We start from the raw sequence: 57,671 nt of genomic DNA on the forward strand, positions 1-57,671 counted from the left end.
AAAATACCCAATCACTAAAGTACATCAATGCTGGAGCTCATGGTTTTCTCAGTAAAATGAGTGAGGAAGACGAGATAGAAAATGCTCTACAAAAAATGCTGCAGCACGGTGAGTATATTTCTTCGGTAACGCAGGGTTTATTATTGAATTCTTTGCGTAATCCCAAGGCTGCAAACCCTTTATCACGTCTTACAGAAAGAGAATCACAGATTGCAGAAATGTACGCTGAAGGTCTGGGTAATCTGGAAATCGCAAATAAATTGGATGTAAAACAAAATACCATAAGCACTATTAAGAAGAGAATTTTTGATAAATTAGAGATTGAAAACATTGTAGAGCTTATACACTTAATCAAAAATAATGAGTGATTTTTTATATTTCCGAGGACTTTAACATTGATTTCTCTTACACATTATATAGAAACAGAATCACAATTGATTCTGTTTCTTTTTTGTAGATAAATATCTACAAGCTTAGCGATATATATCTAAGCTATTTATGATAATTGTATTTTAATATGTTGGTATTTTTGTACCAAGATAATCGATTATTTAATCATATCTGAAAAATAATTTGAAGTTTGGTTCTAAAAGCAAAAATGATGAATTTCAAATATTAAATTAAAACACAAATGATGAAAACAAATTTGCTGATAAAGAGGTTAAAAACTTTGTCTAAGCAGGTAAACTAAAACACAAATGATGAAGATGAATTTTGCTGATACAGAGGTTAAAGACTTTGTGTAAGCAAAGCAGGTTAAAACACAAATGATGAATCTAAAATTAATTCTAAACACAAATGATGAGAAAATTATTTATTTACAAATTTGAAAGATTTGTAGGTTGATACTAAAAAAACAAATTGATTTGATTCCAAAAACACAAGTGATGAAACCTTTAGTATAGTTTCATAGCTGAAAAGCTTTGTTACTGATACAAGAAAGAGCCAAAGCAAAAATATTCTGCTTTGGCTTGTTTTTTATATTAAAAGTGAATTTTATTTTGTGAATTTCAAAGGATATTTTACATTTTTATAATCTTCAATACTTGCTTTTAAAGATCCTACAGCGAGCTCAGCTTTTAGTAATAATGGAATGTGATTGGCATCGTTAGAAACCCACATGGTAACTCCTTCTTTTTCTTTGAAAACTCTTCCGCTTTTTACAGACGGAATAATTTTCAGAGCATTTATTGTTCCGAATTTTGTTTTTAAATTTTCTGTCCCCATTACCTTCAGCTGAAAAGGAAACATCTCATCATCTATCCAGACATTCATATTAATAACCGCTCCGGATTTTAATTCGTTTGAGCTCTTACTTCTTAAATAATAGAAGCAAGACAACATATCCTGAACACCTTTCACAGATTTTATAGTTTTCGAACCATTGGACGGAGTTTTTTTATCAGTAAGAACCAATGTATTATTACTGTGGATGAAAACCGTCTGTAAATGCTGACTATAACTTCCTTCTTTCACATTACGAACATAATAAGCAGGCAGACTGGTCTTTACATTGATATAGCTTTCATATAAATCTTCCACCTTAAAAAAAGCTTTCACAGCACCCGTGGTCTTCCCGACACCTTTTACGTGTAAGTGAGGTTCACCCTGAAAATTGACTACTCGCGTACTTAAATTGGCATTTCCGGCATTTAAAAAACCGTAATGTATTCTTAGCGTCAAAGATTCTCCGTCTGCAATATTTGTTATCTGCCCAAAGCCTGAAAAGAATGCGAATATTGCTAAAATATTGAATAATTTCTTCATGATGTATAATTTACAAAAAGACTGCCAAATGATTACGTGATTGATGTCTTTATTTGATAAATCTCAGTTTTTTATTTAAGTTCGTTTAAATATGCTTCGCATTAAAATTAGTAAATTTGCATCTACTTACAATTAAATAATCTTTAATATTATGATAACGACAGACATATTGATTATTGGGGCAGGACCAACTGGGCTATTTGCTGTGTTTGAGGCAGGTCTGCTTAAAATGAAATGCCATATTATCGATGCGCTTCCTCAACCTGGAGGTCAGTTGGCAGAGTTGTATCCCAAAAAGCCTATTTTCGATATTCCTGGTTATCCGTCTGTGAATGCGGGTGAATTGGTAGATAATCTAATGGAACAGATCAAACAGTTTCAGCCAGGTTTTACATTAGGCGAAACCGCAGTTTCTTATAAAAAAATTGATGAAGAGTGGTTTGAGGTAGTTACGAATAAAGGTACAGTTCACAGATGTAAAGCAATTGCAATTGCCGGTGGTTTAGGAACCTTCGAGCCGAGAAAACCTACTATGGATAATGTAGCTGATTATGAAGAGAAAGGTCTGGAATATTTCGTAAAAGAACCGGAACATTTCAGAAATAAAAAAGTAGTTATCGCAGGAGGTGGAGATTCTGCCTTAGACTGGAGTGTTTTCTTATCCAATGTGGCAAGTGAAGTGACATTGATTCACAGAAGAAACGAGTTCCGTGGAGCTTTAGATTCTGTAGAAAAAGTTCAGGATCTTAAAAATCAGGGTAAAATTAAACTGATTACTCCGGCAGAAGTTACCGCCATCAAAGGTGACGGAAAAGTAGAGGCGATCACTGTAAAAGTTGATGATCAGGAAGCTTTTGATATCGAAACAGATTACTTTATTCCACTTTTCGGATTAACACCAAAATTGGGTGAAATCTCAAATTGGGGATTGAATATTGAGAAAAATGCAATTGTAGTCAACAATGCTTTGGATTACCAAACCAACATCGAAGGGATCTACGCAATTGGTGATATCAACACATATCCAGGGAAACTAAAACTTATTCTTTGTGGTTTCCACGAAGCAACCTTGATGTGTCAAAGTGTTTATAATAGATTAAATCCCGGTAAAAAATTCGTTTTAAAATATACAACAGTGAGCGGAGTTGATGGTTTCGACGGAAGCCGTAAGGAAGCTGAAAAAGCGGTTGTAAAGAAAATAAATTAATGAGTTGTCAGTTGTTGGTTATCAGTTGTTAGTAAAACAGAAACCATCAACCATCAACCACCAACTATCAACAAAATGAGCGATATAAATATAAGAATCACTGACAGGGAAGGATTGACTCACGATATTGTAGCTCCTACAGATATGTCAATGAATTTGATGGAGATCATCCGTTCTTATGAATTGGCAGAAGAAGGAACGATCGGAGTTTGTGGCGGAATGGCAATGTGTGCTTCTTGTCAGGTGTATGTGATTAAAGATCCCGGACTTGAACCTATGGGAGACGAAGAAGATGCAATGTTGGGAGAAGCTTATCATGTAGAGCCAAACAGCAGATTGGGTTGCCAGCTTCATATTGCTGATGCAATGGAAGGTCTTGAAGTGGAGATTGCTCCTTATCCTTAAATGAATTTTATTTAAATGATATTGAAAACTCCTGAAGATTATATTCGGGAGTTTTTGTCTCATATTAGTAGTTTATAATTCTTCTCTTAACCAATCAAAATATACTTTATCAAAGAATTTTGGCTCAATATTTAATCTATTTATTTCATCTTCATTACAAGGATAAGCATGTGCGATTTGTGCAGACTTATTAATTTCAAACAACATTAAATTTGTTTCAATTCCGATATTTGAGACTCCGATATTTTTATCAACTTTTACACCAAATCTTAATGTTTCATTTTCTAGAATTAAAGCAAAATATTCTGTAAAGGAGTCTAATAAAATTGGTGTCAAAACTGTTTCATTTATTTCTGGAAAGAAGTATGAAATATTGTTTTCCTTTGCAAAACTTTTAATTTTTTCTCTATCCATTTTTAACGGTAAATAATGTTTTGAATATTCCTGAGCACTAGCCATTTTTGAATTAAATACATTTGTTAAATTTAAAAAATGGGCTTTTGCGTTATCAATCCATCGGATTAAGTTGAAACTGACTCTTTTAAATTCGTTTAAATCTTCGGCATAAAAAAGACCAGATTCTTCTTCATATGACTCTCTTACAAAGTCTTCTTCATTTGCAGTGGAGTATTTTGAACAAGTATCTATCCACAATGCAATTAATTCTTGCTCAATTATATTTAAACGATTTCCTGTTCTACAATTTATTGGGCATTCTAAATTTTCGCTAATAAAATCTTTGAATTCTCTTTCAGTAGTTAGTTTATTAAATCTGTCAAGTAGCTGTTGGTTCATTTAAATCAAGTTTTGATAAATTTATCAATATTAATAAGATGTACGCAAAATATTTATATAATTTAAACCTCCTCCTTAGAAATCCACTTCCCAACCGTAGGAGCCTGATAATTTCTCATTTTTTCTAAAAGCTCATCAATATGGTCGCTTACCAAAAGCATTTCCTGATTAATTTGCTTTAAAAATCCTTTATCAACCATTGTTTGAACTAATTTAATTAAATCGTCATAGAAGCCGTCAATGTTCAGAACGGCAATGGGTTTTTGATGCAGCCCGAGTTGTGCCCAAGTGATCATTTCAAAAAACTCTTCCATAGTCCCGTAACCGCCGGGAAGTACGATAACGCCGTCGCAAAGTTCATTCATTTTGGTTTTTCTTTCATGCATGCTTTCTACCAAAATCAACTCGGTAAGATGAAGATGTGCAATTTCTTTTGACTGTAAAAAATGGGGAAGAACACCGATAGCTTTTCCGCCTTCCTGAAGGACGCCGTCAGCAACAGCACCCATTAATCCGACATTGGCACCGCCATAAATCAGTTGAATATTTTGTTTTGCTAATGTTTGTCCGAGCAAAATTGCCTGCTCTTTATAGTTTTCATCCGAACCGAAACTTGATCCGCAGAATACGGTGATACTTTTCATAATCATTTCTTGTAAACACAAATGTCACAAAATATTTTCACAATTGACATAATTAATTTTAAACTAAGAAAATCTAATGTTGCCTGACTCTTATTTAAAACAAAAATATCCAAAATCAAACGACTTTGGATATTAATATTTGAGTAATTTTTATCTTATTTCAAAGGAATATTTGCTAGAATATCCTTCGTAAAACTCCAGAATTTCTGTGTTGAAGCAATATTTGCTTTTTCATCCGGAGAGTGTGCTCCTCTGATGGTGGGTTCCGAAACTTACCATTTCCATTTCAGGATAATTGGCACCGATAATTCCACATTCCAAACCTGCGTGACAGGCTACAACATGAGGTTTTTCCGAAAACTTTTCAGTATAGATTTTCTCCATCATCTGAACGATTTCAGAACCTGGTTTTGGTTTCCAGCCAGGGTATGATCCGCTGAATTCCACATTCATTCCTGCCAATTCTGATACTGATTTCAGTTGTTCAGCAACAGAATCTTTAGACGAATCAACTGATGATCTCGAAAGATTTAAAATTTTCAAACCACCTTCTTTTAATTCTACTCTTGCCACATTATTTGAAGATTCTACCAAATCCTGAACATCCGGGCTCATTCTGTAAACGCCGTTGTGAAGAGATTTTAAAACCAAAATAATTTTCTTTGAATCTTCTTCTGAAACAGCCTTTTCTGAAGTTGTAGAATTTTCAATATTGATCTGAAGCCCGGCTTCAATGGAAGCAAATTCTTCTAAAATTTCTTTTTTAATTCCGTTGGTTACATCCTCAATAAATTCTCCTGCATTTCTTACAGAAACTAAAGCCACAGCTTCTCTCGGAATCGCATTTCTCAAACTTCCGCCGTCAATAGAAACTAACTGAATGTTCTGATTTGCTAAAGCTTTGTAAAGAATTCTGCTTAGAATAATGTTGGCATTTCCGAAACCTTTGTGAATATCCATTCCTGAATGTCCTCCTTGTAAACCTTTTACTTCGATTCTTACAATTTGGCCTGTAGAAGCTTCTGTTGTGTAAGTCTGGCTCACCGTTACATCAATTCCACCTGCGCATCCGATATCGATTTCGTCATCTTCTTCAGTGTCAAGATTTAATAAAATCTGACCTGTTAATTGTCCTGGTTTTAAACCTAGAGCTCCCGTCATACCGGTCTCTTCATCAATCGTAAATAAAGCTTCCAAATCTGGATGCGGTATGTCTGAACTTTCAAGAATAGACATGATGGTTGCAACACCTAAACCGTTATCAGCACCTAAAGTCGTTCCTTTTGCTTTTACCCAGTCGCCGTCAACTTCCATTTGGATTCCCTGAGTTTCGAAATCAAAATTCACATCATTGTTTTTTTGGCAAACCATATCAAGATGCGACTGCATCACGATTGATTTACGGTTCTCCATTCCTGTGGTGGCTGGTTTTTTAATAATGACATTTCCTACTTCATCGACCGTAGTTTCTAAACCTAAATTTTCACCAAATTCTTTGATGAAAGCAATTACTTTTTCTTCTTTTTTAGACGGTCTCGGAACAGCATTCAATTTGGAAAAATTCTTCCAGATAATCTGCGGTTCTATGTTTGATAGTTCCATAAAATTTATTTTTATCAAAATTACGAAATCGCTATGATTTAGAAACGAAAATACTAGCTAAAACTCGGCGATTGCATATGACAGATAAAAAAATAAATAAATAATATGAAATAAAAAATGCTCCCGAAATTCAGGAGCAGTATTTTTGCTAATTGCTAATTGCTAATTGCTAATTGCTAATTGCTAATTGCTAATTGCTAATTACTTTAGCATCCACATTCGCCGTAAATCGGCATTTTCATGATAGTTCCGTCCGGTTTTTCAATCGTTAAGGTACCTTCGAAAAGTAAAACCTCTTCATGCTTTATCTTTTTACCTTTCACTGAGATTTTATAGTTCTCATTTTCAATTTCTTTGGTCAGTTCTTCATCCACTTCCATATCACTTGAGGAGATAAGATTCATTGCGATTCTCTTTCCATTGAGTTTCATGTAAGCTGTTTTCCCTGCATCGTCTGCATAAATGTATTTTTCGTTTTCAAAATCTGTCTTATTTTTCGCAAAATAACAAGAGCATTCTTTAATTTCTTTAGGGAAAGGAAATACATCGACCAGAATGTTGGCAGATGCAGAATCAGTTTTTGCAGAATCCTGAACGATATTAAGAGAATCTTTGGGTGTTGAATTTGAAACGGTTTCTTTTTCCTTTTTACAGGCAACCAAAGTTAAAACTGAAAGGAAAATGATAAAATATTTCATCTGTTGAAATTTGTTTATTTTGAATTTAAAACGATTTTAATTCTTAAAGCAATTGCTGAAGCTATCTATCCTCTTGATCTCTCAAGCAGAACCATCATCAGCAATGATAAAACAACCAAACTTTCGTCTTCGTCATCAATATCAATCAGTCTGTCCAGCTGGAATCTTCTTCCAAACATTGAAGGCATTTTTTTAAGCTTAAAATATTCTTTTCCGTCCATACCAATTACTGTGTATGATGGGTTAAGGAAATATCCGGTAAACATTCCGATGATAGGAATTTCTCCAACCATTCCGTCGAAAAATTTAACCCAAGCGTTGTCTTCTGTAATGGTAAATTTTTGCTGATCGGCTTCATCCAGAATATTGTAAGAAGATTTCCAGATAGAGCGCATTCCTTTTCTCGCCAATCTTCCGAAATTTTTCCCGATCGTATCTTTGATTGAGTAAGATGCATTAAAATCAATCCACTGATTTGCCTGAATTCTGAAAAGTTCTTTGGTTTTGCTTTCGTCATTGAAAACAATGACGTCTTCTTTCAGTTTAAACATTTTCTGGCGAACGTATGCGACAGAGTTTCCGTTTTTATCTGTAATGTTGAAATCGCTGGCAAGAGTGGTGATTTTAAATTTAAAATCCAGCGGATAATTGAGGTTGTTAAGAATCATTTTTGGTTTATTTTTCTGTTAATATTTTGATGATCAAAGATAAAGGTTTTAAAATAATTTAATGCGTAAAAAACATGAATGAATTAAAAATTTTGACACCAAAAATGTCCTGTTTCTGTATGTTTGAATTTCAAAACTCTCAACAAAAATTCTTATTTTTGTGTTATGGATTACCCAAGTAAAGTATTGGCAAAAGCAGTTGAGGAAATATCAGGACTTCCGGGTATTGGTAAGAAAACCGCTTTGCGTCTTGCGCTTCATTTACTTAAACAGCCTAATTCACGAGCGACAGGTTTGGGAACTTCGATCATCAATCTTGTTAATGAAATAAAATACTGTAAAGAATGCCACAATTTTTCTGATTTTGATATTTGCGAGATCTGCAGCAACGAAAAACGCAGTAATGAGCTTATTTGCATTGTAGAAGATGTACGAGATGTTATCGCCATCGAAAATACCGGAAAATACAGAGGCAAATATCTTATTCTTGGCGGAAAAATTTCTCCGATGGAAGGTGTAGGACCTCATCAGCTGAATATTCCGAGTATTGAAAAGAAGCTGCAGCTGGGTGAAGCCAAAGAATTTATTTTTGCTTTGAGTGCAACAATGGAAGGTGATACCACAGCTTATTATATTTACAAGAAATTCAAGAATTCAGGGATTCAGTTTTCAAGTATTGCGAGAGGAATTTCTGTAGGTGATGAGCTGGAATATGCTGACGAAATTTCTTTGGGAAGATCAATCATCAACAGGCTTCCGTATAACGAAAAGGATTAAAATGACTCCAAAACTTTCAATCATTATCGTTAATTATAATGTGGCTCAACTATTGAGAAACTGCCTTATTTCAATTCAAAAATATGCTGAAAAAATCAATTATGAGGTTATTGTGATTGATAACAATTCTAGTGATAGTTCTTGGGGAGACCTCATTCCGGAGTTTCCGAAAGTACAGTTTATTGCTTCCGAAAAAAATGAAGGTTTTGCCGTAGCAAACAATAAAGCAATTGAATCTGCGCAGGGAGAATATCTTTTAATTTTAAATCCCGATACCGAACTGGAGGGTTTTTATTTGAATGAAATTTTAGATTTTGCTGATTCTAAAACCAATTTCGGATGCCTTGGTGTAAGAATGCATGATGCCAATGGAGTTTTTCTCCCGGAAAGCAAGCGGTCAGTTCCTGATATGTTTAATTCTTTCGAAAAGTTATTTACCAATTTTAAAAAGAAAAATTCAAAATCATATTATCGAAATGATGTAGACGAATTTGAAATTGCTGAAGTTGAAGTCATTACCGGAGCATTTTTCCTTGTTAAACGAGAGGTTTACAAAAAAGTAGGCGGTCTTGACGAAAGGTACTTTATGTACGGTGAAGATATTGATTTGTGCTACACTTTGTTGAAAAACGGGTGTCAAAATTATTATTACGGAAAAGCTTCAATCCTGCATCATAAAGGTGAAAGTACCATTAAAGATGAAGTGTATTTAGAAAGATTTTATGGAGCCATGCAGATTTTTATAGATAAATATTACCGGGAGAGTAAACCTTTGCAATATTCATTTTTGAAAGCAGGTTTAAAATTAAGACACAAAATAGAGCAGATTAAACTCAAATAAAAAAGCAACCCAATAATTGAGTTGCTTTTGTTTTATTTTGATCAATAAATTCTTACTTAGTTGCCGGAACGCTTTCCTTGGTTGTAGTAGTTTTAGAAGCAGGTGCATTTTTCTTAGCAGGTGCCTCAGATTGAGTAGGCACTGGAAGAGGTGCTGCTTTTGGTTTACCCATTACCACAACGCTGATTAAAATCAGAATGATGATTACCGCTCCTAACGTCCAGGTTGACTTCTCCATAAAGTCGTTGGTTCTCTGTACTCCAAACTGGGCAGAAGATGCTCCTCCGAATGTACTTGAAAGACCGCCACCTTTAGGGTTTTGAGCCATAACAACAATTACCAATAAAACGCTGGCAATCATAATAAGAACCATCAATAGTGTAAATATAGTATCCATTAATTTTAATATCTTTTTGAATGGGCAAATTTAATGTTTTTTTACAGAACCGCAAAATAAAGATTTCACTAAAAACAAAAAGCGGCAACAATTGTTGCCGCTTTTCTTCAATATACTTTATTCTTATTTGAAATCAGTGTCTTTAGCCTGATTTACTTCGTAAGATTTTACTTTCATGGTCATATCCATACCCATTTGGTTTACATTGATGGTGTAAGGCATTTTCACACCTGCAACATCTTTGTAATCTGCGAAAGTAGTGGGTACTGTCATCGTTTGTCCCTGAGCTTTTACAGTTTCTGTTTCTCCTGTTTTAAGACCGGTTTTTACGCTGTAGTAATATGTTTTGTCAGCAGATTTGATTGCATAAGAATCTTCACCTGCGATTTTCTCGATTCCTGCCAATTTATAATCTGCAGATTTAGCAAAACCTAATTCTTCGAAAAGTTCAGTGTTCTTTAAGTTGTCAGCAATTTCTTCTTTAGTCATGGCAACTTTTTGTCCACCTTGCTCAGAAAATCCTGTTTTACCGTCAAAAACTTGTTTCTGAAGAGTCATGCCTCCCATAGAAACTACAGTAAGTTCTTTACCTCCCTGTGCTTTGATGCTCTTAAAATCAATGTTTTGTCCTTGTACAGACATTGATGCGGTCGTAGTGTATGAAGAAACTTTTGAAAGATTTTCTTTTCCTCCAATTGCAGTAATGTATTTATCTACAACAGACGCTACAGTTACACTTGCATCAGCTTTCTGAACAATTGGTTTCCCTACAGGATTCGCATTGGCATCATAATATTTTACAGGATATCCTAATTTCTCTAATCCTTCAGAAATTTCAGAAGCTTTACCTGCAATAAAAATTCTGCTTTGGTTAGGCATTATCGTAGTTTTCACCGCAGTCGAAACATCAGCAGCAGTTACTTTATCAATCGATTTTAAATAATTTGTATAAAAATCAGCCGGAAGATCATTTACTTTCTGGCTTACTGCAAATCTTGCGATAGTAGCAGGCTGTTCTAGAGACATGATGAAGCTTCCTTTTAATTTAGCTTTTGCATTGGCAAGTTCGTCAGCTTTCACTGTAGAAATTCCGTTGATTTCATTCATGAATTCCTTTACAGCCTTATCGGTAACCTCATTTCTTACGCTTGCTTCTGCTGAAAAATCAGGAGAGTATTTGCTTGCGCTCATGCTAGAGTAAGCTCCGTAGGTAAATCCGTTTTTCTCACGAAGGTTCATGAAAAGTCTGGCTTCACCACCACCACCAAGAATATAGTTGGCAATTGTAGCAGGGAAGTAATTAGGATCTTTCATTTTCAGCGTGTTGATGTTTCCTACAGAAACTACAGATTGTACTGCCGAAGGAACGTCTACCACATTGATCTCTGTTTTAGCAACATTTGAAGCAGGCTCTAAAGGTGGGAAAGCTGTGTTGGCTTTTTTCCAGTTGGCAAAAGCTTTTTCTACCATTGGTTTTACCTTGTCAAACTTTACATCACCTACGATCACCAAATAAGCATTATCCGGTGCGTAGTATTTTTTGTAAACGTTTTGTACGTCAGCTAATTGAATTTTGTTAACAGACTCTATCGTTTCAAATTCTCCTCTTGCAGTATTTTTTCCGTAGATCAAAGCGTTAGAAACTCTTGAAGCAATAGATGAAGCATTTTTTTCTTCACTTTTGATACCTTCAACGGCTCTGTCTTTTGATTTTTGAATTTCATCAGCAGAAAATTTAGGATTGATAATCGCATCAGCCATTAAACCTAAAACTTCAGGGAAATATTTTGAAAGCGAATTAGAAGATGCTCCTCCTGAATTGAAACCTAAGTTTGCGCCTAAGAAATCAATTTTTTTGTTGAATTCGTCTTTGCTTAAAGTCGTTGTACCGTTACCCAATTGGTCTGCCATGATTTCGCTTACTCCTGCAACATCACCTTCATAATAAGGTTGTCTGTCCATAGAAAGGCTCATATTTACCCTAGGTAGTTTGTTGTTTTCAACCACCATTACAGTTAAACCGTTTTTTAACTGAAAAGTCTTTGGCTGTGCAATGTTGATCGAAGGAGTTGGTCCTGCCTTCGGCATTGCATTAAGATCAATTTTTTGTGCAGAAAGCATTCCTGTGAATAAAAATGCTACTGCTATATATGTTAATTGCTTTTTCATTTGTAAAAATTTAATTTTAATAATTCTTTATTTAAATTGATAATTGCATTGAAGATGTTAAACTAATTTTTAGTCTTCTATCTTGAATATCTAGTATCTTGAATTTATTGTAAGAATTATTTTTTTTCAGGTACGTAATTAATGATTACTCTTTGGTTAGAATTCAGATACTTCTTCGCAGCATTCTGCAAATCTTGCTTTGTGATTGATCTGTAGATTTCAATCTCCTTGTTGATCAAATTGGTATCTCCCATCAATACGTGGTTAGTTGCTAATGAAGCAGCAATTCCCTGAATGCTTGAGTTAGCATTTACAAACTGATTCTCAAACTTGTTCTGAAGTTTTTGATAATCTTCCTGAGAAATCAAAGTAGATTGCAGCTTCTTGATTTCAACATCAATGTCTGCCTGTAAAGTCTGTCTTGTTGTAGCTCCCATTGGCATTGCAAAGAAACCGAATACGCCGTAATCTTCCATACCAAGGTTAAACGCCTGTACTTCTAAGGCTTTTTTCTCCTGATCTACTAGTTTTTTGTATAAAACAGATGATTTCCCGCTGCTTAAATAAGATGAAAGCATATTCAGAATATATGCGTCTCTGTCTTTGTTTGAAGGACTTCTGTATGCAAAGATATATGCTGGAAGCTGAATGTTAGGATCTGTAACAGTCTTTTCAGTTTCTTTAGTTATAGGAGATTCTTTCGGGAAGTTTTTAGGAGTTACAGTTCCTTTAGTCAATCCACCGTAATATTCCTGAATCCATTTTTTTGTCTGCTCAGGCTTGATGTCTCCTGCAACAACCAAAGTTGCGTTGTTTGGAACATAATATTTTTTATAGAAATCTCTGAATTCTTCCAGTTTTGCAGAGTTCAAATCATCAATTGATCCGATTACTGAACCGCTGTATGGGTGATTAGTAAAAAGATTTTGTTGAATGGCGTTCATCAGATTTCCATAAGGCTGATTATCCATTCTCAATCTTTTTTCTTCTTTTACAACTTCTCTCTGAGTGTCTACACCAATCTGATTAATCTCAGCATGACGAAGTCTTTCAGCTTCCATCCAAAGACCTAATTGCTCGTTGTTTGAAGGGAAAGTTTCGTAATAGTATGTTCTGTCCATGCTTGTATTGGCATTGTTTTGCCCTCCGTTTGAAGATACGATTTTAAACCAATCTCCTCTTTTAATATTCGGAGTACCTTCAAATAAAAGGTGTTCAAAGAAGTGTGCAAAACCTGTTCTGCCTTTGATCTCGTCTTTTCCACCTACGTGATACATGATACCTGTAGTAACTACCGGAGCAGAATTATCCTGATGAAGAATTACGTGCAAACCGTTTGGCAGATCATATTCTTCGAATTTGATTTGTTGTGCATTCAGCATTACTCCAAAAAAAGCAGCAGCTGCAACACTAAAAAGTCGTTTTTTCATAAATAGAAATTGTTTAGTCAATATGTACCAAAAATACATCAAATGTTACAAATTTTTAAGAAAATTTTGTAGTTTTAAAAATTGGAACGAGACTTGGTTCAAAAAAGAAGTTTTCTCTCAATTAATTATTAATTATAAAGTTTTACAGCTCTATCTCATGAAAAGTTTTTTAGAACAAAATGTTTCACCGGAATCGTTGATCACGCTATTCAGTCAGGCTCCCGTTGCAATGTGTTTGTTGATTGGCGATGATCTTGTCATACAAAATGCCAATCCGCAGATTTTAGAATTGTGGGGCAGAGATATTTCTATTGTTGGGATGCCTTTATTTGAAGCTTTACCTGAAATAAAATCTCAGGGTTTTGTAGAAATTTTCAACAATGTTTACAGAAAAGGCGAGGTTTTTAATGGTAATAAACTCCCTGTATTTTTAGATAAATTCGGATATCTGGAAGAACATTTTTTTAATTTTATTTATTCTCCTGTTTTCAATGATGAAAGAAAAATTATCGGCGTTAGTGTTGTGGCAACCGAAGTAACCGATCAGGTGATTTCAGAAAGAAAACTGAAAGAAAGCGAATATCGTTTTGAAGATTTAATCAAAAATTCAGATTATTCTATTGCTATTTATCGCACCAATGACTTGTATATAGAGCTAGCCAATAATTTAATGCTTAAAACGTGGGGGAAAGATGCTTCCGTGATTGGACTTAAACTGGAAGATGCTTTGCCTGAGCTTGAAGGTCAGCCTTTTATCGGTATTCTTAAAGATATTTTTAAAACCGGAAAAACATATACAGCAAAAGAAGATAGGGTAGATTTGGTAGTAGACGGAAAACTTCAGAGTTATTTTTTTAATTTTTCTTACAAGCCACTGAAAAATGAGAAGGGCGAAGTCTATGCCATCTACAATATAGCAGTTGATGTTACAGATTTGGTGATTGCTCGTGAAGAAATACAGAAAAGGGAAGAAAAATTCAGAGATTTGGCAGATTCTATGCCACAATTTGTCTGGACTTGTGATAAATACGGACAGTTGAATTACATGAATGACAATTGGTACAGGTATACTGGTTTCGACAGAGATGAAAATCCGTCTGAAGGTTTCAAAAGAGTAATCAGTCCTGAGATTCATGCGAAAGTAGAATTAGTTTGGGCAGAAAGTGTAAGAGCCGGAACACCATTTGAAATGGAATATCAGTTTATAGATCCTAAAAATCCCGAAATATATCGTTGGTTTCTCGGAAGAGCAGTACCTACTTTGGATGAAAATAACGAAGTTTCACAATGGATTGGTACGTTCACAGATATTGATGATTTTAAACAATTGCAGACACAAAAAGATAATTTTCTCGGAATTGCGAGTCACGAACTGAAAACTCCTTTGACGAGTCTGAAGATCTACACCCAATTTATAGAGAAAAATCTTGTAAGACAGAATGATTTGAAAAATGCAGAGGTCGCCAGAAAAATGGACGCTCAGATAGAAGTTCTCACAGTTTTGATTAGTGATTTGCTGGATGTTACCAAAATACAGAACGGAAAAATTCAACTCAACGAATATGAATTTGATTTCGATAAACTTACCGAAGAAATTGTTGCAGAACAGCAGATGAACTCCAGACATAAGCTTATCATACAGCCGTTTCAGATCGGTACAGTATATGCAGACCGTCACCGTATTTCTCAGGTAATGAGCAATCTCATAAGCAATGCAATTAAATATTCTCCGGATGCAGATGAGGTGATTATTACCAAAAAATTGCAGGATAATACCGTAACTTTCAGTGTGAGAGATTTCGGAATAGGTATTCCTTCAGATAAGCAACAGAAAGTTTTTGAACAGTATTACAGAGTAAGTGGTTCAAAAGAGCATACTTTTCCGGGTTTGGGTCTCGGACTTTACATCTCATCAGAAATCATCAAAAGGTCCGGAGGTCGCATCTATGTACTTTCTACGGAAGAAAAAGGGTCTGATTTTTGCTTCGAAATCCCCAAAAGTAAAAAAGTATAAACAAAATGCCCAACGCAACAAAAGTTTTAGTGGTAGATGACAGTCCGGCAATCGTAGATTCGATAGAAATGATGCTTGATTTTGAAGGATTTGAGATTGAAAAATTTTATAAAGGTTCAGATATGCTGAAAACTTTGAGTGCAGATTCAAAACCCAACGTCATTCTTATGGATATGTGGCTCTCCGGTGAAGACGGAAGAGATATCTGCAGAGAGATCAAAGCAGATGAAAATCTGAAAGATATTCCTGTTTTGATTATGTCAGCAAGCCGAGGCTTGGAACAGTCTGCATTAGATGCAGGTGCAGATGCTTTTATTGCAAAACCGTTTGATCTGGGTGATATGGTCGACAGGCTCAAAAAGTACGCTCAATAAAAGTAAATTTCAATAAATTATGAAGTCAGCAGAATATTTTTTGCTGATTTTTTTTGTCTGAATTTTTAGCCTAAACATTTACACTCACAATTTGAAATCTCCTTATAATACACTAATTTTGTGTTCCCAAATTTTTTTGCTGTATGGATTATCTGAAAGGACTCAACGAACCACAATATGAAGCCGTTACCACGTTACAAGGACCTTTGATGGTACTTGCCGGTGCAGGTTCTGGAAAGACGCGTGTACTCACGATGCGTATTGCGCATTTGATTACCAATGGCGTTGATCCTTTTAATATTCTGGCGCTGACCTTTACCAACAAGGCTGCTAAAGAAATGAAAGAACGTATCGCAAAAGTGGTCGGACAAAGCAATGCGAGAAGTCTTTGGATGGGAACTTTTCACTCCGTTTTTGCAAGAATTCTGAGAAGTGAAGCGCATTATCTGGGTTATCCATCTAATTTTACGATTTACGATCAGCAGGATGCTCTGAATGTCATCAGAAAAGTACTGAAAGATATGAACATTGATGCCGATTTATATAAACCTAAAAAAGTTCAGGCAAGAATTTCCAATTATAAAAATAATCTGATCACGGTAAAAGCCTATTACAACAATCCAGAATTAATGGAAGCTGACGAAAAAGCCAACATGAAATTCATTGGAAAAATTTATGAAAAATATGTAGAAGCGTGCTTTAAAAACGGCTCAATGGATTTTGATGATTTATTGTTGAAAACCAATGAGTTATTGACCAGGTTTCCAGAGGTTCTAGCTAAATATCAGGACAGATTCAGATATATTCTGGTAGATGAGTACCAGGATACAAATCACTCTCAGTATTTGATTGTAAAAGCATTAGCTTCAAAATTTGAAAATATCTGCGTAGTAGGAGACGATGCACAGTCAATTTACTCTTTCCGTGGTGCGAATATTTACAATATTTTAAATTTCAAAAAAGATTATCCGGATGCGATGACGGTTTCTTTGGAACAAAATTATCGTTCTACACAAAACATCGTAAATGCTGCAAATGTGGTTATCGCAAAAAATCTGCAACAGTTTAAGAAAAATGTTTTCAGTGAAAATGAAGAAGGAGAAAAAATCAAAGTGTACCGTTCACTTTCCGACGCTGATGAAGCCAACTTCGTTGCAGGAAATATTTGGGAACTGAGCAACAGAGAACAAAAAAAATTTAGTGATTTTGCGATTTTATACCGTACCAACTCTCAGACGAGAGCTTTTGAAGACTCTTTAAGAAGAAAAAATATTCCGTACAAAGTATATGGAGGTCTGTCTTTTTACCAAAGAAAAGAGGTAAAAGATCTTATCGGTTATCTTCGTCTTTTGGTGAATGAAAACGATTCTGAAGCTTTAATGAGAATCATCAATTACCCTACCAGAGGAATTGGCGAAACAACTCAGAATAAATTAATTGTTTTTGCTGATGCTCAAAACGTTTCGGTATCTAAAGTGTTAGACAATCTGGGAATGTATGCACCACAATTGAAATTCAACAATGGCGTTTTAACCAAACTGAGCGATTTCTGGTCGATGATTAAAGCATTTCAAGTTTTGCTGAAAACTGAAACAGCTTACAGTGTTGCAATGGAAGTGGCAAAGCGAAGCGGTTTGATTAAATTTTTAAAAGACGATCAGACACCGGAAGGAATTTCACGTGTAGAAAACGTTCAGGAATTGATGAACTCGATGCAGGGTTTTATCGAAGAACAGATGCAATTGGAAGATGGTGATCCAAGTTTACCGAATTTTCTTGAAAACATTGCACTTTCTGCCGATACACAAAGAAAAGATGATGGAGAAGATATGGTTTCTCTGATGACAATTCACCTTTCAAAAGGTCTGGAATTTCCTGTCGTACATTTGGTGGGATTGGAAGAAAATTTGTTCCCGAGTTTCATGAGTTCAGCAACCAGAGAAGATCTGGAGGAAGAAAGACGTTTGTTCTACGTTGCCTTGACAAGAGCTGAAAAGCAGGCATTTTTCTCATATGCGGTTTCCCGTTTTCAGTGGGGAAAAATTACCGATGCTGAACCTTCAAGATTTTTAAGTGAAGTTGACGAGCAGTATCTTGAATTGCTCAATCCGGCAATTGAAAGCAGATTTATCAACAACGCCGGGATTACTTCCAATATTTTTGATGAGCATCCTTCAGAAATGAGAAGCTTTAAAAAAGTAGAAAAAAAGACTATTGCAAAAACCGAAAATGATAAACCGATTGCTGAACCTAGGAAATTAAAACCTGTAAGCACTGCAAAAATCATCAATCCAAGCGGAGCTTCTTCACAGGATATTGAAGTGGGCGACAAGGTAAGGCATGACCGTTTCGGAATCGGCGAAGTAAAATTTTTGGATGGAACTGATCCTCAAAACATCAAGGCAAAAGTTGTTTTCCTGCACGAAGGAGAAAAGAATCTGATCCTGAAATACGCTAAACTTACCAAAATTTAAAAAAATATAATTTGAAGATTTACACTTTCTGTATTTTATTAGTCTACTTTTTTTGTAGACTAATAAATATAATCTACATTTGCACCTCGTAAAAAAACGAAGAGTAGAATTTTTAAATTATAAATAGATGAAAATTAACAAGACTATTTTATCTGTCTCAGTTTTGTTTTTCCTCGGAAGTTATGCAGCAGCTCAGGAAAAAGATACAGTGAAGACGGCAAATGTTGAAGAAGTAGTAATTCTGGGATCGAGAAGCGGTGCAAGATCAAAAGTTGACAGCCCCGTTCCTGTAGATGTATTTAATATAAAAGAAGCATCAGTTGTTTTACCACAGACTACAATCGGACAGATCCTTAATGCCATTGCACCATCATTTACCTCAACCATTCAGACGAATGCAGACGGAACAGATCATTTAGATCCTGCGCAATTGAGAGGTTTGGGTCCCGATCAGGTTTTGGTTTTGGTTAATGGAAAAAGAAAGGCACACTTCTGCTTTAGTCAATGTAAACGGATCACCGGGAAGAGGAACCGTAGGAACAGATTTAAATGCAATACCGTCTTTTGCGATCAGCAGAATTGAAGTGTTAAGAGACGGAGCTTCTGCACAATACGGTTCTGATGCTATTGCAGGTGTGATTAATTTAGGTTTGAAAAGAGACATCGGAAAGCTTACCGGACAATTGACTTATGGAGGAAATCTTACACCAACCGCAAATGATCATACCGGAGATTTTGACGGACAAAATATACAGGTTGACCTGAATTATGGTAATAAAATAGGTAATGAAGGCGGTTTTTATAATATTACCTGGTCTTCACAATTCAGAGATCCAACTTACAGAGCAGGAACAGAAAGTGGATCTATTTATAATGCCTACAATGCTATCGAAAGGCGTGCTTTGAATGACGGTGTCAATCTTTCGTCATTGTTTACAAACATCGGAACCACTCCTAACTCCCAACAGTTGATCAATTATATTCATCAATATGCTCAAGGTGTGGATTACTTTTCTTCTCAGCTGCAAAGTCAGATTCAGGGAGCGAATACTATTGCAGGGCTGCAAAGTATTTTAGGCGCAAATGTTACCGACCAGGAATTAGCATACAGAGGTCTTTCAAGAAAAGATTTTAATATGCAGGTCGGACAGTCGAAATTAAATAACAACCAGCTTTTTGCCAATATTGAAATTCCGTTAAATGATCTTTGGAAAGTATATACATTTGGTGGTTACAGCTTCAGACAAGGAACTTCGGGAGGGTTTTACAGAAGACCTAACCAAAGCAGAACGTTTACAGGTTTGTATTCTGACGGCTATCTTCCTCAAATAGGAACAGGCATTCAGGATTTATCTTTGTCTACAGGAATAAAAGGAAATTGGAACGGTTGGGATGTAGATTTCAGCAATACTTTCGGGAGAAATTCTTTTGATTATACCATAGAAAATACAGGAAATACTTCATTAAGATTTGCTTCTCCAAATGAATTTGATGCAGGAGGATTGCGTTTTTCTCAAAATACGGTCAATTTAGATTTTTCTAAAAAATATGATGTTTGGAAAGGAATTAACATCGCTTTCGGTGCAGAACACCGGTATGAAAATTTCAAAATCACAGCAGGTGAAGAGGCTTCTTATGCTACTTATGATGCCGCCGGAAATTTATGGAACGGAACAACTCCACGACCTACAGATTTCTTTGGAAACGCTCTTCCTGGCGGATCGCAGGTTTTTGGCGGATTTAAGCCAATCAATGCAGTCAACAAAAACAGACAGGCCATTGCAGGATATGCAGATGTAGAATTAAATTTTACCGACTGGTTTTTGGTAGATGTCGCTGCGAGATATGAAAACTACTCAGATTTTGGGTCTACTTTTAATTATAAACTGGCTTCAAGAATTAAACTGGCTGACAATTTAAACTTCAGATTTGCTGGTTCTACAGGTTTCCGTGCACCGTCCATTCACCAGATTTATTATAATGTGACATCCACGCTTTTTACAGACGGAACTTTGAAGGAAGTAGGAACTTTCAGTAATGATTCAAAATTGGCAGAACTTCTGGGAATTCCGAAGCTGAAACAGGAAACTTCAAAATCGGCAAGTGCAGGTTTCACTTACAGAATCCCTTCTGCGAATATGACGTTTACAGCCGACGGATATTTTACCAGAATTGATGACAGAGTTGTCCTTACCGGGCAATTCCCAAGAACGGTTGCTCCGGTAGCTTTTGATACTGAAGCTGTCAATGCAGCTCAGTTTTTCACCAATGCCATTGATACTGAAACTAAAGGGTTGGATGTTGTTGTCTCACACACTTTGAGATTTCCAGATTTCAAACTTGATAACAGTTTTGCTTTAAACTTAAACCAAACCAAAAGAGTGGGAGGAATTCATTCTTCCGGAGCTTTACAGGCGGCTAATCTTGAAAATACTTATTTTTCTGAAGCTGCAAGAATTTATCTTGAAGAAGCGGTGCCAGGAACCAAAGCAAGCTTATCTCACAATATTTCATGGAAAAATGCAAGTTTATATCTTAGAAATACCTATTTCGGAAAAGTGACCAGCCCGGATATTATTGATGCAAACGCAGACGGAGTGATTTCGCCAAACGAACATCAGAGTATTACAGATAAAATCATTACTGATCTTTCTTTGGCTTATCAATTTACAAAAAGTGTAGGCTTAACGGCGGGAGTCAATAATTTATTTGATATTTACCCAACCAAAAACCTTACAGCTTCAACCAACAATGATCAGTTTATATATTCACGCTCTACCTCTCAGTTTGGGCAGAACGGAAGATACGTTTTTGCACGACTTAATTTCAATTTTTAATAGTTTATAGTTTGATTTTCAAAGCGGGTTCAATTTTTTTTTTTGAATCCGTTTTTCTTTTTTGAATGTTTAATTACTGAAGCTCATTTTTACGTAAATTCCTATCTTTAGATTTCAATAAATTTTAAGAATGAAAAAAATCCTTGTTATCCTATCTGTTTTTCTGTTTTCATTTCCATTTTTTTCTCAGGAGTACCAGACTATTTCCAATATTCATTATTACGATGAAAAGATCAATCAATCTGATATTTATATTAATGAAAGGTGTGTTTTAGATGTGTATGTTCCAAAAAAAGTAAAGAATTTCTCAACGGTAATCTGGTTTCATGGAGGCGGCCTGACTGGCGGACAAAAAGATATTCCTGAAGAATTAAAAAATAAAGGAATTGCCGTGATTGGCGTAAACTATAGATTGTCACCAAAAGTAAATGCTCCCAAATATATTGAAGATGCCGCAGCAGCAACTGCATGGGTTTTCAATAATATCAAAAAATACGGAGGAAGTGAAGAGTTGATTTTCATTACCGGACATTCTGCAGGAGGTTATCTTGCAATCATGGTTGGTCTGGATAAATCTTATTTAGGCAAATATAAAATTGATGCCAACAAATTAGCCGGAATTATACCGTTTAGCGGACAAATGATTTCCCATTTTACCGCAAGAAAAGAAAAAGGGATTGATGAGCTTGATGCCAGAATTGATGAAATGGCGCCACTGCATTTTATTCGCTCAGATGCACCGCCTTTGCTTTTGATTACAGGAGATCGGGAAAAAGAACTGTTCGGAAGATATGAGGAAAACGCTTACCTGTGGAGAATGATGAAGCTGAAAGGTCATAAAGAAACAGTTTTATACGAACTCGACGGTTTCGATCATGGCGGAATGGCTCATCCTGCTTTTCCGTTACTTTTAAATGAAATTAAAAGGATTGAGACAATGAAGAAAAAATAGATATTTTGAAATTTTTGTTTTTTATATACATTTTTAGTATTTATTTCTTCTGTGAAATAATAAAATCAACCATAGCATTATTAAGTTCATTTTGATAAACAATGTCGGTGTCTTTAAATCCGTGATTTCCTTTTTTTACAACAATAAGTTTGTGCGTTGTTTTAGTCTTTTCTAACATCTTGTTTAATCTTTTTGAATGCCTTATCGGTGCAACTTTGTCTTTGTCACCATGAAGAATTAAGGTAGGAACAGTATTTTGAGTGTAATAAAGAGGAGAAATTGTTTTACTGAATTCAATTACTTTGTTTCTTTCAGTTTTGATATCGTAGCCAGTCATTCCTTTCGCAATATTGGTTCTGATATCAATGATTTTTTTCGAAATTAAACCAACGATGAATAATAAAGGCTTTGGCGCTCTGGTGTGGAGAAGCCTGTTGATATCAGTCGGTCCGAAATTATCGATTACATAATTTACTTTTCCTGAATATTCTGAAAGATCAGGATCGCCCACAAACTCACTGTCGGGAGTATATGCAGAAAGTAATGAAAGATGTGCGCCTGCAGAAACTCCCCAGTAACCGATATTTTCTGAATCAAAACCATATTGATCAGCATTTTTTCTCACCCATTTTACCGCATCTTTAGAATCTTCTACCGGGCCGGGAAAATGAACATCTTCACTCACCAAACGATAGTTAACACTTAAAACTGCATAATTTTTTTCAGTCAGTTTTAAAATGGTCTGCTCAATATAATTATCGGGAGTAATTACTTTATCTCCCAATGCCCATGCACCTCCATGTAGAAAAATAACAACAGGCAATTTTTCATTAGCAGAATTTTTTGGCCTGTACATATCCAATTGTAAATTTTTGCATTTGCCATCTTTTTTGTACGTAATATTTTCTAGAACTGAAGTTTTCTCCTGAAGTAAAGCACTCTTTGACGTTTGTGAGAAAATGGAAGCTGAAAAAAAGAAAATAAAAAACAGGTTTAGAAAAAACCTGCTGATATGTATATTTTTTGTTGCTGAAATCATAATTAAAATATTGAGACGTATTATTTTACTAACTCCTCAAAAAGTTTACCAAAAGTCTTTTCCAGATCTTTAGATTTTCCGGGATGAGGTCTGGAAGTCTGTATAACTGCGCTCCTTACTGCAGTTAACCACCGAAACCGTTCCGGAATTTCCATTTGGGCAACCGGTCCTGCGTCTTTTTCACCGATGGCTATTTTCCGGAAACTTTCTAAATTTTGAATGATGTCGTCATAATCCAATTTGCTTTTGATGAGTTTAAATTTATCCGGACACAGATAAAACGCTACACGAATAAATTTTTCTCTTTTTGAAAACATAATCAGCCCAATGTTGAAAAATTCTTCTCGTTCAACTTTTGGTACCAATCGTATCACGGCGTATTCGTATATTTTATCCTCTTGCATTTCTGGCTTCGTTTACAAAGATTTGCGAATTTTCTAATCGGGTTTTCATAAAGTTAAAATAAACCTCACGAATTTCATCCGGACTCTCTTCTGCATCGTCCCAATGCAGCCAATCTTGTGGTATAAGATTTACAATTTTTCTGAAAATCTCGTCATTTAAAACTTCGTGAGCAAATTTTTCAGCTTCATCTAATTTCGTAGCCTGCGGAAGCAAAACATGGTCTTTCACATATTTAAAAGGAGTTTTTGCTGCCGTGTCAAAATTCTGCCAGGAATGATGGAAGTAAAAAGATGCACCGTTATCAATCACCCACAATTCTTTATGCCACATCAGCAGATTGGTGTTCTTAAAAGTACGGTCGATGTTGGTGATAAAAGTATCCAGCCAGACAATTTTTGATGCAAGAAAAGGATCAACTTTGATACTGGAATCGTATGCAATTGATTCTGAAAGATAGTGCAAACCCAGATTGAGGCCTTCAGAAAACTTAAGCAAATCCTGAATTTCTTCATCAGCTTCCGTTCTTCCGAAATCTACATCAAGGTTCGCAAAAACCAGCTCAGGAATCGGCAATCCTAAAGCTTCGGCTATTTTCCCGCCTAGGAGTTCTGAGATGAGCATTTTCACTCCATGACCTGCGCCACGAAATTTTAACACGTATTTAAAATCATCATCAGCTTCTGCCAAAGCAGGCAGTGAACCGCCTTCCCGAAGCGGAAGAATGTAACGCATGACGGTAACCGTTCGTAAATCTAACATAACGCAAAAATAAGATTTTAGTTTGTGTTTAATTGTATTTGTGTTATTTTTAGGATTGAAATTATTTTTACAAATTTTATAAGTCAATAATTCTGCGAGATTTACCTAAATTCAAAAATAAAAAATTATGAACATCGTCAAAAATAAAAATATCATTATTTCAAACCCTGAAACCAAAGATTTTCTTGCCGATGCTTATTATCCGGAAGCAGAAAATAAACTTCCTTTGGTGATTTTCGTTCATGGTTATAAAGGTTATAAAGATTGGGGTGCGTGGAATTTGATGGCTGAAAAATTTGCAGAAGCAGGTTTTTTCTTCGTCAAATTCAATTTTTCTTATAATGGAACTACTATTGTAAACCCGAATGAATTTGATGATCTGGAATCTTTTGGGAACAATAATTATTCAAAAGAACTTTCAGATTTAGGATTTATTATAGATCATTTCATCAAAGATCCAAAAGTGGATGACCAAAGAATAATTTTGCTCGGACATAGTCGGGGAGGAGGAATTTCTATTGTTAAAACCTGCGAAGATATGAGAATCAATGGTTTGATTACTTTGGCAAGTGTTGATAATCTTGAACGATTTCCTAAAGGCGAGAGTCTGATAGAGTGGCAAAATAACGGTGTTTATTACGTGGAAAATGCGAGAACAAAACAGCAAATGCCTCATTATTATCAATTCTATGAAGATTTTGCAAATAATCCGCATCGTTTTGATGTTGAACGTTCTATGGAGATGGTAAAAGCGCATGTTTTGATTATTCATGGAACCTCGGATGAGTCTGTGAAATTGAAAAATTCTGAACATCTTCATATTCTGAATCCCAATAGTGAATTGTTTTTAGTTGAAAATGCCAATCATACTTTCGGAGCAAAAGAACCTTGGGAAGACGATAATTTGCCCGAAGATTTAAATTTAGTTGTTGGAAAATGTATTGAATTTATTCGTGAGAAAATGTAGTTTTCAAATCACAAAATATATTTTTCAATTTTAGTTGAAATATTTAATTTTTTTTGATAACTTCGTAAATACCAATAACAAAGTTTATAACAAGTAATTATGAAAAAATTAAATTTAAAAAATGCTCAGAAATTAAGCAGAGAAGCTCAAAAAAACATTTCAGGAGGAGACAAGGTAAAGCAATGCTCATATAGCGGTTGTTTTAGTGATTATCTCAGCGATGGTACAGGTTTATGCCTTATACCTCCGTGCTCTTATCCGAATTTTGGTACCGAAAGCCAAGATGCAAATGGACGTTGGCAATGCTGCTACTAAATGTTTTGTATTAAGGAATAAAAAAAGGAGTGAAAATTTTCACTCCTTTTAATTTTTTAAATTATTTAATTAATAATTTCCAGGCATCATCTATCTTACTTTCCAGCAATAATTTCTGAGCTTCGAGATGGATGTTTTCATCATCAGAACAATTTTCAGAAGGTAAAATTTCAACATTTGCCAACATTCCCAAATCGTTTCCTGTGAATACTTTGCTGTATTTTATTGCATCAGGAAGCCGATCAAAACCAATTCCCTTTGTGACCAATGGCTTTGGAACTTCAAAAAGATTGTTGTCATTATTTCTAGAATACCAGTTTCCACCAAGACGGGCAACCATGTCTAATTTTGCCTGATCTAAATTTCCTTCTTCATTGAGATATTCTTCTCTTATATGAATTTTTTTCACCTCACAAATAACCAGATTTCCTGCACCCCCTTGATCTCCAAGAGATTTTATTTCTAAAACCTGACATTCAAAATTTACGGGGCATTCTTCGATTAATTTTGGTTGAATCAAATCTGCATCTTTCATGGTTAATCCTGATTTGATAAATTCATTCACGTCATCACCATATTCTGTTGATGCTAAAGAAATTTGCTGTACGATTGGAAAATTAACCGTTCCTATAACAACTTCCGGAACTTCTAGAACGTTTTGTAAAGTATGTTTCGTAGTATTATCCCGAACTCTTCTCGAAGGCGAGAAAATTAAAATCGGTGGAACCGTACTGAACATATTGAAAAAACTGAACGGCGACAAATTGCTGTTTCCGTCTTTGTCAATTGTAGAAGCCAATGCAATTGGTCGTGGTGAAACGGCTGTTTGCATGATGGTTTGCAGTTGTACGGGAGTTATTTCTGATGGAAGTACTGTTTTCATTTTTTATCTAAAACTTAAAAGTTTTTAAACATTATTTTTTGATTAAGCCCCCTCAAATTTGGTGACTGTTAGATGAACGTTTTGTAATAAATTTACTTGGTCGGAATAATTTTCCCTGAAACTTCTCCGAAACCAACTCTTACGCCCTCTTTTTCAGCCCAGGCTTTCATTGTAACGGTGTCGTTATCTTCAATGAATTTTCTTTCCTGTCCGTTGTTTAGAGTGATAGGGTTTTGGCCTCTCCAAGTTAATTCAAGCATTGAACCATAAGATTTCGGATCGTTTCCTGAGATCGTTCCGCTTGCATACAAATCACCAACTTCCAGATTACAGCCGTTTACGGTATGATGAGCCAATTGCTGTGTCATATTCCAGTACATATATTTGTAATTGCTTTCAGAGATCAGATTTTGTTCTCCGTTTTCAGGCTGAATATAGACTTCAAGATTGATGTCGTAATTTTTATCTCCTTCAAATTTTAAATAGTCAAAAACTTCAGGATCTTGCGTAGGAGAAGCTGTTCTGAATGGCTCTAAAGCTTCCAACGTAACAACCCACGGAGAAATAGATGAGCCGAAATTTTTGGCTAAAAAAGGTCCCAGAGGAACATATTCCCAAGACTGAATATCTCTTGCTGACCAGTCATTGAAAACCACCATTCCGAATATTGCGTTTTCTGCCTCTTTTGTAGATACGCTTTCTCCCATTTCTGTATTCTGATTGATGATGAAAGCCATTTCTAGTTCAAAATCAAGTTGTTTGCAAGGTCCGAAAACAGGTTTGTCTGCATCGGCAGTTTTCATCTGACCTTTAGGACGGTTGATATCTGTTCCTGAAACTACGATGGATGAAGCTCTTCCATGATAACCTACAGGAAGATGTTTCCAGTTTGGAAGCAGAGCGTTTGCAGGATCTCTGAACATTTTTCCAACATTGGTTGCGTGCTCGATACTGCTGTAAAAATCTGTATAATTAGGAATATGAACCGGCATAATCATTTTAACCTGATCCAGGTCGTAAAAAGCATCTTCAATGGTTTTTTCATCTTTAGATAAGATAGAACCATCGAGCAATAATTCCTGAATTTTAAGACGGACTGCATTGGTTACAGGTTTTCCTAATTCGATGAATTCATTTAAAGTATATGCTTCGAAAACATTTTCGTCTAACCCTGCAATTTCATCAAAATACGAAAGGTCGTATAAAAGAGCAAGATCAACTACCTGATCACCGATTCTTGTACAACAGGCGATAAATTCTTTGTTAAATACTGCAACTCCGAAAGGAATGTTGTGTATTGAAAAGTCTGAATTTGAATGATATTCTACAAATGATTTCATAATATGAATAGTTTGAGGTTTGAGTTTAAAAGTAGTCTTTTAGGCGTTATTATTTTGATTTTTTGGTGTAAGATTCTTCATCAATCCATCGGTCTCTGGAATTGATATCAATCAGATAAATGATTTCCTTCTGCTTTGTTAAAAGAAGTGTTTTTGAAACAGGAATTGGTATCTTTTTATTTTCCAGTTTATCCGCTCTTAAAGAAATGATGTTCTTTTTTCTGATAATATCTCCCGAAAAAACATTGGATGTACTTTGTCCGGTTGCTTTATCATCGAACATTTCTATGTATGTAGCATCTTTTCCTTTCAGTACAATAAAGCTGCGCTCTGTATGATCTGCGAAATCTTTGATAAGAACAAATTTTTTGTTGTCAATACTTACGTTTTCCAGATTTTGATTGATGCCTATTCTTTCTTCAAGACGACGAAGGATCTCATTGATCCCACCATAGTTTTGCGCCTGTAATCCGATACCGGCAAATAAAATAATTGTAATGATTACTTTTCTCATAAGCTTGTGTTTATAAAAAAGTTTTGTCAAGATCTGCATCCTGACAAAACTCTATAGTTGATTTGAAAATTAAAGATTGCCTCTTTTTTCCTGTTCTTTTTCCAAAGCTTCGAAAAGTGCTTTGAAATTACCAGCACCGAAACTTTGTGCACCATGTCTTTCAATGATTTCAAAGAAAAGGGTAGGACGGTCTTCTACAGGTTTTGTAAAGATTTGTAGTAAATAACCTTCCTCATCATGATCAATCAGAATTCCTAAATCCTGAAGTCTCTTAAGATCTTCATCAATATGACCTACTCTTTCAGGAACCAATTCGTAATATGCTTCTGGTGGAGCAGAAAGGAATTCTACACCACGTTTTTTAAGTTCGGTTACTGTGCGGATAATGTCTTTTGTTGCAACTGCGATATGTTGTACACCTTCACCTTCGTAAAAATCCAGGTATTCTTCAACCTGCGATTTTTTCTTTCCTTCTGCCGGCTCGTTGATGGGGAATTTTGCAAAACCGTTTCCGTTTGACATTACTTTAGACATCAGTGCAGAATATTCTGTGTTGATTTGCTTATCGTCAAAAGATAGAATGTTTACAAATCCCATTACTTTCTCGTACCATTCAACAGTAGGGATCATTCTGTCCCAGCCAACGTTTCCTACACAATGGTCAACATAGAGCAATCCTGCTTCTTCAGGGTTGTAAGCACTTTCCCATTTTTGATAACCGGGCATGAAAGCACCAGAATAATTTTTTCTTTCAATAAACATATGAACGGTTTCTCCGTATGTATATATTCCGGACATTCTTACTTCGCCGTACTCATCAGTTAAAGTTACAGGTTCTAAATATGGTTTTCCTCCTCTTTTAGTGGTCTCTTCGAATGCTGAATATGCGTCATCAACCCAAAGTGCCAAAATTTTCACTCCGTCACCATGCTTTTTTACATGCTCACTGATTGGCGATTCAGATTTTAAACCTGTGGTTAATATCAATCTTATCTTTCCCTGTTGAAGAACATAAGATGATCTGTCTCTTACCCCAGTTTCAGGTTCGTGCGTAAGCTAAAGACTGAAAACCAAATGCAGTCTTATAAAAATGAGCAGCCTGTTTGGCATTTCCCACATAAAATTCAATATAATCTGTACCGTTGATCGGCAAAAAGTTCTCCGCCTGAGCAATTTTTTCGGCAAATGTAAGTGTTGACATATTTTCTATTTTACTTTTATTTTATAGTTTGCAAATTACGAAATTCTGATAAATAATTAAAAAACATTATTGATGTGCAGACGATTGTATTATTATTACAGAATATTAAAGTTCATTTAAGTATACTTAAGTTTATTGTTATTTTGATATGTTTTCTACATTTGTATGATAAATCACAAATGATAAGAAATATTATTTCAGACAATGAAAGCTGTAATTTTTTGCGGCTTTTATTTTTTATTATTTAATCTTCCTGCATCCGGATTGTAATTATCCCAAATCTTCCACACATTATCAATTTTACGGATGAAATAAATTTGTGTATTTAATTGATTTACAAAATGTTCTTCTCCGGATTCTCCCACTTTGAAAAGAAAGATTCCAAAATTCCTGAGTTTCCAAAATCTTTTTATCGGGTTCATCAGTGATGATATTGATATCAAATACCTCAAAATTTGAACGATTGTTTTTGGTAACCAATTCGAAATTTCTATCACAAAGTTCTCTGGAGAATGATGTTGCTCTTTCTAAAAACGGTGATTTATCAAAAACTAAATCTTTAAACAGTTCCAATTTCAGGGTGGGAAAATTTCTATATAACTCGAAAACTTTCGAACAGTAATTGTATGCAATATCAGTTGTAAATTCACCCCCTGTCAGTTCGTATCCATCAATAGCGAAATTTTCTTTGTTATGATGTATATAGCAACTGAGATCTTTAAACCCTAAAAAAATGCAGATTTTATCCAGTGTTTTCAAAAAGCGGAGATCGTTATGGGTTTTATCCTGATAATCATTTTCAAAAAAACGTTGCAGCGTAATGTGTGAAATGGTATTTCCCAATTCAAAAATCTTTTCTTTTTTCAGCTGCTCAGACTGGGCAAGCTCTTTTTTGATGATTTCTGAGAGTATAATATAATGACTCCTTTTCCAATCATTTACATTCCCCAGAACAGAATCTTTTACTTTAATATTTTTTTTTACCTCCTCTTTTATAGAATTATATATCGTTTTCAAATGTGTTATTTTTTTCAAGAATTTTTTTTCAAATACATTACCGAATACTCCATTTGTTGGTGATTCGTTAATTATCAGAAATAAATGTACATCTTTTTCTTGTCTAAAAAATGTGAAATAATGTTAAAGTTTAAATCTTTCGTTCGCAGCTCTTTCCAGCATTTCTCTATCATCTGGATGTGCGATACTGATGAGTTCCTGTGCTCTTTGACGTAAATTTTTTCCATACAGATAGGCAGTTCCGTATTCTGTAACCACCCAATGAATATGTCCTCTTGTTGTTACAACTCCTGCTCCCTGTTTTAGGAATGGAACAATTCTGGAAACGCCTCTTTTGGTTCTGGAAGTAATAGCAATGATGGGTTTTCCGCCTTCACTCAAAGCGGCTCCACGCATAAAATCCATCTGTCCGCCAATTCCGCTGTACTGTAAAGTTCCGATAGAATCTGCGCAAACCTGTCCGGTGAGATCAATTTCAATAGCAGAATTGATGGCAACCATTTTTTTATTACGCATGATGTTGATAGGGAAATTCACATTGCTTACATCATTAAATGCAAAAACCGTATTGTCATCTACATAATCATAAAGTTTTTTGGTTCCGAAACAGAAACTGGTAACTGTTTTATTGTCATTATAGCCCTTGTATTTATTATTGATGACATCATTTTGTATTAAATCTATCACACCATCGCTCAGCATTTCTGTGTGAACTCCCAGATCTTTGTGGTTTCCCAAGCATTTTAAAACAGCATCAGGAATTGTTCCTATACCCATCTGTAAAGTAGATTTATCATCTATGAGTTCAGCTACATTTTTCCCGACCAACATTTCCTCAGCGCCCACTTTTGCACCGTAATCAACGGTAGGAAGTTCTTCTTCATGCCAAACCAATTTATGGATTTTACTGATGTGAATCATACCGTCGCCATGCGTTCTTGGCATTAAAGGATTTACGATGGCCACGACCAGTTTTGCAGTATCTACAGCCGCTCTTGCAACGTCTACGGAAGTTCCCAAAGTACAAAAACCGTGTTTGTCGGGTGGTGAAACTGTAATTAATGCTACATCCAGCGGTAAAATATTATTTCTGAATAAGATGGGAATTTCACTTAAAAAAACAGGTACAAAATCTCCTCTTTCAGAGTTTACAGCGTCTCTTACGGGAGTAGAAACAAAAAGAGAATTAACAAAGAAACTGTTTTTATACTCGGGTTTTGCAATCTCTACATTTCCTTGTTGAGTTATAGAAACCATTTCTACATTTTCAAGTCTGTGAGATTGTCTCGCCAATTCATCAATTAAATGATTCGGAGTACATGCGCTTCCGTGAAAAAATATTCGGTTTCCACTTTTTACAGTGTACACAGCTTCTTCTGCACTTATATAATTATACATATTGAGATTTTTTATGGATGTATTACCTATTATTTTATACTTTAAAGATAGCTCATAATGTTTAAATTTAATCTAATCTTCAGTCTCTCTTTTTGAAAACATTTGTCATGTTTAGTTTGTCAACTAAAAAAAAAGGACCCAATGCAATGCATTGAGTCCCTTATTAAATTTTACAGATATTTACCTATTACTCTTGCGAACGATCTTCCAAACTATGATCTTCACTTTCCAGCCAAGAAGTTTTATAAGTAGGATCTTCCACTTTCATCGCTTCTTCAGTGATTTTCAAAGGACGGAATGGGTCAACCATCACCGCATATTCTTCAGTGAATTTTTTCCCGATGCTTCTTTCCATTGCTCCCGGATGAGGACCGTGCACGATGCCTCCCGGATGAAGAGTGAAATCCATTAAATCGATATGATTTCGGCTCATAAAATCACCTTCTGTATAAAACAAAACTTCGTCAGAATCAATATTCGAGTGATTGTAAGGTGCAGGAATTGCCAACGGATGATAATCGTACATTCTTGCACAGAACGAACAAACCACAAAGTTGTGTGCTTCAAAATTCTGATGAACCGGTGGCGGTTGATGAACTCTTCCTGTAATCGGCTCGAAGTTTTTAATGTTAAATTTATAAGGATAAAAATATCCGTCCCAGCCCACAACATCGAATGGATGCGTTGCATAGATGAAATCGGTAATCTGATTTTCTTTTTTTACTTTAATCAAAAATTCTCCTTTTACGTCTCTTGGCTCTACAAAAGTTGGTGCAATGATATCTCTTTCGCAAAACGGCGAATGCTCCAGCAATTGACCAAATTCGTTTCTGTAACGCTTCGGAGTATAAATAGGAGAATGACTTTCCAACACAAAAAACACCGTATTTTCAGATTGTAATTCAACCTGATAGATTGTTCCGCGCGGAATAATCAGGTAATCGCCAACAGAAAATTCAAGATTTCCGACAAATGTTTTTAAAATTCCGTTCCCTTCGTGGATGAATAAAAGTTCGTCACATTCGGCGTTCTTATAAAAGTAATCCATCGATTTTCTTGGTTTCGCCAATCCCATTTTCAGATCATTGTTGACCAAAAGAAACTTTCTGCTGTCCAAAAAGTCGTCTTCAGGCGTTACATTCATGCCTTTAAACATTCTTGGTGTCACGTTTTTGTCAACCGCAATTTTTGGAGTAACATCTTTGGCTACGCCAATTGATTTGATTTGCGTAGGACGGTGAACATGGTACAGCAAAGAAGAAATACCGTGAAAACCTTCTGTACCAAACAGTTGTTCGTAATAAAATTTGTCTTCAGGTGATTTAAAAATCGTATGCCGTTTCTGAGGGATGTTCCCCGATTGGTGATATCTCATTTACCTTTATATTTTCTCAAATTTAATCATTTCTTCTGAATTTTAATTCATCGACTTTGATCATTTAGTTTTGGTATTCAAAAATAATTGTTAGCTTTGTCTAACAATTTTAATTTCATGAAGCGAATATTCTTTTTTTCTATTCTTTTTTCGGGTTTCTGTTTCTCTCAGGAAACGGATAGTTTGGATATAAATAAAAAATCTGATTCAGTAAAAGTTCCGGAAAAAAAGGAAAGAATAAAAGTGATTGACGATGTAGTGATTACGGGAACACTTAAACCGGTCAGTAAATCAAAAAGTCCGGTCGCAGTAGAAATTTACACTCAGAAATTTTTCCAGAAAAACCCTACACCAAGTGTTTTTGAAGCTATCGCAATGGTCAATGGAGTGCAGCCACAACTGAACTGTTCGGTTTGTAATACCGGAGATATTCACATTAATGGTCTGGAAGGTCCTTATACCATGATTTTAATTGACGGAATGCCGATTGTAAGCTCGCTTTCAACAGTTTATGGTTTAAGTGGAATCCCCAACAGTCTTATTGAAAGAATTGAAGTGGTGAAAGGTCCGGCATCTTCTTTATATGGTTCTGAAGCGATGGGCGGCGTTATCAATATTATTACAAAAAACGCATTGACAGCACCAAAACTGAGCATCAATCTCATGACAACAAGCTGGGCTGAAAATAACATTGATCTTTCTACAAAATTCAATGTAGGTAAAAATGTAGCTTCATTACTGAGTTTAAATTATTTTAATTTCAATGAAAAAACAGATCAGAATAAAGACAATTTCACAGACGCTGCGCTTCAAAACAGAATTTCAGTTTTTAATAAATGGAATTTCCAGCGGAAAGACAACCGCTTGGCAAGTTTTGCCTTGAGATACTTGTACGAAGACCGTTTTGGGGGAGAAATGCAATGGAACAAATCTTATCGTGGAAGCAATGACGTGTATGGAGAAAGTGTTTACACCAACAGAGTAGAGGCGTTCGGGATGTATCAATGGCCCATGAAAGAAAATATTGTTACTCAGTTTTCTTATAATTTTCATGATCAAGACTCTTTTTATGGAAACAATCCTTTTGATGCGACACAAAAAGTGGCTTTTGCACAGACGTACTGGGATAAAAAATTGGGAAATCATGATTTGATTTTGGGAGCCACTTTCAAAAAAACTTTTTATGACGACAGTACTCCCGGAACTTTATCATCAGACGGATTCACTAACGAACCCATGAGGTCTCCAATTTTCGGAGCATTTATTCAGGATCAATGGGAAATTAATGAAAAAAACACGTTGTTGTTGGGTTACCGTTTTGATTATGATAAGATCCACCATTCTGTTCACTCGCCCCGTTTTGCATGGAAGTTTTCTCCGAATCCTTATCACACTTTAAGATTTAATTTTGGAACAGGTTTCAGAGTTGTGAATTTATTTACAGAAGATCACGCAGCTTTGACGGGTTCTCGTGAAGTGGTCATTCAATCTAATTTAAAACCAGAAAAATCCATCAACGGAAATTTAAATTATGTCTGGAAAATTCCTGTCGGCGACCGATTGATTAATGTAGATGCGTCTGCATTTTACACCTATTTCAGCAATAAAATTGTCGGTGATTTTGATTCTGAACCCGATAAAATTATTTATGATAATCTTAAGGGGTATGGAATTTCCCGAGGGGCTTCAATGAATATTGATTTCAGTTTTAATTTTCCGTTAAGTGTAAATCTGGGAGTTACTTATTTGGATGTTTATCAAAAATTTGATGGAGAAAAAGAAAAATCCCGGCAACTTCATGCCCCAAAATGGAGTGGAACATATAATTTAACCTACAAATTCTCAAATAATCTTGCAATAGATTTTACAGGACAATTCTATGGACCCATGCGACTTCCTGTTTTACCCAACGATTACCGTCCGGAATATTCTCCACTGTTTTCTTTGGCCAATATTCAGGTTTCAAAGAGTTTTGATTCTGGTTTTGAAGTGTATTGCGGTGTGAAAAATCTGTTCAATTTTACTCCGGAAGATCCTTTGATGCGACCGTTTGATCCGTTCGATAAAAATGTAGATGATCCCATTAATAATCCGAACAATTATACTTTTGATACAACGTATGGATATGCTTCTATGCAGAGAATCAGAGGTTTTCTAGGAGTGAAATATAATTTGAAATGAAAAGGTTAGTATTTTTTTTAGTATTATTTTTAGTGCCTGATTTTTATCTTTCGCAGATGAAAACAGGTACTTTTCCAGATTTTGAAAAAATACAGAAAGAGAATAAAAAACCAATTATTATTCATTTGTATACCGATTGGTGTTCAGTTTGTAAGATCGAATCTTATAACATCAATAAGGATAAAGATTTGGTAAAACTGATCAACGAAAAATTTTATTTCATCAACTTTGAGGCGGAAAAAACAAAAGATAAAATCCATTTTCAGGGGAAAGAATTCAATTATTTGCCTAACGGAAATTCCGGAATTCATGAGTTAGCTTTGGCTTTGTCTAAAAATAAAAACCAACCTGCTTATCCTTTGTGGGTTATTTTAAATGAAAATCAGGAATTGGTGTATTACCATGAAGGAGAGTTTAAACCTGAAAAAATGAAGAAGAAGTTATTGGAAATTTCTAGTCTATAATATGAAAACTGACAAACTTTAGATTGATTTGAAATGGGTAATTTACTTCAATAAAACTGCAACAATCGCTAAAATAGCAGGTAGTGCCTGAACAAAAAATATTTTCTTTGTCGCAGAAATAGCACCGTAAATTCCTGCAATCGCAACGCATCCCAAGAAAAATAAAGCAATATTTGTTTGCCACTTTTCGTCTTCAATAAAGAACGACCAGATCAGACCGGCTGCAAGAAAACCATTATATAATCCCTGATTTGCGGCTAAACCTTTTGTGGGTTTAAATAATTCTGCAGGTAGAGCCGATTTAAAAACTTCTTTTCCTTTGGTTTCCCAGGCAAACATTTCCATCCAGAGAATGTATAAATGTTCTAAAGCGACAGCAGCGATGAATATTTTAGCAACGATTTCCATAATTATTGTTTTGTGATTGTAAAACTAAAAAAATAAAGTTAAGTTTGGTTATACAATTTCAAAAATGGAAACTTTCAAAGCACATTTAGATAAATTTATCAAAATAAGTGACGAAGAATTTGCTTCAATATTTTCTTACTTTCAGGTTTTGGAAGTCAATAAAAAAGAAAATCTGATGTCAGAAGGTGAGGTTTGTAAGTTTAAATATTTTGTTTTAAAAGGTTGCCTCAGAAAGTTCTTCATCAACGAAAAAGGAGTAGAGCAAACTACAGAATTTGCCATCGAAAACTGGTGGATTGCTGATAATTTCGCATTCGAACAACAAGTGAAATCTCAGTTTAATATACAGGCGGTTGAAAAATCGGAAATTGTAGTCATAGATTTCCAATCTCAGGAACTGTTACTTGAAAAACACCCAACAATGGAGCGATATTTCAGAATGGTTTATCAGCGTGCTTATGCAGCAGCCGAGAAAAGAATTCGCTATATCTATGAAATGAATAAAGAAGAATACTATATTCACTTCAGTACATTTTATCCTTGGTTTATACAGAGAATTCCGCAATATTTACTGGCTTCTTTTTTGGGTTTTACTCCGGAATATCTGAGCGAAATAAGAGCAAAGTTACGTTCTTAAACCAGTTTAAGATTTTTGATGTTTGAATGACTGACCTTTGGATCAGAAATTTAAAACAAACAAAATGAGTACACGAGTAAACATCGAAAACACAGATTCAGCAGCTTACAAAGCTATGATAGGGCTTGAAGGTTATCTTCAGAATATTTCGCTCAACCATATTCAAAAAGAATTAATAAAGATCAGAGCTTCACAGATTAATGCATGTGCTTTTTGCCTTGATATGCATACGAAAGATGCTATAAAATATGGAGAAACGCCGCAAAGGATTTTTGTATTGAGTGCCTGGAGAGAAGCGAAAAAATTGTATACCGAAGAAGAGCAAGTTCTTCTCGAGATGACAGAAGAAATTACTTTGATTCACCAAAAAGGATTGTCTGAAGAAACTTATTATAAGGCAAAACAGGTTTATGACGAAAAGCAGATTGTAGAAATTATCATGGCAATAGTGACCATCAATGCATGGAACAGGATTGCGATCAGCACCCATTTGCCGATTGGAAAAAATTAAAATCAGTATTAAAAAACAACTTTTCAATTCTGAAAAGTTGTTTTTTTTTTAAATATGATGAGTTTTATAAATCTGTGGTATTTCCTGTAATTTTTCATCAATCAAAGAAACAAAATCTTGAATATATGGTTGCTGATTGTGTTTTTCTAAACCTTCTTCACTTTTCCAGATTTCATAAAAAATAAATTGATTTTTAGCTTCAATTCCTTGGTGAAGCGTGTACAATTCGCAAGCTTCTTCTTTTCTGGTCTGTGCAACCATGTTTTGAAGAACTTGCAAAACTTCAGTTTGGTATTCTTCTTTCGCTTTTATGATGGCTGTTAAATAAATTTTCATGAGACAAATTGTGGTTGTAATTCTTTTTCAAAAACATTTTTTACGTGCTCTCTGTATAGTTTCATATCACGTTCGATATCCGCATTTTTCTCTACATCATGGAAGTGAAAACTTTCTAATTTTTCTAAAGAAATAAATGCATTCATTCTGTGGAAACCAAAGAGAGGTCCGTTGTCAACACTTGTTTCATTGAAAAATTCTCCGGGAAGCGTGAAAGCGGTTTCCGGTGCATTCCAGCTTGTGGTAAGCATGTATTTTCTGCCCCTTAACATTCCGCCTGTTCCGTAATTGATTTTCGGATTGTCTGAAGATCTTCCGTCGCTCATGTAGATTCCTTTTGCATGACCGGCTGTGAAAACTTCATCAATATATTTCTTGAAACCATTGGGTAACTGAAACCACCAGATTGGAGTGTGATAAACGATGTAATCTGCCCAAACGAATTTTTCAACTTCAGCATTTTTATCATAACCCTCACTGATATTTGAGATTCTTACTTCAATATTTTCAAAAGGCTTCAAAGCTTCCAAAGTGTTTTCTGTAATTGTCTGATTGTATTTTCCTCCGGAATGTCCGAAATTTTGTCCGGCGTTGATGATTAATATTTTTTTCATTTTGGTAAATGTTTAAATTTTATACTGCAAAGTTATAACTGGGGATATGTATAATAAAAATAATATAAATTATACCTTTGTATTATAATTATGATACTAAAAATATCAATTATTAAAAACTAACTCTTAACTTGCGAAGTGAAAATGCAAGTCAACGAGTTCATTTTAAAATTAAAATTCTATGGTCAATTTAGAATGGTACAGAACTTTTAAAGCGATTTATAAAACCGGAACATTAACCGGAGCAGCAGAGTCGCTTTTCATTTCACAACCCGGAGTGAGTTTGCATCTTGGTTCTCTGGAAGCATATGTAGGGTATAAGTTATTTGACCGAACCGGAAGAAAAATGATTCCGACCGAGAGAGGAAAAGTTTTATTTAATGCAGTTTCAGAACATTTAACAAAACTGGAAGAAGTAGAAAAAAACTTTCAGAAATCTACCGAAAAAAGCACACCGACGATTAGTGTAGGAATGTGTTTCGAAACCTTTCAGACAACCTTAGAGCAATATGTTTCATCTTTAGATTTTAATTTAATTATTGGTTTTGGGCAATATCCTGAAATGCTTGACCAGCTGGATAAAGGTATTCTGGATTTAATTATTACTCCAAAAAAAGGAACTTCGCCCAATATTTTGCACGAAGCTTTTTCGTCTGAACAAATAATTTTAATTGGCGGAAAAAACATGGATACAGAAAGTTTTAATCAGGTTTTAAAAACAAAAGATTTGCAAAAAATTGAAGATTGGCTGAAACAGGAAAAATGGTACGGAACAACCGGAGATATGGAGCATCTTTTTCAGTTCTGGCTGATGAATTTTGGGCATAAACCTAAGTTCAGACCCAATTATATCGTACCTAATCTGAATTCAATCATCCGTTGTCTGAAGGGCGGAAAAGGTTTGGCGGTCGTGCCTGATTTTTTATGTAAAAATGAACTGGAAAATGGTGAGGTAAAACTGATTTGGGAAGGTGATAAAAAGTTAGAAAACACTTTGTACTTCGGCTGCAGAAAAAAAACAATGTATCAAACTGAGATTGATCATATTAAAAGTTTGTTCAGAAAAATGATGAGCTAAACTCTGTATGAAGAAGATATGACAATTTTTTTGGTACAAAATCTGAATAACTTAAGGACTGATATGAAAAAAATATACTTTAATTAATAATATTAAATTACGAAACAACTAGAATTATGCAAAATAAAACTTACCCCAATCAACCAGTCATTAAACTGAATAATGATGTTGAAATTCCTGCTCTTGGCTTTGGAGTTTGGCAAATAGAAGATCAGAAAGTGTGTGAAGACACCGTTATCAAAGCTATTCAGACTGGTTACAGAATGATTGACACAGCTGCAATTTACCAAAATGAAATTGGTGTCGGAAATGCCATCAAGAACAGTGATGTAAACAGAGAAGATTTATTTATCACTTCAAAATTATGGGTTCAGGATTTCAGCTATGAAAAAGCGAAAAGTGCATTTCAGAGAACTTTAGACCGATTACAGCTCGATTATCTGGATATGTATTTGATACATTGGCCGTTCGGAGACTTTTTGGGAGCTTGGAAAGCGATGGAAGAATTGTACAGTGAGGGGAAAATAAAAGCAATCGGAGTCTGTAATTTTACAGTAGAAAAACTTGAGGAACTGAAATCAAATTCAAAAATACTACCTGTAGTCAACCAAATTGAATTGCATCCCATTTTCCAACAGAATGAATTGCAGGTTTACAACAGAGAAAATAATATTGTTACCCAACCCTGGAGCCCGCTTGGAAATGGAAACGAAAAATTACTGAATAATTCGGAATTAAAATCAATTGCTGAACAATATGATAAAACCGTTGCTCAGGTGATTTTAAGATGGCATTTGCAGGAAGGTTTCTGTGTGATTCCAAAGTCTGTGACACCGTCCCGAATTGAGGAAAACTTCAATGTTTTTGATTTTGAATTAGGATGAAATGAATATTGTTCGTTCTCTGAACACAGATAAAAGACTGTTTTTCGATCCGAAAGACCCGGCTTGGGAAGAGAAAATGCTGAATGCTGTGGCAGATATTTAAGACAAAAAAACTCCTTTTCAATCAGAAAAGGAGTTTTTTATTTTTTTCGATCTATTTTATTTCGTTAAATCCAATCCGCCAAAATTACCCGAACTCATCATCATAAAAACACCTTGCGTTTTATCTAATGAATCCCAATATGCATGAAGTTCTTCTGCATTGGTAAAAACTTTTAAGTTTTCGTTTTTAAATTTTTCCTTGATTAAATCGGGAGAAATTGGTTCCATTCTTTTGATTTTCAGAGCATCTTCAGAATAGAAAACGATCGCTTCATCCAATCCGTCCATTGCATGATCGTATTGTTCTAAGAACACAGGGTTTAAACTTGAATAAGTGTGTAGCTCAAGAAAACCGTATTTTTTTTGATTTTTAAATTGCTCGCAAAACGCTTTCACCACAGCTTTTACTTTACTTGGAGCGTGCGCAAAATCTTTATACAAAATTCCATTATCCGGTCTTTCAACTTTTTCAAGACGTTTTGAAGCACCTTTGAAACTCATGATGGCATCGTAAAATTCTTCATCCATAATTCCCAGATGATGACAGATATTTCTTGCACCTTCAAGATTAAGAAGATTATGCGCTCCAAAAACAGAAAGAGGGATGTCACCCATTTCCGTTTTTAAATATACTTTTCCGTCATTAAGCTCATATTCCGGAGTTTTGTAAGGTATTTTTCTGAAATAATTTTCCGCATTTTCTACCACCTTTACTACTTCTGTGTCTTCTTCATTATACACCAGAATTCCGCCAGGAGTAATGCTTGCTACAAACTTTCTGAACTGCTCGATGTAATCATCAAAAGTTTTGAAAACATTGATGTGATCCCATGCAATTCCGCTTATTAAAGCGATGTTTGGCTGATACAACAAGAATTTTGAGCGCAGATCAATGGGTGAAGACAAATATTCGTCACCTTCCAAAACCATAAAATCGTTGTCTTCCGTCAGTTTTACCATACAGTCGAAACCTTCCAGCTGAGCTCCTACCATAAAATCTACGTCTTTCTGATGGAAATTCAGAACATGCAGAATCATTGAAGTAATGGTAGTTTTCCCATGAGATCCGGCGATTACAACACGGGTTTTATTTTTTGCCTGTTCGTAAAGAAACTCAGGATAAGAATATATTTTTAAGCCAAGTTCTTTTGCTTTTGCCAATTCGGGATTGTCCTGATGAGCGTGCATTCCAAGAATTATGGCATCCATATCTGAGGTGATTTTTTCGGGAAACCATCCTAGTTCTTCTGGAAGAATATTTTTATTTTCAAGTCTTGATTTTGAAGGTTCAAAAATGGCATCATCTGAGCCTGAAACTTCATATCCTTTATCTTTTAACGCAATGGCGAGGTTGTGCATGGCGCTTCCTCCGATGGCAATGAAATGGGTTTTCAAAATTATTGAGTGTTTTTTACGTTTTTACTGATGATATTCTGGAAAGCAGTAACAATCTGATCCCAATTTTTCTGATGTTTGGGCATAATCATGCTTGCATCCGTTTTATTGGCGCTGTTATCTCCTTTTTTTACATTAATGGCAATGGCAACTCGGTCATAGATCTTTTTATGATCTTCTGCAATGTGTCTGAAATTATTTTGTGTCAGAATCTGATTTAAATTCTGTAATTCTTCGTTGGTAAGTTTAAAACTTGTTTTAATTTTCTCATTCTGACTTTCAAAAGAATAATTTACATCATTTCCCTTGATCAAAAGATTTTCGTAGATGGGTAAAAGACCGCCGCTTTTAGAATAACTGATGTCAAAATCTGAATAAATTTTCTGGCTGTTGCAGGAAACAGTAATCATGATTAATAATAATATTGCTATTAATTTTTTCATAATGACTTTTTAATTTTTTATGGATTGGGTTGCTCTGTCTTTTTTATTTTTAATTCTTCATCGTAGGTATGGAGTAGATTAAAATCTTCTGTTTGCTCAATGGCAGTCATGATTTTCAAAAGAATTTGCTGTGCATTTTCTTTGTCGTAATCAATATCCAAAGGTTTTTTAAATTCCATCGTAGGCTTTACACCGGTTACTTTTACACGAAGTCCTTTTTTGTCAAACGCTCTTCTGAACCCGTTTATTTTAATAGGAATAACAATAGGTCTTTGATTTTTTACCAGTTTGGCAGTTCCTTTTCTGCCCTGTGCAAAAGCTGCGGTCGTTCCCTGCGGAAAAGTTGCTACCCAGCCGTTGTCCAGCGCCTTCATGATATTATCAATCTCACTAAGATCAACTAGTCTGTTGACGTTTTTGCCTTCAGCTCTCCATGTTCTTTTAACAGTTACTGCGCCGGCAATTTTAAATATTTTTGGAAGAATCCCTTTATTCATGGTTTCTTCGGCAGCAACGTAGTAAAAATCTATTTTAGGATTAAGGAGATAAATAGGATTTTTTATGGTGTTTAAATACCCGTTATTCACTGCACAGAATGCGTGGTACATCGCTGCGACGTCTGCAAAGTAAGTCTGATGGTTGGATACGAAAAGGACATTAGAATCAGGAAGATCTACCAAATTTTCTGTACCGGTGATTTTAAGTTTATTAAAACCATTAAATCTTCTGTAAGAAACGATCCCCAGAATAAAAATAATTAATCTTTTAAGAAAATAAGGGGTGCCGAACGAATCGGTAAATATGTTTTTCTTCGCCATTTTTCAATTAAACATAATATGTGCAAAGTTACATTTTTTTAATCAACTGGCTGAATTCGCTGAGGATCATTGCTGTAGCTCCCCAAATGATATAATCATTGAAATTGATTACAGGAACTTCTTTTCCTCCGGCTCCCGGTAAAGACATGATCTCCGGCGAATCCGGAAGATTTAAAAATGACGTAATCGGAAATTCTATCACTTCTACGGCTTCACTTTCCTGTAAGATGAACTCAGGATTTCTTTTTGAGTATGATATGTAAGGATAAACATAAAAATTGCTGGGCGGAATGTAAATGGGAGACATCTCACGGATAATTCTAACATAAGGTTTTTCTAAACCGATTTCTTCTGAAGTCTCGCGGATCGCTGTATCTGCAAAATCCCGATCAAACTCTTCGCGTTTTCCTCCCGGTAAAGATATTTGTCCGCTATGTCTGTCGCGCTCATTTTCTGTACGCAGAATGAGCGGAAAATACCATTCATTATCTCTTAAATATAAAACAATATTTACGGCGGCAAATTTCGGGTTTTTTTCTAAGATTTCTTTATGGGTAAAGACTTCACGGTATGGTGGTGAGAAAACTCCGTGGGCATTGGCGCCTCCTAACTGGGCTTTTTTGATTTTTTGCAATAAATCTTTTCCAAAACTTTCCATATCTCAAATTTACTAATATATCTTATAAAAAGGAACAGAAATTGATATTAATAACAGATAATTTTCAGCAAAAATTTTTACGTATTTATACCTAAACTATTAATACCTGTTATTAATGATCAGCCAAAACTGAAAACAGTTACGGTACAAACTGTATGTAGTGATATTTACAATTTACCTTTTTATGGTGGCTTTTTACGACTTGTTATAGTTTTACATTTGTATCACTAACCAATAAAAATTTACCCATGAAAAAATTTGTAACAGGAGCATTTGTTGTTTTATCAGCAGGCTTCATTTATGCTCAAAACAGTGATAACACAGTAACACAGGGAGGAAACAATAACTCCGCAACAGTTACACAGCTAGGTTTGCAATCTTTTGGTAATGAAAACGTTTCTACGCAGACTGGTAATAATAACAGTGTAAATGTATACCAAAGAAGTAACAGCGCACGCAATAAGGCACAGACTACTCAAAACGGAACATTAAATGATGCTACTGTATCACAGGGTCAAGGTTTTTCAGCTGGAGGAGTTGAAGTAGCTCAGGATCAGGATGGTTTAAGAAACAGAGCAACTGCCACTCAGCAATTTTCTTTCGGATCTAAAATTTCACAAAATCAGGATGGTACTTTCAATACAACTACAGCTACTCAGGGTGGTGGAGATGTAAGATCTAAAATACTTCAGAATCAGGATGGTAATTTTAACAATGCTACCGCTTCACAAAGTCAGGTAGGATATACTCGTCCAACAGGTGTATACAGCACAGCAAATGATGTTATCCAAACACAGGATGGTAGTTTTAATACTGTTACTTCTTCTCAGGTGGGGTATTTGAATGATTTAGATCAGGTTCAGGACGGAAACTTCAACACTGCAACTGCAAGTCAGGCAGGAAATGGTCATGATGCCAATCAAAATCAGGACGGAAATTTCAACAATGCTTCTCTAGTACAGTCAGGATCTCGTCAGACATCCAATCAAAATCAGGATGGGAATTTAAATAATGCGTCTGCCACTCAAGCGGGTAATGATCATTCTGTACAGCAAAATCAGGATGGAAACTTAAACAGTGCTGCTGCAACACAATCAGGAGGTTCTTCTTGGATTGTACAAAATCAAAACGGAACCAGCAACATGGTATCTGCTAACCAATCTGGCGGAACATATAATTCAGCAATGCAAAGCCAAAACAACAGGAATAATGACGCTTATCTGGATCAGGTAGGAAACAGCAATGAAGCCGGACAATATCAAACAGGGTTGAGAAACTATGCAGACGGAATGCAAACCGGTGACCGTAACTCTATGGAGTCTGATCAAAACGGTAATGATAACGAAGTTTACGTTACTCAAAGCAATAATTATAACAGAACTGAGATCGATCAGATCGGAAATAATAATTATGCAAGTTCTTCACAAAGCGGAACTGCAAGTGGCATGAGCAACAGAAATGTTATTGATATGTATCAACAAGGAAACGACAATGTATCTGTGGGAGAACAATCTAACGGAAACAGCAACCTTTTGGTTACTAATCAATACGGGACTGGAAATACCTCAGAAAGCTACCAGATCGGAAGCAGCAACACTGCTACAATCAACCAAGGTGCATCAGCTCTTAGCGTAACTGGTAACGAATCTTATGTTACTCAAAACGGTACAAGTAATGCAGTGTCTGTAAATCAGATGAGCAATGGTAACTTACACTCTTCTATGCAAGCAGGTAGCGGAAATATGATTACAGTAAATCAATAATTACAATAAGAGAATTTCTTTCAAATGAAATCAGCAGGAAGTTCATTTCTTACCTATTTTTCAAACCGAAATTAATTTCATTCAATTTAAATTTAGCAATAGGAGAGACTTCGGTTTCTCCTTTTTGGTAAAATAAACAATCCGTATAAACACTGTATACATTAACGGGAAACCATGATTTTTATACTATAACTGTTTAACGTGTTTCGTGTGGCACTGTATTCAAGTACCTTTAAAAAAAATAAAAATGAAAATTTTTGAGAAAATATTTATTACTCTTGTACTTCTCTCCACGATGTTGGCGAAGTCGCAACAAATAGATTGGAATCAAATCAACAGCCAAACGGCGATCGATATGATTAGCATGCAAAATTCTGAACAATTATCATCCACATCTTCTGTATCTCACATAATACAGGCAGGAAACCAGAATAATGCAGAATTACAGATTAACTCAAGAACGCAGATTGTTATTCAGCAATTTGGCGACCAAAACAGTATGTATTATAACAATGCTTTCACATCAAAAGAATCAAAAACAGCCATTACAACTCAAGGTCATAACAATATTGTTGATATCACGGGAAGCAACAGCATATCAGAAGGAATGCATCTGAATGTAAAAGGCGATAATATGGCTGTGTTTATGAGAAATTATTAATTCACAAAGATGAAAAATTTCATATTCATATTTCGTACATTTTTTTTTGTTTTCCTGTCTGTAAATATTTATGGGCAGGATGACAAAAAAATTGTCGCAAAAATTGAAAAGGATTTTGTCGAAAAGCAATTAAAAATAAAAGCTTTTGTTACCAATAATACTTCTACTTATCAGGAACTGAATTATCTTTTGGTTTCGATTAAAAAAGGAGCTAGCGGAAATCTCTCGAATAATAAGCAAAGCGGAAAGTTCTCTATTAATCCCAATGACAGCAAAGCTTTATCTGAAATGAACGTGAATCTGGATAAAAAAGATGCTTTAAAAGCCTTCCTGTACATTCGTGATGAGCAGACCCAAAAACTTTTGGCTAAAGACAGCTTAGAAATCAATCAGGATTTTTTTAAACAAACAGCAAATACTGTAGAAAAAGCAGAAGCTTTCGAACTTAGCGGATTGACTATTGATGAAACGAAAAGCAAGGTAGGGAAAGATTTTTACGATCTGTTTTACATCCAGTACAGTCAGATGCCTAATAAGAGTAATTCTGCTATTACGATTACCGAATTGCCTACACGAGGCACAAACGGACAGATCAATATTCAGATAGATGATAAACTGGTTTACAGTTTTATGACCAGTCCCAGTGAAGATTATCTGAAAGAACAGCTTGATTATACTTTGAGGTATATCAAAGATTTTAATGCCAGGAAGAACCTCATTAAGAATGAATTCATCTACTAAAAACCAATTACCATGAAAACTTTTATCATAACACTCCTGTTTTTTTCAGGAATTTTTCTGGCAAAATCTCAGCAGCTTGTTTATAAACCGATCAATCCTGCATTCGGCGGAGATACGTTTAATTATCAATGGTTACTGAGTTCAGCATCTGCTCAAAATCAATTTGATGATAAAGATACTACAGGACTTTCGGGAAATTCCGGTTCACTGAGTAATTTTACAGACAGTCTGAACCGTCAGGTTCTGAGTGAGTTGTCAAGAAAACTATTTCAGGATCAGTTTGGTTCGAGAGGCGTACAGGCGGGCAATTATATGTTCGGATCGCTTTATCTCCAGATAACCAATACAGGACAGGGGATGATGATCAGTATTTTGGATACCAATACGGGTGAGCAATCCGAAATTGTAATTCCGAAGTAATTTAAAATAAACTAATAATTTACCATGAAAATCTATACGAAATTCAGAATCGTATTTGGCACTGCGTTTCTGTATGTAATGCAATCCTGCACTTCTATTCTGGGGCTTCCGGCTGAGAAAGAAAAGTCGATGATGGGAGAAATTACACCCTATACTGCAGAACTTCGCAACTTACCGTTACCGAAAGAAAAAATTGTAATAGGAGTCTACAAATTCCGTGACCAGACCGGGCAGTACAAACCCTCAGAAAATGGTAATAACTGGAGTACAGCAGTTCCGCAAGGCACCACAACCATTCTTATTAAAGCACTGGAAGACAGCAGATGGTTTACCCCTATCGAAAGAGAAAATATTGCCAATCTTCTCAACGAAAGACAAATCATCAGATCAACACGTCAGGAATATCTTAAAGATGCAGACAAAAACAGCCAGGCTTTACCACCGTTGCTTTACGCAGGAACGCTCTTAGAAGGCGGTGTAATCTCTTATGACAGCAATATCATGACTGGAGGGATTGGTGCGAGATACTTCGGTATCGGAGCTTCTTCGCAATATAGACAAGACAGAATCACTATTTATCTTCGGGCTGTTTCTACTTTAAATGGTGAAATCCTCAAAACCGTATATGTTTCAAAAACAATTCTTTCAACAAGTGTCAATGGAAGTTTCTTCAAATATGTAGATGCAGAAAGGTTATTAGAAGCTGAGGTAGGAGTAACTCAAAATGAACCTATCCAAATGGCGGTGACAGATGCAATTGAAAAAGCCGTTAAATCTTTAATTGTAGAAGGAATCAGAGATAAAATCTGGGGAAAAGCGATTGATATACCTTCGAAATATCAAAAATTGATTGATGAATATAATGCAGAGCAGAAAATGAGTAATGATCGACTGATCGGAAATAAATATCCTACCACAGATAGGCAGAATGTTTCAATATTCGGACAGATAGAAGCCAATAAAGGAAGAGGAGATTATGTAAATCCCAAAACCACCGTGGGTGGAAAATTAGGAGTTAAATATTTTTTTGCCGACAATTTTAATCTCGAAGCCAACGCCAATATTTTTACAATAGAAAACGAAAATATCATATCCCGCACTTTTGTAGCAACAGAAATTAATCTGGAATATCTTATTATTCCTCAGTTTAAAGTTTCACCTTATGTGTATGCAGGTTTAGGTTCTATGTTTTCCACAGATAAAACAAGATACAAAGGTCAGTTTGGAGGCGGACTGGAATATTTAGTTCAAAAAAACTTAGGTCTTAGGCTTTCATCACAATATGATATGGGCTTCACAGATGACTGGGATGATTTTGTGAATGGCAAAAGGAAAGATCAGGCCTTAAGATTCGCCTTAGGAATCAATTTTTATATCGGAAAAAAATAAGACTTACTATGAAAACATCTATAAAAATACTCTCAATACTGATTTTACTCTTCTCACTATCTTCATGCAGTGAAGATTTGGTAGAGCAGGCTCAAAAAGGTGTACTGAAAGGAAGAGTTGTAAAAAAAGGAACCAACGAGCCGATAGTAAATGCAAAAATATTTACCACGCCAAGTACACAGACCGTCTTCAGTGATAAAGACGGGATGTTTGAAATAAAAGATCTTCCTACAGGAAATTATTCTGTAAAAGCTGAACTTTCGGGATATGTTTCCAATTTTCAGGCAGTGAATCTTCAAAGTGAAAACCAAATCGTTACCATCGTTTTTGAGATGAGTGATGACGAATCTCTGAATTCTCCGCCCGCAACTCCGCAATTATTAAGCCCGATTGATAATGCAGTAACACAGCCATTATCTGTACAATTGAGCTGGAGCGCCACCGATCCGGATAAAACCGACAGTCTAACATACAAACTTACCGTAAAAAATAATATCAATACAGATGTTATTCAGGTCAACGATTTAAAGGTTAAAAATTATACCTTATCAAATTTGCAGTTTGGGGTAAGTTATTTTTGGCAGATTGCAGTATCAGATGGTATTCATCCGGATGTTTTGAGTCCATTATTTAAATTTACCACCAATAGTGTTCCTGCTAATCGCTATCATTATGTTCGAAAACAAAACGGAAACTTTGTGATTATCTCAAGTGACCATTTGGGAAATAATTTTCAGCTCACCGGCTCATCTCACAACAGCTGGAGACCAAGAAAAAATAATAATGCCGGATTAATTGCTTTTTTGAGAACAGATGCAGGCGGAAGCCATATTTTCACAGTGAATCCTGACGGATCAAATCCTTTTAAAGTAACCCAGATTCCTGTTGCGGGATTTAATCAGAATGAATTAGATTTTTCCTGGAACACTACAGGAAGTGCTTTCATTTATTCAAATTTTGATAAATTGTATAAAATCAATAAAGACGGTACAGGACAGCAATTAATGTATACAACCCCGGATGGAAGTCTGATTTCAGAAGTAGACTGGAGCTATGATAACACCAAAATTGCAATCAAGACCAACAATTTCAGCGGTTATAATACCAAAATATTGATTATTGACCTGCTGGGAAATGTTTTACAAAACGTATTTTCTGCTCCAACAGGTGCTTCGGGAGGACTTAATTTTTCTGTAGACGGACAAAAACTGTTATTCACCCATGATGTTTCAGGTTATCAGGATTCTAATTACAGACAGTTAGACTCTCATGTTTTCTTGTACAATATGGTCAACAATACTATTTTGGATGTCACTCAGGAAAGTGACAGACCCATTGGTACTAACGATCTAGACCCGAGATTCTCACCCAACAATTCTCAAATCATCTTGATGAATACTTCAAACGATAATATTTCACAAAAAAATATAGTGGCAATAGATCTAAATAATCTGATGATAGATTTTAACAGAGCTGTACTCTTCACCAATGGAGAAATGCCGGATTACGAGTAGAAGATTGGTAATTAAACTTAAAAAAAAAATCAAAACCTGTGAGGGTTTTGATTTTTTTTTATTCAGGATTTTGAAAATCAGTTGAGAATATTATTTTCCATTGCATATTTTACAACACCTACTGAGTTTTTTACATTCAGTTTCATGAGGATTCTTTTTCTGTGTGTTTCTACTGTATTAATGCTGATGAAAAGTTGTTCGCCGATATCTTTACTGCTCAGTCCGTCACAAATTAATTTCAGAATTTCCATTTCGCGTCGGGTAAGTGGTTCTTTAATGTTCGGACTGTGTTTTTCCTGTTCGCTGCTGATAAAGTTAATCATCATTTTTTTCGCATACTCACAGATGTATATTTCATCAGATTTCAAAGTATTTACAGATTTGATAAATTCTTCGTAGCAGCTGTTTTTATCGAGATAACTTTTGATGCCTTTATTAAAAAGTTTGCGGATCACGATCACATCATATGAATTACCTATGATCATAATTTTAATCGTTTTGTTTTGTGAAATGATATTGTCAACACAATGATACAGTTCGCTCAACATCAGGATATTGGAACTGATCATTAAAAATTTGGGAGGATTTTCTTTTACGTGTTCCAGTAAATCTTCTACATTATTAAAAATCTCGATGGAACTGAATATTTTATTCTGTACGAGCAGTTTAGATAAACCTTGTGTGTATAAAAGAGGCTCATCAAAAATTGTTAAATTATGGTTCATCGGTCTTAGTTTTTACTAAATAAATGTACAAAAAAACTATCAAATTTTGGCAAATAAACGTAAGTTTTTACTGAATAATGTAATTTAATCGAGGTTATTTTAACTTATTCGTAATGAATGATTTTTATTTCTAAATTTTGTGATATATAACTTGAAGAAAAAACCAATTTTAGAGTTGTAAATCCTTTATTGGTGGGCTTTTACGAAATATCGAAAAGATATAAATAGTGAATTATAAAAATGCAGGTAGGGATGTAAGACACAGTTGTAAAATCTGATTGAATTTATAAATTATAAAAATATTAGTATAGGGATGGAAATAGGTGGATTTTAAAGAAAAAACCTTCAGATTTCTGAAGGTTTTAATGATTTTTTAGTTAGAATATCCGCTTAATTCTTCTTTTTTCGAATTGTAGATTTTGTATTCTAAATATTTAAAAGAATCCCTTGGAATAATGGTGACCCATTTTTTGTATTTCAAATACCATTTTACCCGTATACTTTTGATTCCTTTTGTGAGGAATGCTTCTACGAAAGGATGTACATGCAGATAAAGTTTTCCTTTATCACCTTTTTGCATGATGGTTCTGATGGTATCTTCCATTTTCTCAACAATGACAATCGGAGCAACAATTTCTCCGTCTTTGTTGGGGTTTTCTTCTTTAATGTCGATTTGTTTTTCCGGACGGTTTCTCTGTCTGGTAATTTGTATCAGTCCAAATTTACTTGGAGGCAGAATCTTGTGGCGTGCTTTATCACGGCTCATTTCTGTTTTCAGATGTTCAAACAAATCTCTTCGGTGATCTGGGTTTACCATGTCGATAAAATCGATGACGATAATACCGCCCATATCACGCAGACGTAGCTGTCTTGCTATTTCGGTGGCTGCCATTCTGTTCACGTTCAGTCCGTGTTCTTTGGTAGCAGTATTTCCGGCTGTAATATTGTTTCCGGAGTTGACGTCGATTACGTGCAGTGCTTCAGTGTGTTCTATCACAAGGTAAGCACCCTTTGAACTTGGAATATTAACGTGTTTTCCGAAGCTTTGTTTAAGCTGCTTTTCAACGTTATAATATTCGAGGAGAGGAATGTGGGAATCATAATACTGAACAATATTTTTCCGTTCAGGAGCAATGACTTCCAGATAATTTTTCATTTCTTCAACCATTTGTTCGTCGTCACAAAAGACATTTACGAAATCCTGATTGAAATTATCTCTTAAAATAGATGATGCTTTATTGTCTTCACTTAATACTTTAGAAGGAACTTTATTTTTCTGAATATTCTTAAAAGTATTTTCCCATTTTTGAATCAGTTGATTCATATCATTGTGAAGATCAGCAACTTTCTTTCCTTCGGCAACAGTTCTGATGATGACGCCAAAACCTTCGGGTTTTATGCTGTCTATCAATGTTCTGAGTCTTATTTTTTCTTCAGAGCTGCCTATTTTTTTTGAGATAGAAACTTTATTATCAAATGGTATCAAGACTAAAAAACGCCCTGTAAGAGAAATCTGGGTAGAAATTCTTGGGCCTTTTGTTGATATCGGTTCTTTGGTGATCTGTAAAATGACTACATCATCTTTTGCGATTACCTTTTCTACGCTTCCGTTTTTATCAATCTCGGGTTGTAATTCGAAATTTTTTAAGCTTGAAGCATTTTGCTTTTTAGAAACCGTATCTGTTAAAAATTTTTTATAGGTAAGATACTGTGGTCCAAGATCCTGATAATGCAAAAAGGCATCTTTATCATACCCGATATTTACAAATGCTGCATTAAGGTTAGGAGCCAGTTTTTTTACTTTTCCTATAAACAAATCTCCGACTACAAAATCATTTTTGTCTTCTTCCTCATGAAGTTCACATAATCTTCCGTCTTCCAACAAAGCAATTTTTGTAAGCTCATCTTCGTGCGAAATTATAAGTTCTTTCTTCATTTTGATATAAGATAATTTTTTTTGAGATTAAAGTTGATTCAGATATTTATACTATTAGTTTTTTAATTTAGTAATGATAATGATAAATTATTGAAATTCTAATAATTAAATTCTGGCACTTTGAAATCCTGTGGTAACAAACAAAAATATAGCTGGCGAATATTACAAAATATAAACACCAACTATATTATTATATTACAAAATCTCTAGTTGAGATTATTTTTTCTTATGTCTGTTTGCTCTTCTTCTTTTCTTTCTTTTGTGTGTTGCAACCTTGTGTCTTTTTCTTTTCTTTCCGCTTGGCATAATGTTAAATTTTTTTGTAACTAGTTAATATTCAATTGTTATTCTTATTTTACTGCAACTTTAGTTTTTACTTTTTCCACAAAAGATTTTGATGGCTTGAAAGCAGGGATATTGTGTGCAGGGATTTCGATTGCAGTGTTCTTAGAAATGTTTCTTCCCGTTTTTGCTGCTCTAGTTTTAACGATGAAAGAACCAAAACCTCTTAAGTAAACATTGTCTCCATTATACATAGAAGTCCTGATCTCCTGCATAAAAGCTTCTACAACTTTCTGTGTTTCATTCTTTTCTGTTCCCAATTTATTTGAGATGGTGTTTACCAATTCTGCCTTTGTCATTTCCTTTTTTAATTTTAAATTTTAGGTGTGCAAATTTAGTCAAAAAAAATGAATAGTAGCAAATTAGTAGCGAAAATATTTCGCTTAAGAGACTGACAATTTTATATTTAGTGGAAATTTAACCTGCAAAAAGACCTTTTACATGCTAGAATTATAGTATCCGTTTTCTACACAGAAGCGGATGAGGTGTAGTTTTGTTTTTAAACCGAGCTTTTCTGTAAGTCGGTTGATGTAGGTGTCAATAGTTCTCGTACTCAGGTTCAGTTGTTCCCCTATCTCTTTGTTACTGAAGCCTTCATAGCAGAATTTAATCAACTGAATTTCTGTTGAAGACAGCTCTTCCTGGCTTTTTTCTGTCGGTTCATATATTCCTGAACCGCCAGTGGCTGCTGTTTCCAGCTTTCGGAGTAAGCTTGATAATCAAAATCCTTAGAAGTAATCTGACCTTTGATAATATCTTTAATAACCGTACTGTTTTTTTGGCAGTAATAGATATTCGGAATTTTACTTAAAATTTCAGCCATATCCTCCTGGTAAGTTCCGGAATAAGTGATAATAGGAGTTTCATGATTGTTTTTCCGGATAAATTTAATCGCTTCAAGACCGCTCAGTACCGGCATAAATAGCTCAATGATGAATACATCTTCCTGTTTTCTGTAAATTCTGTTGATGAGTTCGTGCCCATTATTACAGTCATTAAGAAGCATATTGAATGGGTTTTCCAGCAGCATTTTGATCATTATTTTTTTAAAATAAAAATCGCTGTCGGCTATAGAAAACCGAACCGTATTGGTTAGCATTTTACTCATTTTATTTTTGTGATTTGGTAGCTTTAAAGTAAAATTTCGATTACTAAAGTAATAAAATCTTTTGGATTACAAAATTAAACTTAACATTAAATAATTGTAAATATGTTGCAAAGTCTGCATTTTATTTTGTGAATATATATTTTTTTTCTATTTTCACACTCCAAACCAAATCACGATTATGTCTGTAAATAGAGATAAAAAATTGAATAAATCCGACGTCAGGATAGGTGTTTGGAAATTTATTCTGTCGTTCGTAGTTTTATCATTAATTTCTTTTTGTGCAGTATTTTTCTTTTTCAAAAGTTACCATACCCAACGGCAAGGTATGGAACATGAAGCAGAAAAATACGCAGAACTTCTGGGACGAAGCGAAGTCCTGAGAATAAAAGTTGACAGTATCCATCATCTGATGTCTCTTCTTGACATCAATAAAGTAGAAAATGACATCGCCCTCAGAAGGCAGATCACCGATGAATTGTATGATGCTCGTAGCATCATGGGCGCAGACAGTTCAGATAATCTGAAACCGTATGCTGTTTTACTAAAAAACATAGGTCCTATGCTGGAACTTAAAACAAAAATCATTGATGTTTCTAACCAGAAAGAATATCACCGAAGCCAGCTGCTGAGATGTCAGGGGAAAAATGCAGGTGTTGTAAAAGAGCTAAAAGTAGATCCCACCAGAAAATTTACCGGTAGAAGGAGATAGATCAATTTAAATATTAAAGTATGCAGGGACAAATTACACTATCGAAAAAAGAAAAACGCTTTCAGTTTTTATATCTCATTCTTATGCTTTTAGCAGCAATGATATTTTTGGGGATTATCTTTTTAAATAAATTTCAGTCACCTTTTGATTCATCTGATGTTATTACATTGAGAGTTCTTGAGCAAAAATCACAGTTTGATATCGAGCAAAAGAAATTACAGCCCACAGTAGACACCACTTTTGTTAAGATATCGCATCTCAGCCCGGAAAATTCTGATGTGATGGCAATTCATGAGATTGGAAAGAATAGTGATTTTATTTCATCAACAAAAAAAAGATTTATTACTCCGGATAGAAGAGTAGATGCATATCCTCTTATTGCAGATTTTTATGATATGTATAGGGAAGATAAACAGATGATAAAATATATCACAGACGATGTCAAAAGGCTGGAAGTAATCGTAAAAAACTGCGAAATGGGCTATAAAGACAACGAGCAGCGATTATTTGACAGAACCAACGCACTCAGATCAAAATAAAAAGAACCAAGTTATCAACACACATCACAAAAATTTATTATGAATTATTTTCAGAAGAACAGGAAAAACATCATTATCGGTGTTGTTGCTACATTGCTGCTTGCCGCACTCGTCGCATTGTGGCTTCAAAAAAAAGTTATTCATTCGTCGGATGATATTGTAGGCGCTGTGTATCCTTCTACAATTCTCGTGGGAGATACGTTGTTTTTTGAAGATAAAACACCTTTTGCAAAACAGAGAAAATGGAATTTTGCAGACGGTAACACTTCTGATAAGAATAAAGGATATCATTTTTTCAACAAGCCAGGTTATTACAGCGTAACGTTGATTATTGATGATAAATACACCAAAACGTATCCCATCATTGTTTCTTCAAAAAGGGTAGAAGCGAAAGACAGTATGAGAATACCTACCACCATAGATGCACCTATTCAGGCGATGCAGTTTGAAAATGTAAACTTCAGGGCATTATCAGACGGCAAACTTTTTACCTGGAACTTTGGAGAAACATCAGGAATAAATTCTAGAGATAAACTGTCAACATATTCTTACAAAAACCCGGGTGACTATGTCGTAACATTAACCACCGATGCAGATACAGAACCTATTTTACACAGAATAAGAATTGTGGCAGAATACAATGAGGTTGAAGAAGAAGTTGCCGTAGATGATTTTTATGAAAAAAGGGATAATGACTTTAAATACCACCTGCAGCAAATTGCCAATGGCAACAGTTTTAATATGCATTACAATTATTTACTCAGCAAATATTTGTGTAATAACGAAAACTCTATTGTACAGGTAAGCGACAGCAAGGTCAATAATTTTTATCTCTACTGCGCAGGTCTTCAGTTTGATAAAAATAATGTGATACAGACTGTAAAACTGAATTACGATGATGCACAAAACTGTGTAACCAAAGTAGATGTCAACCAAAGCAAATAAATATTACCGTTCTGAATTTTTCGGACACACCACCATCATAAAGAAAATTAAGATGAAAAATAAATTTCCTCTAGCGGCATATTATATAGGTTTTTCTATATTGCTCGTAAGCTGTCAGGTAAAATTACCTTCAAAAAAAACACCTGAACCCAAACAGTATGGTCATATCGATAAAGCTTCAGTAATCGATGGATTTCCGAAGAAATCTGTCCCGTGGATTGCCATCTCAGATCGCTCAAGAAATACGGCCTATCTTGATAAAAGTGACGAAAAATCATATAAAGAAGTCAAATTTTTGGAGCCTTTGATGGTTTTGAAACATAGAGACGGCATGGTAAAAGTAGCAGAATATATTCCTGATGCTTTAATGAAAAAAGTTTCGTCAAAAAATATAAAAACTTACGGCTGGATTCCGGAATCTGACCTTCTTCTGTGGAGTAATTCTCTGAAAAGCGAACAGACAGGCTATCCTGTGAAAGTTGCCGTAGTACCCAGCAATCCGGAAGTGATCAGAAGTGCAGAACGTTACTATAAAAACGATTCAATCATGGTTTTTAATTCACCAAGCCTGATAGAAAATGCCCCTGTGAAAATTCCGAACGGTCAGATGGTCTATGTCTACAAACAAGCTGAAAATAACAAAAGGTTTTTAGTGGGAAAAAGACCGTCTATTGATATAGACAGCATCAGTACAGGGTTATATGGCTGGGTAAGTTCAGATGTAATTTCCGCATGGGGAGAACGTTCTGCTGTTAAAATGAAAAATCCCACCGGAATTAAAGAGACTGCTTTAGGTATTCACGAAGGTTCACCGGGAGGTACAGATTCAGAAAAAAGAACAGCCATATTACTTACAGATGTTGATAAAAGAACACCTCTTGAAAATATTTTCCCTGTAAACTTACCCCTCAATGATACTCTTGCAGCAGATACCAAAACAAAATACTTCACCAATATTTTAGATTACAGCAAAAATTACGTCTACAATGTTTTGGGTGAACCGATTTATTTTGACCGATACCGAGAAATTACAGAAAAAAATAAAAGAGCAAACATCGTTTTTGTTTTAGACGTAAGTTCATCAAA

56 protein-coding genes and 3 pseudogenes (2 of these 59 only partly in view) are annotated in these 57,671 nt (G+C 35.0%); 28 read left to right on the top strand and 31 right to left on the bottom strand.

Annotated features, from left to right (window positions below; genetic code table 11):
• On the top strand, positions 1–368 hold the 3' portion of the coding sequence (locus tag ACZZZA_RS08955; protein ID WP_463431060.1) for a response regulator. It extends 277 nt beyond the left edge of the window; only the last 368 of its 645 coding nucleotides appear in the window; the start codon falls outside the window, past its left edge; its stop codon occupies positions 366–368.
• Between the two features lie 628 nt (positions 369–996).
• Here the strand turns inward: ACZZZA_RS08955 and ACZZZA_RS08960 are convergent.
• Entirely contained in the window at positions 997–1,767 is a 771-nt protein-coding gene (locus ACZZZA_RS08960; RefSeq protein WP_463431062.1) for a DUF3108 domain-containing protein, read from the bottom strand.
• Positions 1,768–1,918: 151 nt separating this feature from the next.
• Between ACZZZA_RS08960 and ACZZZA_RS08965 the strand changes: the two genes are divergently transcribed.
• Together ACZZZA_RS08965 and ACZZZA_RS08970 are read left to right on the top strand one after the other, a co-directional pair.
• Positions 1,919–2,974, top strand: a complete 1,056-nt coding sequence (locus ACZZZA_RS08965) for an NAD(P)/FAD-dependent oxidoreductase (protein ID WP_463431064.1) — start codon at positions 1,919–1,921, stop codon at positions 2,972–2,974.
• A 75-nt stretch (positions 2,975–3,049) separates the two neighbouring features.
• The gene (locus tag ACZZZA_RS08970) at positions 3,050–3,379 is read left to right on the top strand and encodes a 2Fe-2S iron-sulfur cluster-binding family protein (protein WP_463431066.1); all 330 of its coding nucleotides are present in this window, start codon (positions 3,050–3,052) and stop codon (positions 3,377–3,379) included.
• Positions 3,380–3,451: 72 nt separating this feature from the next.
• Here the strand turns inward: ACZZZA_RS08970 and ACZZZA_RS08975 are convergent, their stop codons facing one another.
• The 5 genes and pseudogenes from ACZZZA_RS08975 to ACZZZA_RS08995 form a co-directional block, all read right to left on the bottom strand.
• Positions 3,452–4,174, bottom strand: a complete 723-nt coding sequence (locus ACZZZA_RS08975; RefSeq protein ID WP_463431068.1) for a hypothetical protein — start codon at positions 4,172–4,174, stop codon at positions 3,452–3,454.
• Between the two features lie 62 nt (positions 4,175–4,236).
• Positions 4,237–4,818, bottom strand: a complete 582-nt coding sequence (locus ACZZZA_RS08980) for an LOG family protein (protein WP_463431070.1) — start codon at positions 4,816–4,818, stop codon at positions 4,237–4,239.
• 155 nt (positions 4,819–4,973) lie between these two features.
• A pseudogene (locus ACZZZA_RS08985) lies at positions 4,974–6,420 on the bottom strand (aminoacyl-histidine dipeptidase).
• A 206-nt stretch (positions 6,421–6,626) separates the two neighbouring features.
• The gene (locus ACZZZA_RS08990; RefSeq protein WP_463431072.1) at positions 6,627–7,118 is read right to left on the bottom strand and encodes a hypothetical protein; all 492 of its coding nucleotides are present in this window, start codon (positions 7,116–7,118) and stop codon (positions 6,627–6,629) included.
• Between the two features lie 65 nt (positions 7,119–7,183).
• Entirely contained in the window at positions 7,184–7,786 is a 603-nt protein-coding gene (locus tag ACZZZA_RS08995) for an LURP-one-related/scramblase family protein (RefSeq protein ID WP_463431074.1), read from the bottom strand.
• 165 nt (positions 7,787–7,951) lie between these two features.
• On the opposite strand from ACZZZA_RS08995, the gene recR reads away from it, so the two are divergent.
• Together recR and ACZZZA_RS09005 are read left to right on the top strand one after the other, a co-directional pair.
• On the top strand, positions 7,952–8,563 hold the full coding sequence (gene recR, locus ACZZZA_RS09000; protein ID WP_463431076.1) for a recombination mediator RecR: 612 nt from the start codon (positions 7,952–7,954) through the stop codon (positions 8,561–8,563).
• A 1-nt stretch (position 8,564) separates the two neighbouring features.
• Positions 8,565–9,404, top strand: a complete 840-nt coding sequence (locus ACZZZA_RS09005) for a glycosyltransferase family 2 protein (protein ID WP_463431078.1) — start codon at positions 8,565–8,567, stop codon at positions 9,402–9,404.
• Between the two features lie 52 nt (positions 9,405–9,456).
• Here the strand turns inward: ACZZZA_RS09005 and secG are convergent, their stop codons facing one another.
• From secG to ACZZZA_RS09020, 3 genes are all read right to left on the bottom strand, one after another.
• The gene (gene secG / locus ACZZZA_RS09010; RefSeq protein ID WP_463431080.1) at positions 9,457–9,801 is read right to left on the bottom strand and encodes a preprotein translocase subunit SecG; all 345 of its coding nucleotides are present in this window, start codon (positions 9,799–9,801) and stop codon (positions 9,457–9,459) included.
• Between the two features lie 123 nt (positions 9,802–9,924).
• On the bottom strand, positions 9,925–11,970 hold the full coding sequence (locus ACZZZA_RS09015; RefSeq protein WP_463431082.1) for a M16 family metallopeptidase: 2,046 nt from the start codon (positions 11,968–11,970) through the stop codon (positions 9,925–9,927).
• Positions 11,971–12,086: 116 nt separating this feature from the next.
• Positions 12,087–13,400 carry a M16 family metallopeptidase gene (locus tag ACZZZA_RS09020; RefSeq protein WP_463431084.1) on the bottom strand — a complete coding sequence of 438 codons (1,314 nt, stop codon included), beginning with the start codon at positions 13,398–13,400 and terminating at the stop codon, positions 12,087–12,089.
• A gap of 157 nt (positions 13,401–13,557) precedes the next feature.
• Here ACZZZA_RS09020 and ACZZZA_RS09025 point away from each other — a divergent pair, with 157 nt between their 5' ends.
• The 5 genes and pseudogenes from ACZZZA_RS09025 to ACZZZA_RS09045 all read left to right on the top strand — a co-directional run bounded on the left by ACZZZA_RS09025 (position 13,558) and on the right by ACZZZA_RS09045 (position 22,051).
• Positions 13,558–15,414, top strand: a complete 1,857-nt coding sequence (locus tag ACZZZA_RS09025) for an ATP-binding protein (protein WP_463431086.1) — start codon at positions 13,558–13,560, stop codon at positions 15,412–15,414.
• A gap of 5 nt (positions 15,415–15,419) precedes the next feature.
• Complete coding sequence (locus ACZZZA_RS09030) at positions 15,420–15,788, top strand: response regulator transcription factor (protein ID WP_463431088.1); 369 nt, start codon at positions 15,420–15,422, stop codon at positions 15,786–15,788.
• A 143-nt stretch (positions 15,789–15,931) separates the two neighbouring features.
• Positions 15,932–18,262 (top strand): ATP-dependent helicase, encoded by a 2,331-nt coding sequence (locus tag ACZZZA_RS09035; protein ID WP_463431090.1) that lies wholly within the window; start codon positions 15,932–15,934, stop codon positions 18,260–18,262.
• 127 nt (positions 18,263–18,389) lie between these two features.
• A pseudogene (locus ACZZZA_RS09040) lies at positions 18,390–21,099 on the top strand (TonB-dependent receptor plug domain-containing protein).
• Between the two features lie 130 nt (positions 21,100–21,229).
• On the top strand, positions 21,230–22,051 hold the full coding sequence (locus tag ACZZZA_RS09045) for an alpha/beta hydrolase (RefSeq protein ID WP_463431092.1): 822 nt from the start codon (positions 21,230–21,232) through the stop codon (positions 22,049–22,051).
• Between the two features lie 40 nt (positions 22,052–22,091).
• On the opposite strand, the gene ACZZZA_RS09050 is transcribed toward ACZZZA_RS09045, so the two are convergent.
• From ACZZZA_RS09050 to ACZZZA_RS09060, 3 genes are read right to left on the bottom strand one after another with little or no spacing between them, the layout of a single operon-like run.
• The gene (locus tag ACZZZA_RS09050; RefSeq protein ID WP_463431094.1) at positions 22,092–23,090 is read right to left on the bottom strand and encodes an alpha/beta hydrolase fold domain-containing protein; all 999 of its coding nucleotides are present in this window, start codon (positions 23,088–23,090) and stop codon (positions 22,092–22,094) included.
• 20 nt (positions 23,091–23,110) lie between these two features.
• Entirely contained in the window at positions 23,111–23,494 is a 384-nt protein-coding gene (locus ACZZZA_RS09055) for a DUF3037 domain-containing protein (protein ID WP_463431096.1), read from the bottom strand.
• Complete coding sequence (locus tag ACZZZA_RS09060; RefSeq protein ID WP_463431098.1) at positions 23,481–24,254, bottom strand: HipA family kinase; 774 nt, start codon at positions 24,252–24,254, stop codon at positions 23,481–23,483. The genes ACZZZA_RS09055 and ACZZZA_RS09060 overlap by 14 nt, the downstream gene beginning before the upstream one ends.
• Before the next feature lie 127 nt (positions 24,255–24,381).
• On the opposite strand from ACZZZA_RS09060, the gene ACZZZA_RS09065 reads away from it, so the two are divergent.
• Positions 24,382–25,221: an alpha/beta hydrolase family protein gene (locus tag ACZZZA_RS09065; protein ID WP_463431100.1), complete on the top strand. Its 840-nt coding sequence runs from the start codon at positions 24,382–24,384 to the stop codon at positions 25,219–25,221.
• 99 nt (positions 25,222–25,320) lie between these two features.
• The gene (locus ACZZZA_RS09070) at positions 25,321–25,536 is read left to right on the top strand and encodes a hypothetical protein (RefSeq protein WP_463431102.1); all 216 of its coding nucleotides are present in this window, start codon (positions 25,321–25,323) and stop codon (positions 25,534–25,536) included.
• A gap of 61 nt (positions 25,537–25,597) precedes the next feature.
• Here ACZZZA_RS09070 and ACZZZA_RS09075 read toward each other — a convergent pair whose 3' ends face one another.
• The 7 genes and pseudogenes from ACZZZA_RS09075 to ACZZZA_RS09105 all read right to left on the bottom strand — a co-directional run bounded on the left by ACZZZA_RS09075 (position 25,598) and on the right by ACZZZA_RS09105 (position 33,264).
• Positions 25,598–26,419: a flavin reductase family protein gene (locus ACZZZA_RS09075; protein WP_463431104.1), complete on the bottom strand. Its 822-nt coding sequence runs from the start codon at positions 26,417–26,419 to the stop codon at positions 25,598–25,600.
• A gap of 92 nt (positions 26,420–26,511) precedes the next feature.
• Positions 26,512–27,759 (bottom strand): fumarylacetoacetase, encoded by a 1,248-nt coding sequence (fahA, locus tag ACZZZA_RS09080; protein ID WP_463431106.1) that lies wholly within the window; start codon positions 27,757–27,759, stop codon positions 26,512–26,514.
• A gap of 49 nt (positions 27,760–27,808) precedes the next feature.
• Positions 27,809–28,273 carry a hypothetical protein gene (locus ACZZZA_RS09085; RefSeq protein WP_463431108.1) on the bottom strand — a complete coding sequence of 155 codons (465 nt, stop codon included), beginning with the start codon at positions 28,271–28,273 and terminating at the stop codon, positions 27,809–27,811.
• Between the two features lie 69 nt (positions 28,274–28,342).
• Positions 28,343–29,474 (bottom strand): annotated as a pseudogene (gene hppD, locus ACZZZA_RS09090) (4-hydroxyphenylpyruvate dioxygenase).
• Between the two features lie 300 nt (positions 29,475–29,774).
• The gene (locus ACZZZA_RS09095) at positions 29,775–30,491 is read right to left on the bottom strand and encodes a hypothetical protein (RefSeq protein ID WP_463431110.1); all 717 of its coding nucleotides are present in this window, start codon (positions 30,489–30,491) and stop codon (positions 29,775–29,777) included.
• 123 nt (positions 30,492–30,614) lie between these two features.
• Positions 30,615–31,889 (bottom strand): acetyl-CoA hydrolase/transferase family protein, encoded by a 1,275-nt coding sequence (locus tag ACZZZA_RS09100; protein WP_463431112.1) that lies wholly within the window; start codon positions 31,887–31,889, stop codon positions 30,615–30,617.
• A gap of 187 nt (positions 31,890–32,076) precedes the next feature.
• Positions 32,077–33,264 carry a homogentisate 1,2-dioxygenase gene (locus tag ACZZZA_RS09105; RefSeq protein ID WP_463431114.1) on the bottom strand — a complete coding sequence of 396 codons (1,188 nt, stop codon included), beginning with the start codon at positions 33,262–33,264 and terminating at the stop codon, positions 32,077–32,079.
• Between the two features lie 117 nt (positions 33,265–33,381).
• On the opposite strand from ACZZZA_RS09105, the gene ACZZZA_RS09110 reads away from it, so the two are divergent.
• Together ACZZZA_RS09110 and ACZZZA_RS09115 are read left to right on the top strand one after the other, a co-directional pair.
• Positions 33,382–35,445, top strand: a complete 2,064-nt coding sequence (locus ACZZZA_RS09110; RefSeq protein WP_463431116.1) for a TonB-dependent receptor plug domain-containing protein — start codon at positions 33,382–33,384, stop codon at positions 35,443–35,445.
• The gene (locus tag ACZZZA_RS09115) at positions 35,442–35,909 is read left to right on the top strand and encodes a thioredoxin family protein (protein WP_463431118.1); all 468 of its coding nucleotides are present in this window, start codon (positions 35,442–35,444) and stop codon (positions 35,907–35,909) included. Before ACZZZA_RS09110 ends, ACZZZA_RS09115 begins: the two co-directional genes overlap by 4 nt.
• A gap of 42 nt (positions 35,910–35,951) precedes the next feature.
• Here ACZZZA_RS09115 and ACZZZA_RS09120 read toward each other — a convergent pair whose 3' ends face one another.
• A complete protein-coding gene (locus ACZZZA_RS09120; RefSeq protein ID WP_463431120.1) occupies positions 35,952–36,317 on the bottom strand; it encodes a DUF1304 domain-containing protein in 366 nt (121 codons plus the stop codon).
• A gap of 64 nt (positions 36,318–36,381) precedes the next feature.
• On the opposite strand from ACZZZA_RS09120, the gene ACZZZA_RS09125 reads away from it, so the two are divergent.
• Positions 36,382–36,954, top strand: coding sequence for a Crp/Fnr family transcriptional regulator (locus tag ACZZZA_RS09125; protein ID WP_463431122.1), 573 nt, complete (start codon positions 36,382–36,384; stop codon positions 36,952–36,954).
• A 64-nt stretch (positions 36,955–37,018) separates the two neighbouring features.
• A complete protein-coding gene (locus ACZZZA_RS09130) occupies positions 37,019–37,465 on the top strand; it encodes a carboxymuconolactone decarboxylase family protein (protein ID WP_463431124.1) in 447 nt (148 codons plus the stop codon).
• A 48-nt stretch (positions 37,466–37,513) separates the two neighbouring features.
• On the opposite strand, the gene ACZZZA_RS09135 is transcribed toward ACZZZA_RS09130, so the two are convergent.
• Both ACZZZA_RS09135 and ACZZZA_RS09140 read right to left on the bottom strand, forming a co-directional pair.
• Positions 37,514–37,801, bottom strand: coding sequence for a putative quinol monooxygenase (locus tag ACZZZA_RS09135; protein WP_463431126.1), 288 nt, complete (start codon positions 37,799–37,801; stop codon positions 37,514–37,516).
• Positions 37,798–38,415 (bottom strand): NAD(P)H-dependent oxidoreductase, encoded by a 618-nt coding sequence (locus tag ACZZZA_RS09140; protein ID WP_463431128.1) that lies wholly within the window; start codon positions 38,413–38,415, stop codon positions 37,798–37,800. Before ACZZZA_RS09140 ends, ACZZZA_RS09135 begins: the two co-directional genes overlap by 4 nt.
• 181 nt (positions 38,416–38,596) lie before the next feature.
• On the opposite strand from ACZZZA_RS09140, the gene ACZZZA_RS09145 reads away from it, so the two are divergent.
• Positions 38,597–39,493, top strand: a complete 897-nt coding sequence (locus tag ACZZZA_RS09145) for a LysR family transcriptional regulator (protein ID WP_463431131.1) — start codon at positions 38,597–38,599, stop codon at positions 39,491–39,493.
• Between the two features lie 116 nt (positions 39,494–39,609).
• Positions 39,610–40,377, top strand: a complete 768-nt coding sequence (locus tag ACZZZA_RS09150; protein WP_463431133.1) for an aldo/keto reductase — start codon at positions 39,610–39,612, stop codon at positions 40,375–40,377.
• 159 nt (positions 40,378–40,536) lie between these two features.
• Here the strand turns inward: ACZZZA_RS09150 and ACZZZA_RS09155 are convergent, their stop codons facing one another.
• Genes ACZZZA_RS09155 through ACZZZA_RS09170 form a run of 4 tightly spaced genes read right to left on the bottom strand, consistent with a single transcriptional unit; the run spans position 40,537 to position 43,793 of the window.
• On the bottom strand, positions 40,537–41,874 hold the full coding sequence (locus ACZZZA_RS09155; RefSeq protein ID WP_463431135.1) for a UDP-N-acetylmuramate--L-alanine ligase: 1,338 nt from the start codon (positions 41,872–41,874) through the stop codon (positions 40,537–40,539).
• Positions 41,875–41,876: 2 nt separating this feature from the next.
• Positions 41,877–42,317 (bottom strand): hypothetical protein, encoded by a 441-nt coding sequence (locus tag ACZZZA_RS09160; RefSeq protein ID WP_463431137.1) that lies wholly within the window; start codon positions 42,315–42,317, stop codon positions 41,877–41,879.
• A gap of 17 nt (positions 42,318–42,334) precedes the next feature.
• Positions 42,335–43,135 (bottom strand): lysophospholipid acyltransferase family protein, encoded by an 801-nt coding sequence (locus ACZZZA_RS09165; protein ID WP_463431139.1) that lies wholly within the window; start codon positions 43,133–43,135, stop codon positions 42,335–42,337.
• A 28-nt stretch (positions 43,136–43,163) separates the two neighbouring features.
• The gene (locus ACZZZA_RS09170; protein ID WP_463431141.1) at positions 43,164–43,793 is read right to left on the bottom strand and encodes an NUDIX hydrolase; all 630 of its coding nucleotides are present in this window, start codon (positions 43,791–43,793) and stop codon (positions 43,164–43,166) included.
• Between the two features lie 248 nt (positions 43,794–44,041).
• Here ACZZZA_RS09170 and ACZZZA_RS09175 point away from each other — a divergent pair, with 248 nt between their 5' ends.
• The 6 genes from ACZZZA_RS09175 (at position 44,042) to ACZZZA_RS09200 (ending at position 50,281) form a co-directional block, all read left to right on the top strand.
• Positions 44,042–45,556 (top strand): beta strand repeat-containing protein, encoded by a 1,515-nt coding sequence (locus ACZZZA_RS09175; RefSeq protein WP_463431143.1) that lies wholly within the window; start codon positions 44,042–44,044, stop codon positions 45,554–45,556.
• Between the two features lie 247 nt (positions 45,557–45,803).
• Positions 45,804–46,217, top strand: coding sequence for a hypothetical protein (locus ACZZZA_RS09180; RefSeq protein WP_463431145.1), 414 nt, complete (start codon positions 45,804–45,806; stop codon positions 46,215–46,217).
• A 9-nt stretch (positions 46,218–46,226) separates the two neighbouring features.
• Complete coding sequence (locus ACZZZA_RS09185; RefSeq protein ID WP_463431147.1) at positions 46,227–46,958, top strand: CsgE family curli-type amyloid fiber assembly protein; 732 nt, start codon at positions 46,227–46,229, stop codon at positions 46,956–46,958.
• Positions 46,959–46,970: 12 nt separating this feature from the next.
• The gene (locus ACZZZA_RS09190) at positions 46,971–47,378 is read left to right on the top strand and encodes a curli production assembly/transport component CsgF (RefSeq protein ID WP_463431149.1); all 408 of its coding nucleotides are present in this window, start codon (positions 46,971–46,973) and stop codon (positions 47,376–47,378) included.
• A 24-nt stretch (positions 47,379–47,402) separates the two neighbouring features.
• Positions 47,403–48,767, top strand: a complete 1,365-nt coding sequence (locus ACZZZA_RS09195) for a CsgG/HfaB family protein (RefSeq protein ID WP_463431151.1) — start codon at positions 47,403–47,405, stop codon at positions 48,765–48,767.
• A gap of 8 nt (positions 48,768–48,775) precedes the next feature.
• Positions 48,776–50,281, top strand: coding sequence for a carboxypeptidase-like regulatory domain-containing protein (locus tag ACZZZA_RS09200; RefSeq protein WP_463431153.1), 1,506 nt, complete (start codon positions 48,776–48,778; stop codon positions 50,279–50,281).
• Between the two features lie 77 nt (positions 50,282–50,358).
• Here ACZZZA_RS09200 and ACZZZA_RS09205 read toward each other — a convergent pair whose 3' ends face one another.
• From ACZZZA_RS09205 to ACZZZA_RS09225, 5 genes are all read right to left on the bottom strand, one after another.
• Positions 50,359–51,006, bottom strand: coding sequence for a response regulator transcription factor (locus ACZZZA_RS09205; RefSeq protein ID WP_463431155.1), 648 nt, complete (start codon positions 51,004–51,006; stop codon positions 50,359–50,361).
• Between the two features lie 373 nt (positions 51,007–51,379).
• Entirely contained in the window at positions 51,380–52,942 is a 1,563-nt protein-coding gene (locus ACZZZA_RS09210; protein WP_463431157.1) for an Rne/Rng family ribonuclease, read from the bottom strand.
• 350 nt (positions 52,943–53,292) lie between these two features.
• Entirely contained in the window at positions 53,293–53,583 is a 291-nt protein-coding gene (locus ACZZZA_RS09215) for an HU family DNA-binding protein (RefSeq protein ID WP_034674127.1), read from the bottom strand.
• Between the two features lie 138 nt (positions 53,584–53,721).
• The gene (locus ACZZZA_RS09220; protein WP_463431171.1) at positions 53,722–53,898 is read right to left on the bottom strand and encodes a response regulator transcription factor; all 177 of its coding nucleotides are present in this window, start codon (positions 53,896–53,898) and stop codon (positions 53,722–53,724) included.
• The gene (locus ACZZZA_RS09225; protein ID WP_463431173.1) at positions 53,895–54,392 is read right to left on the bottom strand and encodes a response regulator; all 498 of its coding nucleotides are present in this window, start codon (positions 54,390–54,392) and stop codon (positions 53,895–53,897) included. Before ACZZZA_RS09225 ends, ACZZZA_RS09220 begins: the two co-directional genes overlap by 4 nt.
• 178 nt (positions 54,393–54,570) lie before the next feature.
• On the opposite strand from ACZZZA_RS09225, the gene tssO (ACZZZA_RS09230) reads away from it, so the two are divergent.
• The 4 genes in view from tssO (ACZZZA_RS09230) to tssR are tightly spaced (at most 39 nt apart) and all read left to right on the top strand, a layout consistent with a single transcriptional unit that may run on beyond the window.
• Positions 54,571–55,101: a type VI secretion system TssO gene (gene tssO, locus ACZZZA_RS09230; protein WP_463431175.1), complete on the top strand. Its 531-nt coding sequence runs from the start codon at positions 54,571–54,573 to the stop codon at positions 55,099–55,101.
• Between the two features lie 20 nt (positions 55,102–55,121).
• The gene (tssO, locus tag ACZZZA_RS09235; RefSeq protein WP_463431177.1) at positions 55,122–55,640 is read left to right on the top strand and encodes a type VI secretion system TssO; all 519 of its coding nucleotides are present in this window, start codon (positions 55,122–55,124) and stop codon (positions 55,638–55,640) included.
• Between the two features lie 39 nt (positions 55,641–55,679).
• Complete coding sequence (locus tag ACZZZA_RS09240) at positions 55,680–56,585, top strand: PKD domain-containing protein (RefSeq protein WP_463431179.1); 906 nt, start codon at positions 55,680–55,682, stop codon at positions 56,583–56,585.
• On the top strand, positions 56,566–57,671 hold the 5' end (the start) of the coding sequence (gene tssR, locus ACZZZA_RS09245) for a type VI secretion system protein TssR domain-containing protein (RefSeq protein WP_463431181.1). It continues 1,363 nt past the right edge of the window; the window shows 1,106 of its 2,469 coding nt (coding positions 1–1,106); its start codon is at positions 56,566–56,568; the stop codon falls past the right edge of the window. The genes ACZZZA_RS09240 and tssR overlap by 20 nt, the downstream gene beginning before the upstream one ends.

It is taken from the genome of Chryseobacterium sp. AC405b (assembly GCF_979258685.1).

Excerpts from the sequence above, each read along its gene's own strand:
- ACZZZA_RS09175 (WP_463431143.1), top strand. The coding sequence starts at position 44,042 with ATGAAAAAATTTGTAACAGGAGCATTTGTTGTTTTATCAGCAGGCTTC.
- tssO (WP_463431177.1), top strand. The coding sequence starts at position 55,122 with ATGCAGGGACAAATTACACTATCGAAAAAAGAAAAACGCTTTCAGTTT.
- ACZZZA_RS09030 (WP_463431088.1), top strand. The coding sequence starts at position 15,420 with ATGCCCAACGCAACAAAAGTTTTAGTGGTAGATGACAGTCCGGCAATC.
- ACZZZA_RS09035 (WP_463431090.1), top strand. The coding sequence starts at position 15,932 with ATGGATTATCTGAAAGGACTCAACGAACCACAATATGAAGCCGTTACC.
- secG (WP_463431080.1), bottom strand. The coding sequence starts at position 9,801 with ATGGATACTATATTTACACTATTGATGGTTCTTATTATGATTGCCAGC.
- ACZZZA_RS09195 (WP_463431151.1), top strand. The coding sequence starts at position 47,403 with ATGAAAATCTATACGAAATTCAGAATCGTATTTGGCACTGCGTTTCTG.
- ACZZZA_RS09190 (WP_463431149.1), top strand. The coding sequence starts at position 46,971 with ATGAAAACTTTTATCATAACACTCCTGTTTTTTTCAGGAATTTTTCTG.
- ACZZZA_RS09020 (WP_463431084.1), bottom strand. The coding sequence starts at position 13,400 with ATGAAAAAACGACTTTTTAGTGTTGCAGCTGCTGCTTTTTTTGGAGTA.
- ACZZZA_RS08975 (WP_463431068.1), bottom strand. The coding sequence starts at position 4,174 with ATGAACCAACAGCTACTTGACAGATTTAATAAACTAACTACTGAAAGA.
- ACZZZA_RS09205 (WP_463431155.1), bottom strand. The coding sequence starts at position 51,006 with ATGAACCATAATTTAACAATTTTTGATGAGCCTCTTTTATACACACAA.
- ACZZZA_RS09125 (WP_463431122.1), top strand. The coding sequence starts at position 36,382 with ATGGAAACTTTCAAAGCACATTTAGATAAATTTATCAAAATAAGTGAC.
- ACZZZA_RS09065 (WP_463431100.1), top strand. The coding sequence starts at position 24,382 with ATGAACATCGTCAAAAATAAAAATATCATTATTTCAAACCCTGAAACC.
- ACZZZA_RS09070 (WP_463431102.1), top strand. The coding sequence starts at position 25,321 with ATGAAAAAATTAAATTTAAAAAATGCTCAGAAATTAAGCAGAGAAGCT.
- ACZZZA_RS09005 (WP_463431078.1), top strand. The coding sequence starts at position 8,565 with ATGACTCCAAAACTTTCAATCATTATCGTTAATTATAATGTGGCTCAA.
- ACZZZA_RS09015 (WP_463431082.1), bottom strand. The coding sequence starts at position 11,970 with ATGAAAAAGCAATTAACATATATAGCAGTAGCATTTTTATTCACAGGA.
- ACZZZA_RS08965 (WP_463431064.1), top strand. The coding sequence starts at position 1,919 with ATGATAACGACAGACATATTGATTATTGGGGCAGGACCAACTGGGCTA.
- ACZZZA_RS09025 (WP_463431086.1), top strand. The coding sequence starts at position 13,558 with ATGAAAAGTTTTTTAGAACAAAATGTTTCACCGGAATCGTTGATCACG.
- ACZZZA_RS09105 (WP_463431114.1), bottom strand. The coding sequence starts at position 33,264 with ATGAGATATCACCAATCGGGGAACATCCCTCAGAAACGGCATACGATT.
- ACZZZA_RS09170 (WP_463431141.1), bottom strand. The coding sequence starts at position 43,793 with ATGGAAAGTTTTGGAAAAGATTTATTGCAAAAAATCAAAAAAGCCCAG.
- ACZZZA_RS09240 (WP_463431179.1), top strand. The coding sequence starts at position 55,680 with ATGAATTATTTTCAGAAGAACAGGAAAAACATCATTATCGGTGTTGTT.
- ACZZZA_RS09165 (WP_463431139.1), bottom strand. The coding sequence starts at position 43,135 with ATGGCGAAGAAAAACATATTTACCGATTCGTTCGGCACCCCTTATTTT.
- ACZZZA_RS09110 (WP_463431116.1), top strand. The coding sequence starts at position 33,382 with ATGAAGCGAATATTCTTTTTTTCTATTCTTTTTTCGGGTTTCTGTTTC.
- ACZZZA_RS09215 (WP_034674127.1), bottom strand. The coding sequence starts at position 53,583 with ATGACAAAGGCAGAATTGGTAAACACCATCTCAAATAAATTGGGAACA.
- recR (WP_463431076.1), top strand. The coding sequence starts at position 7,952 with ATGGATTACCCAAGTAAAGTATTGGCAAAAGCAGTTGAGGAAATATCA.
- fahA (WP_463431106.1), bottom strand. The coding sequence starts at position 27,759 with ATGAAATCATTTGTAGAATATCATTCAAATTCAGACTTTTCAATACAC.
- ACZZZA_RS09150 (WP_463431133.1), top strand. The coding sequence starts at position 39,610 with ATGCAAAATAAAACTTACCCCAATCAACCAGTCATTAAACTGAATAAT.
- ACZZZA_RS09050 (WP_463431094.1), bottom strand. The coding sequence starts at position 23,090 with ATGATTTCAGCAACAAAAAATATACATATCAGCAGGTTTTTTCTAAAC.
- ACZZZA_RS09060 (WP_463431098.1), bottom strand. The coding sequence starts at position 24,254 with ATGTTAGATTTACGAACGGTTACCGTCATGCGTTACATTCTTCCGCTT.
- ACZZZA_RS08980 (WP_463431070.1), bottom strand. The coding sequence starts at position 4,818 with ATGAAAAGTATCACCGTATTCTGCGGATCAAGTTTCGGTTCGGATGAA.
- ACZZZA_RS09120 (WP_463431120.1), bottom strand. The coding sequence starts at position 36,317 with ATGGAAATCGTTGCTAAAATATTCATCGCTGCTGTCGCTTTAGAACAT.
- ACZZZA_RS09130 (WP_463431124.1), top strand. The coding sequence starts at position 37,019 with ATGAGTACACGAGTAAACATCGAAAACACAGATTCAGCAGCTTACAAA.
- ACZZZA_RS09140 (WP_463431128.1), bottom strand. The coding sequence starts at position 38,415 with ATGAAAAAAATATTAATCATCAACGCCGGACAAAATTTCGGACATTCC.
- ACZZZA_RS09185 (WP_463431147.1), top strand. The coding sequence starts at position 46,227 with ATGAAAAATTTCATATTCATATTTCGTACATTTTTTTTTGTTTTCCTG.
- ACZZZA_RS09160 (WP_463431137.1), bottom strand. The coding sequence starts at position 42,317 with ATGAAAAAATTAATAGCAATATTATTATTAATCATGATTACTGTTTCC.
- ACZZZA_RS09045 (WP_463431092.1), top strand. The coding sequence starts at position 21,230 with ATGAAAAAAATCCTTGTTATCCTATCTGTTTTTCTGTTTTCATTTCCA.
- ACZZZA_RS08995 (WP_463431074.1), bottom strand. The coding sequence starts at position 7,786 with ATGATTCTTAACAACCTCAATTATCCGCTGGATTTTAAATTTAAAATC.
- ACZZZA_RS09115 (WP_463431118.1), top strand. The coding sequence starts at position 35,442 with ATGAAAAGGTTAGTATTTTTTTTAGTATTATTTTTAGTGCCTGATTTT.
- ACZZZA_RS09225 (WP_463431173.1), bottom strand. The coding sequence starts at position 54,392 with ATGAGTAAAATGCTAACCAATACGGTTCGGTTTTCTATAGCCGACAGC.
- ACZZZA_RS08960 (WP_463431062.1), bottom strand. The coding sequence starts at position 1,767 with ATGAAGAAATTATTCAATATTTTAGCAATATTCGCATTCTTTTCAGGC.
- ACZZZA_RS09085 (WP_463431108.1), bottom strand. The coding sequence starts at position 28,273 with ATGAGAAAAGTAATCATTACAATTATTTTATTTGCCGGTATCGGATTA.
- ACZZZA_RS09210 (WP_463431157.1), bottom strand. The coding sequence starts at position 52,942 with ATGAAGAAAGAACTTATAATTTCGCACGAAGATGAGCTTACAAAAATT.
- ACZZZA_RS08990 (WP_463431072.1), bottom strand. The coding sequence starts at position 7,118 with ATGAAATATTTTATCATTTTCCTTTCAGTTTTAACTTTGGTTGCCTGT.
- ACZZZA_RS09055 (WP_463431096.1), bottom strand. The coding sequence starts at position 23,494 with ATGCAAGAGGATAAAATATACGAATACGCCGTGATACGATTGGTACCA.
- tssO (WP_463431175.1), top strand. The coding sequence starts at position 54,571 with ATGTCTGTAAATAGAGATAAAAAATTGAATAAATCCGACGTCAGGATA.
- ACZZZA_RS09100 (WP_463431112.1), bottom strand. The coding sequence starts at position 31,889 with ATGTATAATTATATAAGTGCAGAAGAAGCTGTGTACACTGTAAAAAGT.
- ACZZZA_RS08970 (WP_463431066.1), top strand. The coding sequence starts at position 3,050 with ATGAGCGATATAAATATAAGAATCACTGACAGGGAAGGATTGACTCAC.
- ACZZZA_RS09200 (WP_463431153.1), top strand. The coding sequence starts at position 48,776 with ATGAAAACATCTATAAAAATACTCTCAATACTGATTTTACTCTTCTCA.
- ACZZZA_RS09075 (WP_463431104.1), bottom strand. The coding sequence starts at position 26,419 with ATGAAAACAGTACTTCCATCAGAAATAACTCCCGTACAACTGCAAACC.
- ACZZZA_RS09145 (WP_463431131.1), top strand. The coding sequence starts at position 38,597 with ATGGTCAATTTAGAATGGTACAGAACTTTTAAAGCGATTTATAAAACC.
- ACZZZA_RS09135 (WP_463431126.1), bottom strand. The coding sequence starts at position 37,801 with ATGAAAATTTATTTAACAGCCATCATAAAAGCGAAAGAAGAATACCAA.
- ACZZZA_RS09180 (WP_463431145.1), top strand. The coding sequence starts at position 45,804 with ATGAAAATTTTTGAGAAAATATTTATTACTCTTGTACTTCTCTCCACG.